General features: G+C 54.4%; 47 protein-coding genes (1 of these 47 running past the window's edge). 33 read left to right on the plus strand and 14 right to left on the minus strand.

Translation table 11 applies throughout. The features are described from left to right. On the plus strand, positions 1 to 3,645 hold a 3,645-nt coding region (locus J5224_RS00005; protein WP_319802408.1), incomplete at its 5' end, for an Ig-like domain-containing protein. 82 nt (positions 3,646 to 3,727) lie between these two features. After that, on the plus strand, positions 3,728 to 4,072 hold the full coding sequence (locus tag J5224_RS00020; protein ID WP_264623396.1) for a tryptophan synthase subunit beta: 345 nt from the start codon (positions 3,728 to 3,730) through the stop codon (positions 4,070 to 4,072). Positions 4,073 to 4,153: 81 nt separating this feature from the next. Here J5224_RS00020 and lapD read toward each other — a convergent pair whose 3' ends face one another. Next, complete coding sequence (gene lapD / locus J5224_RS00025) at positions 4,154 to 6,118, minus strand: cyclic di-GMP receptor LapD (protein ID WP_264623397.1); 1,965 nt, start codon at positions 6,116 to 6,118, stop codon at positions 4,154 to 4,156. Positions 6,119 to 6,127: 9 nt separating this feature from the next. Then, positions 6,128 to 6,808 (minus strand): cysteine protease LapG, encoded by a 681-nt coding sequence (gene lapG, locus J5224_RS00030; protein ID WP_413544627.1) that lies wholly within the window; start codon positions 6,806 to 6,808, stop codon positions 6,128 to 6,130. 505 nt (positions 6,809 to 7,313) lie between these two features. On the opposite strand from lapG, the gene murQ reads away from it, so the two are divergent. The 3 genes from murQ to tadA all read left to right on the plus strand — a co-directional run bounded on the left by murQ (position 7,314) and on the right by tadA (position 9,524). Next, the gene (gene murQ, locus J5224_RS00035; RefSeq protein WP_264623398.1) at positions 7,314 to 8,207 is read left to right on the plus strand and encodes an N-acetylmuramic acid 6-phosphate etherase; all 894 of its coding nucleotides are present in this window, start codon (positions 7,314 to 7,316) and stop codon (positions 8,205 to 8,207) included. A gap of 12 nt (positions 8,208 to 8,219) precedes the next feature. Further along, complete coding sequence (gene yfhb / locus J5224_RS00040) at positions 8,220 to 8,909, plus strand: phosphatidylglycerophosphatase C (RefSeq protein ID WP_264623399.1); 690 nt, start codon at positions 8,220 to 8,222, stop codon at positions 8,907 to 8,909. 93 nt (positions 8,910 to 9,002) lie between these two features. Continuing rightward, positions 9,003 to 9,524 (plus strand): tRNA adenosine(34) deaminase TadA, encoded by a 522-nt coding sequence (tadA, locus tag J5224_RS00045; RefSeq protein WP_264623400.1) that lies wholly within the window; start codon positions 9,003 to 9,005, stop codon positions 9,522 to 9,524. 55 nt (positions 9,525 to 9,579) lie between these two features. Here the strand turns inward: tadA and mltF are convergent, their stop codons facing one another. After that, positions 9,580 to 11,025 (minus strand): membrane-bound lytic murein transglycosylase MltF, encoded by a 1,446-nt coding sequence (gene mltF, locus J5224_RS00050; protein WP_264623401.1) that lies wholly within the window; start codon positions 11,023 to 11,025, stop codon positions 9,580 to 9,582. 295 nt (positions 11,026 to 11,320) lie between these two features. Between mltF and purL the strand changes: the two genes are divergently transcribed. The 5 genes from purL to glnB all read left to right on the plus strand — a co-directional run bounded on the left by purL (position 11,321) and on the right by glnB (position 19,808). Next, on the plus strand, positions 11,321 to 15,205 hold the full coding sequence (gene purL / locus J5224_RS00055; RefSeq protein WP_264623667.1) for a phosphoribosylformylglycinamidine synthase: 3,885 nt from the start codon (positions 11,321 to 11,323) through the stop codon (positions 15,203 to 15,205). Positions 15,206 to 15,866: 661 nt separating this feature from the next. Beyond that, positions 15,867 to 17,303 carry a sensor histidine kinase gene (locus tag J5224_RS00060; RefSeq protein WP_264623402.1) on the plus strand — a complete coding sequence of 479 codons (1,437 nt, stop codon included), beginning with the start codon at positions 15,867 to 15,869 and terminating at the stop codon, positions 17,301 to 17,303. A gap of 3 nt (positions 17,304 to 17,306) precedes the next feature. Further along, the gene (gene qseG / locus J5224_RS00065; RefSeq protein ID WP_264623403.1) at positions 17,307 to 18,014 is read left to right on the plus strand and encodes a two-component system QseEF-associated lipoprotein QseG; all 708 of its coding nucleotides are present in this window, start codon (positions 17,307 to 17,309) and stop codon (positions 18,012 to 18,014) included. Between the two features lie 14 nt (positions 18,015 to 18,028). Further along, positions 18,029 to 19,366 carry a two-component system response regulator GlrR gene (gene glrR / locus J5224_RS00070; protein WP_264623404.1) on the plus strand — a complete coding sequence of 446 codons (1,338 nt, stop codon included), beginning with the start codon at positions 18,029 to 18,031 and terminating at the stop codon, positions 19,364 to 19,366. A gap of 103 nt (positions 19,367 to 19,469) precedes the next feature. Next, positions 19,470 to 19,808, plus strand: a complete 339-nt coding sequence (glnB, locus tag J5224_RS00075) for a nitrogen regulatory protein P-II (RefSeq protein ID WP_195315181.1) — start codon at positions 19,470 to 19,472, stop codon at positions 19,806 to 19,808. 46 nt (positions 19,809 to 19,854) lie between these two features. On the opposite strand, the gene pemA is transcribed toward glnB, so the two are convergent. The 3 genes from pemA to hmpA form a co-directional block, all read right to left on the minus strand. Next, positions 19,855 to 20,955 carry a pectinesterase PemA gene (pemA, locus tag J5224_RS00080; RefSeq protein WP_319802409.1) on the minus strand — a complete coding sequence of 367 codons (1,101 nt, stop codon included), beginning with the start codon at positions 20,953 to 20,955 and terminating at the stop codon, positions 19,855 to 19,857. 96 nt (positions 20,956 to 21,051) lie between these two features. Continuing rightward, positions 21,052 to 22,689 (minus strand): pectin acetylesterase PaeY, encoded by a 1,638-nt coding sequence (gene paeY / locus J5224_RS00085; protein ID WP_264623405.1) that lies wholly within the window; start codon positions 22,687 to 22,689, stop codon positions 21,052 to 21,054. Between the two features lie 332 nt (positions 22,690 to 23,021). Further along, positions 23,022 to 24,212 (minus strand): NO-inducible flavohemoprotein, encoded by a 1,191-nt coding sequence (gene hmpA, locus J5224_RS00090; RefSeq protein ID WP_264623406.1) that lies wholly within the window; start codon positions 24,210 to 24,212, stop codon positions 23,022 to 23,024. Between the two features lie 325 nt (positions 24,213 to 24,537). Between hmpA and glyA the strand changes: the two genes are divergently transcribed. The 8 genes from glyA (at position 24,538) to J5224_RS00130 (ending at position 36,246) form a co-directional block, all read left to right on the plus strand. Continuing rightward, positions 24,538 to 25,791: a serine hydroxymethyltransferase gene (gene glyA, locus J5224_RS00095; RefSeq protein ID WP_264623407.1), complete on the plus strand. Its 1,254-nt coding sequence runs from the start codon at positions 24,538 to 24,540 to the stop codon at positions 25,789 to 25,791. A 314-nt stretch (positions 25,792 to 26,105) separates the two neighbouring features. After that, on the plus strand, positions 26,106 to 28,997 hold the full coding sequence (locus J5224_RS00100; RefSeq protein ID WP_264623408.1) for an autotransporter domain-containing protein: 2,892 nt from the start codon (positions 26,106 to 26,108) through the stop codon (positions 28,995 to 28,997). Between the two features lie 74 nt (positions 28,998 to 29,071). Then, positions 29,072 to 31,024: a tetratricopeptide repeat protein gene (locus tag J5224_RS00105; protein ID WP_264623409.1), complete on the plus strand. Its 1,953-nt coding sequence runs from the start codon at positions 29,072 to 29,074 to the stop codon at positions 31,022 to 31,024. Beyond that, a complete protein-coding gene (locus tag J5224_RS00110) occupies positions 31,018 to 31,896 on the plus strand; it encodes an alpha/beta hydrolase (protein WP_264623410.1) in 879 nt (292 codons plus the stop codon). Before J5224_RS00105 ends, J5224_RS00110 begins: the two co-directional genes overlap by 7 nt. A 134-nt stretch (positions 31,897 to 32,030) precedes the next feature. Then, the gene (locus tag J5224_RS00115; protein WP_264623411.1) at positions 32,031 to 33,179 is read left to right on the plus strand and encodes a 3-phenylpropionate MFS transporter; all 1,149 of its coding nucleotides are present in this window, start codon (positions 32,031 to 32,033) and stop codon (positions 33,177 to 33,179) included. Between the two features lie 81 nt (positions 33,180 to 33,260). Continuing rightward, positions 33,261 to 33,935 (plus strand): DUF1007 family protein, encoded by a 675-nt coding sequence (locus J5224_RS00120; protein WP_264623412.1) that lies wholly within the window; start codon positions 33,261 to 33,263, stop codon positions 33,933 to 33,935. After that, on the plus strand, positions 33,926 to 34,984 hold the full coding sequence (locus J5224_RS00125; RefSeq protein WP_264623413.1) for a nickel/cobalt transporter: 1,059 nt from the start codon (positions 33,926 to 33,928) through the stop codon (positions 34,982 to 34,984). Before J5224_RS00120 ends, J5224_RS00125 begins: the two co-directional genes overlap by 10 nt. A 131-nt stretch (positions 34,985 to 35,115) precedes the next feature. Then, positions 35,116 to 36,246: an ABC transporter substrate-binding protein gene (locus tag J5224_RS00130; RefSeq protein WP_264623414.1), complete on the plus strand. Its 1,131-nt coding sequence runs from the start codon at positions 35,116 to 35,118 to the stop codon at positions 36,244 to 36,246. A gap of 58 nt (positions 36,247 to 36,304) precedes the next feature. On the opposite strand, the gene J5224_RS00135 is transcribed toward J5224_RS00130, so the two are convergent. From J5224_RS00135 to suhB, 4 genes are all read right to left on the minus strand, one after another. Beyond that, a complete protein-coding gene (locus tag J5224_RS00135; RefSeq protein ID WP_264623415.1) occupies positions 36,305 to 37,108 on the minus strand; it encodes an ABC transporter ATP-binding protein in 804 nt (267 codons plus the stop codon). Continuing rightward, complete coding sequence (locus J5224_RS00140; RefSeq protein ID WP_264623416.1) at positions 37,105 to 38,181, minus strand: FecCD family ABC transporter permease; 1,077 nt, start codon at positions 38,179 to 38,181, stop codon at positions 37,105 to 37,107. The genes J5224_RS00135 and J5224_RS00140 overlap by 4 nt, the downstream gene beginning before the upstream one ends. A gap of 3 nt (positions 38,182 to 38,184) precedes the next feature. Beyond that, positions 38,185 to 39,309, minus strand: a complete 1,125-nt coding sequence (locus J5224_RS00145; RefSeq protein WP_264623417.1) for an ABC transporter substrate-binding protein — start codon at positions 39,307 to 39,309, stop codon at positions 38,185 to 38,187. Between the two features lie 182 nt (positions 39,310 to 39,491). Next, entirely contained in the window at positions 39,492 to 40,295 is an 804-nt protein-coding gene (suhB, locus tag J5224_RS00150) for an inositol-1-monophosphatase (RefSeq protein WP_264623418.1), read from the minus strand. A 132-nt stretch (positions 40,296 to 40,427) separates the two neighbouring features. On the opposite strand from suhB, the gene trmJ reads away from it, so the two are divergent. The 11 genes from trmJ to sseB all read left to right on the plus strand — a co-directional run bounded on the left by trmJ (position 40,428) and on the right by sseB (position 49,247). Then, entirely contained in the window at positions 40,428 to 41,162 is a 735-nt protein-coding gene (gene trmJ / locus J5224_RS00155) for a tRNA (cytosine(32)/uridine(32)-2'-O)-methyltransferase TrmJ (protein WP_264623419.1), read from the plus strand. 164 nt (positions 41,163 to 41,326) lie between these two features. Continuing rightward, positions 41,327 to 41,821, plus strand: a complete 495-nt coding sequence (iscR, locus tag J5224_RS00160; RefSeq protein WP_264623420.1) for a Fe-S cluster assembly transcriptional regulator IscR — start codon at positions 41,327 to 41,329, stop codon at positions 41,819 to 41,821. 74 nt (positions 41,822 to 41,895) lie between these two features. Beyond that, the gene (locus J5224_RS00165) at positions 41,896 to 43,110 is read left to right on the plus strand and encodes an IscS subfamily cysteine desulfurase (RefSeq protein WP_264623421.1); all 1,215 of its coding nucleotides are present in this window, start codon (positions 41,896 to 41,898) and stop codon (positions 43,108 to 43,110) included. A gap of 24 nt (positions 43,111 to 43,134) precedes the next feature. Continuing rightward, on the plus strand, positions 43,135 to 43,521 hold the full coding sequence (iscU, locus tag J5224_RS00170; protein ID WP_195315164.1) for a Fe-S cluster assembly scaffold IscU: 387 nt from the start codon (positions 43,135 to 43,137) through the stop codon (positions 43,519 to 43,521). A gap of 73 nt (positions 43,522 to 43,594) precedes the next feature. Further along, positions 43,595 to 43,918, plus strand: a complete 324-nt coding sequence (iscA, locus tag J5224_RS00175) for an iron-sulfur cluster assembly protein IscA (protein ID WP_264623422.1) — start codon at positions 43,595 to 43,597, stop codon at positions 43,916 to 43,918. 87 nt (positions 43,919 to 44,005) lie between these two features. After that, the gene (gene hscB, locus J5224_RS00180; protein ID WP_264623423.1) at positions 44,006 to 44,524 is read left to right on the plus strand and encodes a co-chaperone HscB; all 519 of its coding nucleotides are present in this window, start codon (positions 44,006 to 44,008) and stop codon (positions 44,522 to 44,524) included. 88 nt (positions 44,525 to 44,612) lie between these two features. Next, a complete protein-coding gene (hscA, locus tag J5224_RS00185) occupies positions 44,613 to 46,463 on the plus strand; it encodes a Fe-S protein assembly chaperone HscA (protein ID WP_264623424.1) in 1,851 nt (616 codons plus the stop codon). A gap of 2 nt (positions 46,464 to 46,465) precedes the next feature. Beyond that, positions 46,466 to 46,801 carry an ISC system 2Fe-2S type ferredoxin gene (fdx, locus tag J5224_RS00190; protein ID WP_264623425.1) on the plus strand — a complete coding sequence of 112 codons (336 nt, stop codon included), beginning with the start codon at positions 46,466 to 46,468 and terminating at the stop codon, positions 46,799 to 46,801. A gap of 12 nt (positions 46,802 to 46,813) precedes the next feature. After that, the gene (iscX, locus tag J5224_RS00195; RefSeq protein ID WP_264623426.1) at positions 46,814 to 47,014 is read left to right on the plus strand and encodes a Fe-S cluster assembly protein IscX; all 201 of its coding nucleotides are present in this window, start codon (positions 46,814 to 46,816) and stop codon (positions 47,012 to 47,014) included. A 115-nt stretch (positions 47,015 to 47,129) separates the two neighbouring features. After that, complete coding sequence (gene pepB / locus J5224_RS00200) at positions 47,130 to 48,425, plus strand: aminopeptidase PepB (RefSeq protein WP_264623427.1); 1,296 nt, start codon at positions 47,130 to 47,132, stop codon at positions 48,423 to 48,425. Between the two features lie 21 nt (positions 48,426 to 48,446). Further along, the gene (gene sseB / locus J5224_RS00205; RefSeq protein ID WP_264623428.1) at positions 48,447 to 49,247 is read left to right on the plus strand and encodes an enhanced serine sensitivity protein SseB; all 801 of its coding nucleotides are present in this window, start codon (positions 48,447 to 48,449) and stop codon (positions 49,245 to 49,247) included. A 35-nt stretch (positions 49,248 to 49,282) separates the two neighbouring features. On the opposite strand, the gene J5224_RS00210 is transcribed toward sseB, so the two are convergent. The 4 genes from J5224_RS00210 to J5224_RS00225 all read right to left on the minus strand — a co-directional run bounded on the left by J5224_RS00210 (position 49,283) and on the right by J5224_RS00225 (position 53,983). After that, positions 49,283 to 50,074 carry a MurR/RpiR family transcriptional regulator gene (locus J5224_RS00210; protein ID WP_264623429.1) on the minus strand — a complete coding sequence of 264 codons (792 nt, stop codon included), beginning with the start codon at positions 50,072 to 50,074 and terminating at the stop codon, positions 49,283 to 49,285. A gap of 21 nt (positions 50,075 to 50,095) precedes the next feature. Next, positions 50,096 to 50,947, minus strand: a complete 852-nt coding sequence (sseA, locus tag J5224_RS00215) for a 3-mercaptopyruvate sulfurtransferase (protein ID WP_264623430.1) — start codon at positions 50,945 to 50,947, stop codon at positions 50,096 to 50,098. A gap of 86 nt (positions 50,948 to 51,033) precedes the next feature. Beyond that, on the minus strand, positions 51,034 to 52,413 hold the full coding sequence (locus J5224_RS00220; protein WP_264623431.1) for a 6-phospho-alpha-glucosidase: 1,380 nt from the start codon (positions 52,411 to 52,413) through the stop codon (positions 51,034 to 51,036). 13 nt (positions 52,414 to 52,426) lie between these two features. Beyond that, positions 52,427 to 53,983, minus strand: a complete 1,557-nt coding sequence (locus tag J5224_RS00225) for a PTS transporter subunit EIIC (protein WP_264623432.1) — start codon at positions 53,981 to 53,983, stop codon at positions 52,427 to 52,429. Between the two features lie 379 nt (positions 53,984 to 54,362). On the opposite strand from J5224_RS00225, the gene ndk reads away from it, so the two are divergent. The 4 genes from ndk to rodZ all read left to right on the plus strand — a co-directional run. After that, a complete protein-coding gene (ndk, locus tag J5224_RS00230) occupies positions 54,363 to 54,794 on the plus strand; it encodes a nucleoside-diphosphate kinase (RefSeq protein WP_264623433.1) in 432 nt (143 codons plus the stop codon). 310 nt (positions 54,795 to 55,104) lie between these two features. Further along, positions 55,105 to 56,319, plus strand: coding sequence for a bifunctional tRNA (adenosine(37)-C2)-methyltransferase TrmG/ribosomal RNA large subunit methyltransferase RlmN (locus tag J5224_RS00235; protein ID WP_413544623.1), 1,215 nt, complete (start codon positions 55,105 to 55,107; stop codon positions 56,317 to 56,319). Positions 56,320 to 56,508: 189 nt separating this feature from the next. Continuing rightward, positions 56,509 to 57,300 carry a type IV pilus biogenesis/stability protein PilW gene (gene pilW / locus J5224_RS00240; RefSeq protein WP_264623434.1) on the plus strand — a complete coding sequence of 264 codons (792 nt, stop codon included), beginning with the start codon at positions 56,509 to 56,511 and terminating at the stop codon, positions 57,298 to 57,300. Next, positions 57,290 to 57,671: the 5' portion of a cytoskeleton protein RodZ gene (gene rodZ / locus J5224_RS00245; RefSeq protein ID WP_264623435.1), read on the plus strand. 599 nt of this gene lie beyond the right edge of the window; the window shows 382 of its 981 coding nt (coding positions 1–382); the start codon lies at positions 57,290 to 57,292; the stop codon falls past the right edge of the window. The genes pilW and rodZ overlap by 11 nt, the downstream gene beginning before the upstream one ends.

Consider the following 57,671-nt stretch of genomic DNA (forward strand, 5'->3'; position numbering starts at 1 on the left):
CTGACGTTCACGGATGTGAACGGCAAGGTTGTCACGGTAACGGGTGTCACCGTAGTGGACGGCAAGTGGAGCACCACCGCCGACCTGAGCGCTCTGGCGGAAGGCAGGGTGGACGTGAAGGCCACCGCTACTGACCCGGCGGGCAATCAGGCGCATGACACCGCATCCTCGACGCTGGATGTCACCGCTCCTGAGATAGATATCACCGGATTTGCGGGCAACGACGGCTATATCAATCAGCAAGAGTTGGGTGGGACCTTTATTGAGGGGACGAGTAACGAGCGTTTCGTCAACCTCACCTTTACGGATATCAATGGCAAATCGGTCACTGTCAGCAGTGTGCCGGTCTTTGATGGTAAATGGCATAACACGGTGAATCTGGCTTCGCTGGCAGAAGGCAAAATCACCGTAGTGGCAACGGCGACGGATGCCGCAGGCAACCAAGCTCAGGACAGTGCCAGCGCCACGATGGACAAGACCCTACCGGAAATTGATATTACGAATTTTGCCGGCAATGATGGTTATATCAATGCTCATGAATTAGCCGGACAATTTATTCAGGGTACCAGTACGGAAGACCTCGTAACATTGGTCTTCACAGACAGTAAGGGTAAAGAGGTCACGCTGACTAATGTGCCTGTTATTGATGGTAAATGGAGTACTTCAGCCGATCTGAGCACATTGGCAGAAGGCAAGATTAAGGTGGTTGCAACAGCAACGGATCTTGCGGGTAATCAGGCTCACGATAACGATCAAGCTGTATTGGACACCACTCCGCCTGTCGCGCACGACGAGACGGTGACTGGACTGGAAGATACGCCGGTACACATCGGTTGGGACAGTCTGGGCGTTTCTGGCGATACGTCCAGCGTGGTGATTTCCTCATTGCCACCGGCCAGCGCGGGTACGCTGTATTACAACGATAATGGCACCTGGAAACCCGTCACGGAAGGGCAGTCGTTTAACTCGACCAATACAGATTTGCGCTTTGATCCTGCAGCAAATGCTTCCGGTTCTCCTTACAGCATTGTGAATTATACGCCGGTGGATAACGCCGGTAACGTTGGTGTCGAGACGTCGCTCAATATTGATATTACGCCAGTGGCGGATGCACCGGCGGTGACGCTGGCTGTAACGCCAGGAGATACAACTCCGGCATCAACAATAATCAAGGTCAATGGGGGCAGTGAAAATGCTAATGGGTTCGATGTTCAGGATGGCAAGATAGTTAAAATCGGTTCTGATGTCCGTGTGTGGTTGAGCCCCGACGACACAGTACCAGAATCCGCGAACCCTGCTGAACAAATAAAATACTATACCAATGGTAATCCACAGACTGATAAAACGCATGCCGATATATTTGTGATCCATGACGGTAGTGGTTATTGGCAAGATGGCAACTGGCGTCCTTTGAATGCATTTACTGGTGATTCAGATAGCGTATCTTCTGGTACTAAATCTGATTATGTCTTCATTGAAGGTACAGTCACTGATGGGTATAAGGGGTCTTACGGTACCAATAATAATGCCAATACTAACGTGAATACCTTTGATGACGTATCAGTAACCTATAAAGGAAGTACGTTGGTTCAGGGAAGTAACCATCTTGATGGCATTATTTATGGCGATGGATCGTTTGTTGCGGCAAACAATGGCCGTACGACAACAACGACGTCGAGTGATCCCGGCACGCAGGAACACTCGCTGGATGTCTCTGCCGCACTGACCGATCTCGACGGCAGTGAAACGCTATCGGGCATTACGCTGACTGGCCTGCCGGAAGGCACCAAAGTGGTTGACCATATCAACAACGATGCGACTTATACCGTGGGCAAAGAGGGCACTTACACCATTGCCAACGCGCATAACGCCAGCTCACTGTCTGGCACAGTCACGTTGTACGTGCCGGTAGCCGCAGGCAAGTTCGAGGTAGTCGCGCAGGCAACGTCAACCGAAAAACTCAACCATGACACCGCGACCGGGTATTCGACGGAAGGCGTTGAACAATACGGGGCTGCGATTGGGAGTACTGGTGATGACACCGTTCAGGGCACCAACAGTAACGATGTGATGATAGCCGATGTCTCCGGTCTGCAACTGGTGGAAGGCACCAACTACAACATCGCGTTTATGGTCGATAGCTCGGGCAGTATGAGCGATACCGATATCGCCAATACTGTTGCTTCTCTGAAAAACGTGTTTAACAGCCTGATTAACAGCGCTAACGGTTCTCATGCCGGTAAGGTGAATGTATTCCTGGCAGACTTCGATACGCAGGTTGGTCGTACGGTGTCGGTAGATCTCAAAGATCCGACGGCGCTGACCAAGCTCACCAGCGTGCTGAACTCGATGGTTGGCGGTGAAAACGGCGGTGGCACCAACTATGAGGACGTGTTTAAAACCACGGCCAACTGGTTCCAAAGCGCGGCAGTGAAAAATAACGTTGGTACTAACCTGACCTATTTTATTACCGACGGTGAGCCGACCTATTATCAGAAGGATGAATCTAGCCAGGTGCAGGTGGGGTACAAGAATGAAGTACTGAATATTGATAATATTCAATACACCCCGGGTCAAGCTTATTGGATGTCTGCACGGGACGGTTATCGTGAAGTGATCAGTGCAAGTGGTGATGTTTATAAATACAATCGCGATTACTCTCGTGAAATTGTTGGCCATGTGCGTGATCAGGGTGACGGTACCTATGAGATCTCTACCCGAGGAGGAATAGGTAATAATGATGACTGGTATTACGGCCCATCCAACCTTGCTGCAAGTCAGCAAAATGCAGACGCTGCCTTTAAGCTGTTGCAGTCGATATCGCACAACACGATTGAGGCGATTGGCGTGGGCAAATCGCTCGATGCCAGCAGTCTGACGCGTTACGACTCCGATGGGATCGTGCAAAGCAAGATCGATCCAACCAAGCTGAGTGAAGCGATCCTGGGCAGCAACAAACCGTTGCCCGGTGGGGACGACACGTTGCACGGGGGAATTGGCAATGACATCCTGTTTGGTGACGTGGTGCGTTTTGAAGGCATTGAAGGTAACGGCTTGTCGGCGCTGCAAACCTATATCGCGCAGCAGATGAAAGTCTCCAGTGTCACGGTGCAGGATATGCATCATTACATTGCCGATCATCATCAGGCGTTTGATCTCTCTTCCAGCAACGACGGTGATGATAAACTGTACGGTGATGCGGGTAACGATATTCTGTTTGGTCAGGGCGGTAATGACCTGCTTAACGGGGGTGAAGGTAACGACATCCTGTACGGCGGCAGCGGTGACGATATCTTGATTGGCGGTAAGGGCAATGACACGCTGATTGGTGGCTCAGGGGCGGATACCTTTATGTGGCAAAAAGGCGATACCGGCTTTGATGTCATCAAAGATTTCAACCCGGGTGAGGGTGACAAGATCAATTTGCACGATCTGATCGGCGATCTGGATAAAGGGGCCGACCTTAGCCGCTATATCCGCTTCACCGATCATAACGGTTCTCCCACCATTGAAGTCAGCACCCAGGGTGACTTCTCAGGCAACACTGGCGGGACGGTGAATGTGTCTATCACGCTTGAGCATTACAGTGGATCAATGCCTTCGCTGGAAAGTCTGGTCAGCAAGCCCGAACAGACGGTAAACTGAGTTGTATTACTTGCGCCCGGAGAAGGCATTGGCCTTTTCCGGGGCGAGGCAGCCATACCGTACCGGAGAGAAGAGGTGGTGCATGTATTATATCCAGCGCGATAGCCAGGGGCTTTTAGTTAGAGTGGCGGATGTGCCCTTTGACGAAATGACCGGCAAACTGGCAAAAGATTCTCCGGAAGCGATCCTATGGCGGAAAAATCAGGAAGTGATGCTCAGTGGGTTGCAGCAGCTACGCCAAAGTGATTTGGAAATGGTGCGTGTGCTTGAGGATTTGATCCAGGTGCTGACGCAGAAAGGCGTGATCAATATTACCGATTTCCCTGCGGCCGCACAGTTGAAGCTGATTAACCGTGCCCATGCACGTGAAGCACTCAACGGTGGGCTGAGCAAGCTGATTAACGACGAAGATGAGGCGATGTTTTAAGCCTCAGTCGTTGTAATTTTTTTCAAAGTGCGTGCAGCCAAGCTTGTCTGCACGCACTGTTGTTATTAACGCCCTTAAACGCTATTTAAGCAGCAGCGTGTTATCCGGTGCGGGGAACGGTTCTCCCAACAAACGCCCCATAGCACCCTGTAACCCCATGCCGCGCAGCGTATCCAGTTCACCTTCAGTCTCGACACGTTCAGCGATCAGCGGCAAATCGATGCTGTTGGCGGTGCGGTAAAGGGCTTCAATAAACACCTTTTTGTCGTTTTCCCGATCGATATTGCGAATGTAGCTGCCATCAATTTTCAGGTAGGCAAGCCCCCATTGCGCCAGATTACCTATCAGGTTAAAACGCCCGCCGAAGTGTTGTAGTCCCAGTTGGCAACCGTATTCGCCGAGCAATGCGATCAGTGCTTCAAGATGATGGGTTTCCGGCAACTGGTTTTCATCCAGTTCCAGAATCACACGGCGTGCCCGCTCAGGATGGCCCTTAAGTGGTGCCAGCATTTGCGCCAGCAGGTTTAAATCCAGTACTGTACTGCCCGACAGACTCAGCGCCAGCGTGCCAGAACTGCGCGACAGATAATCCAATGTTTGTTTTACCATCACCTGATCTAACCGGGCACTCCAGCCAAAACGCTGGATCCAGGGGAGGAAAAATCCTGCTGCGATGCTGTTGCCCTGCTCATCATTGATACGCGCCAGCACCTTATGGTGAAGCACGTCACCGGGGGGCGCACAGCGGCAAACCGGTTGGAAGAACAGTTGCAAGCGCTCCTCATTCAGCAGCGTATCCAGGCGATTAAACCACAGGTGGCGATCGGCTTCCGCCGGTGAATTGGCTTCATTTTCCGTCAGCGGCTCATGATGCAGAGGGGAACTTTCTGCTCGTGTGAGTGCGTGATCTCCCTGTATCAACAGCGATTTAAGGCTATCGCCGTGTTTGAACGGCACCATGCCCAATGCGGCAACGGGGGAACTGTCGATCTCGCCCGTTAATGCGAGTGATTCCAGGTTGTGTGAAAGCGCGACGACCAGCGTGTGCGCTTCTTTTTCTGCCATGCCGGGGCACAATAAGGCAAATTCACCGCCGCGTAAACGTGCCAGCACGCTCTCCTGTTCGGCATAGAGCCTTTTCGCGGTACGCATCATTTTCGCCATGGTTTCCAGCAGCGAATCGGTGCGTTGACCGCCGAGCCGTTGGTTGAGACCGGCAAGATCCTGTATGCGAATCATGATGAGATAGCCCGGCGGTGTCTCTTCATCGCTGCTTTTGTCATTGAACTGCATCTCAAAAGCACGACGATTAGGCAGACCGGTTTGCGGATCCTGGTAGGCTTCCTGACGTAAGCGTTCACTTCGCTCGGCCTCTTCCTCAAACAGCATCTTCAGCTTGCTGACCATCAAGTTCATGGCCTGCGCCACGCGGCGGAATTCGGGGGTGCTGGGTAAATCCGGCTGGGTGAGGTATTCGCGGCGGGTGATCGCCAACGACTGTTTCACCATGTAATTCAAGGGGCGCAACTGGCGGCGCAGCAGCAGCGCGCCGATCAGTAAGCCGAACACCGCGCAGCCCAATAACCACAGGGCTCCCGCTGAGGTGCTTTGCCACAGACGAGTAACGGCAAACATTGGGTGACTGACCACTTCCACTTTTGCTGCCTGCTCCCACCCGCGCATCACGATGGCCTCACCAGTGCCCGGCGTCAGATTGACCAACTGCACAAACCAGGCTGGAACATTGGGAATTTCAGGTGAGGCGACGCGTTCCAGCGTGACGTTACCGGTTTTAATGTCACGCACGCGAATGCTGGAAAAATAGCCGCTATCGAAAATTGAGCTGACCATTAATTCCACCATGGCCGGATCGTCAATATTGGGTGTTAACGATAATCCAAGTGCGGTGGCGGCATCCTGCGCGTGGGATTGCAATTGGTTATTCGACTGCTCACGTGAATTTTCCAGACTGACAAAAAAGCTGCCGCTAAAAATCACCAGCACGAATAAGCAGATGGCTATCAAAAGTTGTTTGTATAGAGACATCGCCTAATCCTACTCTTCAAGAGAAAAACCTTCGGCCCGCATTTTGGTCAATACATCTTGCCAACGCGAAAGCCGTTTACTGTCGCCGACCCGTTTATTGCTGCCGCCACTACCGGGCAGCCACAATCCCTCTGCGTTAAAGGAATAAACGGGGATGAGATCGGTACGCTGCGTCGCGGGTAATATTTTATCCGTTAGATTATCCAATACCAGAGGAATAGCGGTCGGGGTAGGATAATAAGCAACGATCATATGTGCCTGATTAAGGCGCAATGCTTTAACGTAAGTAATTCGCAGCTTTTCATTCGGAATACCGAGCCGACGTAGCGTAAAATATTTTGCAATAGAATAATCTTCGCAGTCAGCCATTCCTTTTCGCAGTGCTTCGATAGGCGTTGCCCAATAATCTTCCTGCTGCCAGATGACGCGGTCGTCGCGAAATAGCAGCCGTTCATTAAAAAAAAGGTTTACCGATTCCAATAATTTTTTTTCATCGCTGCCTGACAAGGAGCCTAATAATGCTTGCCACTCATTAATTCGCTTACGCGCCTCCGGTGTTGCGGGGCCATAAAGTTGTTCTGTGCGCTGATTAATGGTAACGAAATCCCAATCCGCGCGCAGCGTTGCCGTCAGCAGTAACAGACTGCTGAACAGCACAAGCAGAACGCCTTTCTTACGCCATGTCGTTATCCAGCGGCCATTCACCGGTGTTTCTCTTCGCTATTGACTGAACCAGAGTAAGCCTCTCATCCTCATTGCAGTGTGCAGGCCTTATTGCGTGAAAATACGCCATGCGGCCCTGTTGAGCACAAGGCAAACATGCACACCTTCCTGGCGTGGAGATAGAATAGGCGCTGAGGGCGGAAACGCTGTCGATACAGACGAATTGTCGTTAACGATTATGGCAGAATAACCTACTTTTATGGCAGCCAAAAGTAATTATACCCGTCATACTTCAAGTTGCAGGTGCGTTGGCTGCGTTCACTCACCCGAATCACTTACCTAAGTAAGCTCATCGGGATTCATTCACTTGCCGCCTTCCTACAACTCGAATTATTTAGGGTATACACCCGTCATACTTCAAGTTGCAGCGTTGCCATTCGAATCCCCCCTTACTGCCTTCCTGCAACGCGAATTTTTTAGGGTATAGTAGCAAGCTGGGTCAGCAGCGCACACCGTGTGTCAGGGAGAAAAAATGAATTTAGCCACCTTGGTATCAGAAACTCGCAATCCGGCAACGATGGCGTTGGACAGTCAACCAACGCTTGCGATGATGACGCTGTTCAATCAGGAAGACCGTAAAGTGCCCGAGGCGATAAGTCTGGTGCTGCCGGAGATTGCGCGCGCGGTGGATATGGCGGCTGACAGAATGAGGGCCGGTGGGCGATTGATCTATCTCGGCGCGGGCACCAGTGGGCGATTAGGGGTACTTGATGCGTCTGAATGCCCACCTACCTTTGGCGTGCCTCACGGGCTGGTTATTGGGCTGATAGCGGGTGGACCCGGCGCGTTGTTGAAAGCTGTCGAAGGTGCAGAGGACAATCCTTCTCTCGGCGAGGCCGATCTGGTGGCGCTGTCACTGACACCGCAGGACACCGTAGTGGGGCTGGCTGCATCGGGCCGCACGCCTTATGTTATTGGCGCGTTGAAATATGCACGTGGTCAAGGCTGTGGTACGGTCGCCATCTCTTGTAACCCGGCATCCCCGATTGCGGCGCTGGCCGAGGTGGCGATTTCTCCCGTTGTGGGGCCGGAGGCGTTGACCGGTTCGACGCGCCTGAAATCCGGTACGGCTCAAAAGCTGGTGCTCAACATGATTTCCACGGGAGTGATGGTTAAGCTGGGAAAGGTGTACCAAAACCTGATGGTTGATGTAAAAGCCACTAATGAAAAACTGGTAGACCGGGCCTGCCGTATCGTGATGGAAGCCACGGGGGCCGCGCGTGACGATGCGCAGCGAGCGTTACAAGAAACCGGCTATGCGGCCAAACCCGCTATACTGATGATCCTCAGCGGTATCAGCGCGGCAGAGGCCGAGCAGCGGTTGGAAAGGCACCACGGTTATCTACGCGATGCGCTGCTTCCCTAACTAGACGGAAATATGCCCATACTTTCCCGTAACGTGGCGACTACCTGGCAAGAGGAAAACGGTTTGGGTGAACAATCACCGACACGTATCGTGTTTTTTGATTTGGACGGCACGTTGCATCGTCAGGACATGTTTGGCTGTTTTTTACGTTATTTGCTAAAACGCCTGCCGTTAAATTTACTGCTGGTTATTCCGGTGCTGCCGGTGGCCGGGCTGGTATTGTTGGCGCGCGGCAGGGCGGCGCGCTGGCCAATGAGCGCTCTGCTTTGGGCCATTACCTTTGGTCGCCGTGAGGCACATTTACGGGCGCTGGAGCAGGGGTTCGTTGCCCGCTTTCGTCGCTGGGTGACGCCATTTCCTTTGGTGCAGCAGCGCTTGACCGACTACCTCGCGGCTTCCGATGCGCAAGTGTGGCTGGTAACTGGCTCGCCGCAGCGTCTGGTTGAGCAGGTTTACCATGATTCCGCGTTTCTACCCGGCGTCAAACTGATGGGCAGTCAGATAGTGCGTGGTTATGGTGGCTGGGTGTTACCGCTGCGCTGTCTGGGGCGGGAGAAGGTAGTGCAGATGGAAAAACAGCTTGGTGCGCCACTGCAATTGCACAGCGGGTATAGCGATAGCAAGCAAGATAATCCGCTGCTGTTTTTTTGCGAACACCGTTGGCGCGTGACGCGTGCAGGCACGTTGCAACAGTTGGAGTAACGGTGTCGGCGAGACAATAAGCTCTCTGCTTTTTCTTCACACCCTGTATAATGCGCGCGACCCAAAAAGCGCGATGAATACCCGGGAGACACCATGAATGACACCCTTGATGGTCATGATACGTCTGATGAATATTGGATGCGTCATGCCCTGACTCTGGCCCAACGGGCGCAGGAGGAGGGGGAGGTGCCCGTCGGTGCTGTACTGGTTCTGGATAATCAGGTGATTGGTGAGGGCTGGAATCGCCCCATCGGTCATCACGATCCGACCGCACACGCCGAAATCATGGCGTTACGTCAGGGGGGGAAAATCTTGCAGAACTACCGCTTAATCAATGCAACGCTGTATGTGACGCTTGAGCCTTGCGTGATGTGCGCCGGGGCGATGGTGCACAGCCGCATTGGTCGGCTGGTGTATGGTGCTAACGATGAAAAAACCGGGGCGGCGGGGTCGTTGGTCGACATCCTGCGTCATCCCGGCATGAATCATCAGATAGCGATCACGTCTGGCGTACTGGCTGCCGAATGCGCTCATACCCTCAGCGATTTCTTCCGTATACGCCGCGCACAGCATAAAGCACGACGTGCTCAGGAAAAGGCTGGCGGGGCAGCCTGATATACCCGTCATACTTCACGATTTGTCCTGCAACATGAATTATTTAGGGTATCGCTTATTTGCCGAGTTTTTCTGGCGGAACGGCAGGGTAAGCGCTCGCTAACAGTTCCTGCTGCTGGGTTTTGTTAGCCTTCTCAGTCAGATATCCCTCCAGACTCAGCATATAGCGGCGAATGTTTTCAACGTAGTTATAAGCTTCGTGGCCGCGGGCATAGCCGTAAGTGGTCTGGGTATAGTAGCGTTTCTGGCTCAGCATCGGCAGGCGGACCTTCACATCCGCCCAGCTATCAGGATTGCCCTTCTGCTTTTCCGTCAGTTTGCGCGCATCCAGCAGATGGGCATAACCCATATTGTAAGACGCCAGTGCGAACCAAATCTTCTCATCCTCGGGGATGCTTTCCGGCATTTTTTCCATCATGTGCGCCAGGTAGCGTGCACCGCCGCTAATGCTCTGTTCCGGATCGAGCCTGTCGGTCACATTCAGGCTCTCAGCGGTATTGCGCGTCAGCATCATTAACCCGCGCACGCCGGTCGGTGAGGTCGCCAACGGGTTCCAATGTGATTCCTGATAAGAGATGGCCGCCAGCAATTTCCAGTCAATGTCGCTGGCATATTTGGCAAACAGTGGTTGCAGGTCGGGCAAGGTATTGTCGATGGCGCTCAGGAAGGTGCGGGTATCGACATAATCAAATTCGCCGACATGGCCGAGGTATTTTTCTTCCAACCGCGCCAGCGTGCCGTCTTCCACGGTTTGGCTGAAAAAGTCCAACAGGGCGGCGTACAGGCTGTCGTCCTGCGTACGGCGCATATACCAGGTGACAGGTTCTTCGTCGCTCAGATCGAACGCCACGGAAAGCTGTGGGTGAATGCGCTGCATCAAACCGATGGTGACGGAATCCGCCAGTGTGTAATCCAATGCGCCTTGCGCTACCTGTTTGAGCAAATCCTGTGTGCTCAGATCCGAGGCGGCTTCCCAGCTTAACGCCGGATATTTATTGCTTTTCAAATCACGTAACGTGGCAATATGGGCTGAGCCCGATGTAACCGCTAACCGACCGCTCAGTTTCTCCAGGTTTTTAGGGCGCGTGGCACCCATGCGGTAAACCAGTTGCTGCGAGACGGAATAGTAGGTTGGCCCAGCGCGAAAGCGATCCAATCGCTCATGGTTGTAGATAAGCCCGGCGGCAAGCAGATCGGCATTGTCGTTGTCGAGATCGTTGAACAAGGCGTCAAGATTGGGGCGTGCCGACACCACCAGCTTCACGCCAAGGTAATCGGCGAATCGTTTAGCCAGTTCATAATCGAGCCCTGAGGGGGTTCCGTTACTGAGGGTATAGGTCAGCGGCGAAGTGAGCGTGCTAATACGCAGCTCGCCCCGAGAAAGGATCTGATTGAGCTGTGTATCCTGGCCGCTGCGCCAGGGGATATTGGGCCAGAGCGCCAACATCAGCAGTAACGTAATAACCCCGATGAAAAAATAATTTAATGTTAAACGCTTCAAATAGTTATCTCTCGGTGGCCGTGTGGCCTTTCTGTCTGTAACGGCAGTTTTTTTGTCTACACTCTCCCAGAGTGGGGGCATTTTGCTTAACAAACCGCCAGTGTGCAACAGTTATCCATCAGGTTAAAGTTTGACCATGACGAAAATAAGATGTGCAACAAACTCTGCGCAAACGGTTTCGTCGAGCGTCACAATTCTCTATAATGACGCGCGTTTCCCCCCTTGGCTGCGCGACAAAGTAGCGCCCACTGACGTACTGAAACTCAGTACATCGAAGACGAGAGATTTTTAGATGATGGAAATACTGCGTGGTTCACCTGCCCTATCGGCCTTCCGTGTAAATAAGTTGCTGACGCGTTGCAAAGAGCACTTTTTGCCAATTAGTGATATCTATGCGGAGTACGTTCACTTCGCCGCCGTGCGTGCACCACTGAACAGCGATGAGCAGGTCAAACTGACACGACTGTTAAAATATGGCCCCTCTCTCGCGGAGCATGAGCCAAGTGGGCGCTTACTGTTGGTCACACCGCGTCCCGGCACCATTTCTCCCTGGTCTTCCAAAGCTACCGATATCGCCCGCAACTGCGGTCTGGACAAGGTGATTCGTCTGGAGCGCGGATTAGCCTTCTATATTCATGCGCCGACGCTGAGCGATGAACAGTGGCAGCAACTGGGCGCGCTGCTGCATGACCGCATGATGGAAACCGTATTCACAGCGATGGCGCAGGCGGAGCAGCTGTTTGCCCAGCATCAGCCTGCCCCGTTGAAACGGGTAGACGCGCTGCTTGAAGGGCGTAAGGCGTTGGAACAGGCCAACGTGCGTTTGGGACTGGCGCTGGCGGAAGATGAAATCGACTACCTGTTGGATGCCTTTACCCGTTTGGGCCGCAATCCGACCGACATTGAACTCTATATGTTTGCTCAGGCCAACTCTGAGCACTGCCGCCACAAAATTTTCAACGCCGACTGGGTGATTGACGGTGAAGCACAGCCCAAGTCGCTGTTCAAAATGATCAAGAACACCTTCGAGCACACGCCGGAACACGTGTTATCTGCGTATAAAGATAACGCGGCGGTGATGGAAGGCTCCGAAGCAGGGCGTTTCTTTGCCGATCCGCAAGGGCACTATGCCTACCATCAGGAACCGACACACATTCTGATGAAAGTGGAAACCCATAACCACCCGACGGCCATTTCTCCGTGGCCGGGTGCGGCGACCGGTTCCGGCGGTGAAATTCGTGATGAAGGGGCGACGGGGCGTGGCGCCAAACCTAAAGCTGGCTTGGTCGGTTTTTCGGTTTCTAACCTGCGTATTCCTGACTTTGAACAGCCGTGGGAAGAAGATTTCGGTAAGCCGGATCGTATCGTCAGCGCGTTGGACATCATGCTTGATGGCCCGCTGGGCGGTGCGGCCTTTAACAACGAGTTTGGTCGCCCTGCGTTGACCGGTTACTTCCGTACCTATGAAGAGCAGGTTGACAGTCATAACGGCAGTGAACTGCGCGGTTATCACAAGCCGGTGATGCTAGCAGGCGGTATTGGTAACATCCGTGCCGATCACGTGAAAAAAGGCGAGATCACGGTAGGCGCCAAACTGATTGTGCTGGGTGGCCCCTCCATGAACATCGGTCTGGGCGGCGGTGCGGCCTCCTCCATGGCCTCCGGCCAATCGGACGCCGATCTGGATTTCGCCTCCGTACAGCGCGATAACCCGGAAATGGAACGCCGTTGTCAGGAAGTGATCGACCGCTGCTGGCAACTGGGTGAAGAGAACCCGATCCTGTTTATCCATGACGTGGGGGCGGGCGGTCTGTCCAACGCCATGCCAGAGCTGGTGAGTGATGGCGGACGCGGCGGACGCTTTGAGCTGCGCGACATTCTCAACGATGAGCCGGGCATGAGTCCGCTGGAAGTGTGGTGTAACGAATCGCAAGAACGCTATGTGCTGGCGGTTGCGCCAGAAAAACTGGCGTTGTTTGATGAGTTGTGCCGTCGTGAGCGCGCCCCTTATGCGGTCATTGGTGAAGCGACGGAAGAGCAACATTTAACCCTGAACGATCGCCACTTCAATAATCAGCCGATCGATCTGCCGCTCGACGTGTTGCTGGGCAAAACGCCGAAAATGCTGCGCGACGTTAAGCGTCTGGCGAGCGAAGGCACCTTGCTGAACCGCGAAGGTATCTTCCTGGCTGAAGCGGTAGAGCGCGTGATGCACCTGCCGGTGGTGGCAGAGAAAACCTTCCTAATCACCATTGGTGACCGTTCCGTAACCGGTATGGTGGCACGGGACCAGATGGTCGGACCGTGGCAGATCCCGGTGGCAAACTGCGCCGTCACCACCGCAAGCCTCGACAGCTACCACGGCGAAGCGATGTCGATTGGCGAACGTGCACCTGTGGCGTTGCGCAACTTTGGTGCCTCCGCGCGTTTGGCGGTGGGTGAAGCCTTAACCAACATCGCCGCGACCCAGATTGGTGCGTTAACCCGCGTGAAGCTCTCTGCAAACTGGATGTCGGCAGCAGGGCACCCCGGTGAAGACGCCGGACTTTACGAAGCGGTAAAAGCTATCGGCGAAGAACTCTGCCCGGCATTGGGGTTGACCATTCCGGTGGGTAAAGACTCCATGTCGATGAAAACCCGCTGGCAAGACGGCGATCAGGAGCGCAGCGTCACCTCTCCGCTTTCACTGGTGATCACCGCATTCGCCCGCGTAGAAGATGTGCGTAAAACGGTCACGCCGCAGTTGCGCGCCGATCGTGATAACGTGCTGCTGTTGATCGACCTGGGTGCCGGGCACCATACGCTGGGCGCGACAGCGCTGGCACAGGTCTACCGTCAGTTGGGCCGTCATACCGCCGATGTGCGGAATCCGCAGCAGTTGGCTGGCTTCTTTAACGCTATCCAAACGCTGGTAGCGGATGATGCGCTGCTGGCTTACCACGACCGTTCTGATGGTGGTCTGGTGGTGACGCTGGCAGAAATGGCGTTTACCGGTCACTGCGGCATCGATGTTGATATCGCGGCATTGGGTAACGACCCGCTGGCCTCGCTGTTTACCGAAGAACTGGGTGCTGTGATTCAAGTGTCCGCCGATCGTCTGGCGCACGTTGAGCAGGTTCTGGCCGATCACGGTTTGGCTGATATTGTTCACCGTTTGGGCCATGCCTCTCAGGGCAACCGCTTTGTGATTACGCATGGCAACGATGTGGTGTATCAGGAGAGCCGCACCACGTTGCGCACCTGGTGGGCGGAAACCACTTGGCAGATGCAGCGCCTGCGTGACAACCCGCACTGTGCCGATCAAGAACATGCTGCTAAACAGGATGAAACCGATCCGGGCCTGAATGTCTCACTGACGTTTGATCCCGCACAGGATATTGCTGCGCCCTTTATCGCCAAAGGCGTTCGTCCTAAAGTGGCGGTGCTGCGTGAGCAGGGCGTTAACTCCCACGTTGAAATGGCAGCCGCGTTCCATCGTGCCGGTTTTGATGCTATCGATGTGCACATGAGCGATTTGCTGGCAGGGCGCCGCGATTTGCAAGATTTTCAGGCACTGGTCGCGTGCGGCGGCTTTTCTTACGGCGATGTGCTGGGCGCGGGTGAAGGTTGGGCAAAATCCATTCTGTTTAACCCGCGCGTGCGCGATGAGTTTGCTGCCTTCTTCCAACGTCCACAAACGCTGGCACTCGGGGTGTGCAACGGTTGCCAGATGATGTCTAACCTGCGCGAGCTGATTCCGGGCGCAGACCACTGGCCGCGTTTTGTGCGCAACCTGTCTGACCGCTTTGAAGCACGCTTCAGTTTGGTTGAAGTCACCAAAAGTCCGTCATTGTTTATGAATGATATGGTGGGATCGCGCATGCCGATCGCGGTTTCTCACGGTGAAGGGCACGTTGAAGTGCGCGATGCTGCTCACTTGGCGGCGCTGGAGCATGAACATCTGGTCGCACTGCGCTTTGTGAACAACTTTGGGCAGGTCACTGAGAACTATCCGGCGAACCCGAACGGTTCTCCGAACGGTATCACGGCCGTCACCAGCGCCAGTGGCCGTGCCACAGTGATGATGCCACACCCGGAACGCGTTTTCCGTACCGTGAGCAACTCTTGGCACCCAGAAACCTGGGGTGAAGACAGCCCGTGGATGCGTATGTTCCGCAATGCGCGTCGTCAGCTTGGCTAAGGGGTAGCCGGTCACTGAGCAATAAAAGGGGCGAATAGCCCCTTTTTTATTGCGCGGAGAGTCGTTTTTTCTACAATATCGAGATTTGTCGTGATATAGCGACAATTGGCTTTATTAATGTCTCTGTTTGACGACATTTAATTGATTGATTTTATTGATAATATGCGTTGGATAATATAAGTCGTATTTTTTTGACGACAGATTTTAGCGATAGGCGCGTAATATGGCGTTAATAAAGACATCCTTCTGCGCTTTATATCGTTGATTTAAATTTAAGTTATTATTTATCAACTAGTTAAAATTGATATTGCGAAGTGGCATGAATAGTGCATAATATCCTGCGTTGCTCATTCACCTCGTTATGATTGCGCTGTTGATAATATCGCTTTGCGCTCAAAACACACCGAATGACGCCACAAGAAAGGGTGCCTATCGTCCACTACACCGATAACAGTCTGCCATGCAGCTTTATCAAACATCGGGCGACACGTTGAGTGAGGCACCACCTATTCAGTTGCCCGGTTAGCGCTTACGCAACCGGGCAGCGACTGACCCTCTTTTCTGCACCTCTTGATGGGTTTATCACCCCGTTTGCTCAAGGGAAAAACATTGCGCTTTTATGCCACTTCGTTAGCATCATGACGGATGAATAAATAACGAGATGATTTCCTTGAAACGCTGGCGTCTGTTTCCGCGCTCTTTGCGCCAATTAGTGATTATGGCGTTCCTGCTGGTGCTCTTGCCGCTGTTGGTGCTCGCCTATCAGGCGTATGACAGCCTGGATACCCTGAGCGAACAAGCCGCAGACATTAACAAATCCATGCTGGTGGACGCGCGCCGCAGTGAAGCCATGAGTGGCACCGCACTGGCGATGGAGCGTAGCTATCGCCAATACTGCGTGCTGGATGACAGCACGCTGGCTACCCTCTACCAAAGCCAACACAAGCAATATGCGCAGATGCTGGAAGCGCACAGAAATGTTCTGCCCGATCCCCGCACTTACCAACAGTTAAGCCAACACCTTGTCGCACTGGCGAGCCTGGATTGTGCCAACAGCACGCCGACCAACGCGGCGCAGGAACAACTGACGCAGTTTGCGCAGGCCAATGCGCAACTGCTGCAAATGACGCGAGAAGTGGTGTTTTCTCGCGGGCAGCAATTGCAACAGGGTATCGCCGAGCGCGGCAAGTTTTTTGGCTGGCAGTCGCTGGTGCTGTTTATGGTCAGTTTGCTGCTAGTGGTGCTGTTTACCCGTATGATCATTGGACCGGTTAACGGCGTGGAGCGCATGATCAAACGGCTGGGAGAAGGGCGATCGCTCGGTAATACCAGTACCTTTAAAGGGCCAAGAGAGATTCGCACGCTGGCGCAGCGCATTATCTGGTTGAGTGAGCGACTCTCCTGGCTGGAGTCGCAGCGGCACGAATTTTTGCGTCATATCTCTCATGAGCTGAAAACCCCGTTGGCGAGCCTGCGAGAAGGCACCTCGCTATTGGCCGACGAAGTTGTCGGACCATTGACGCCGGATCAAAAAGACGTGGTAGCGATTTTGGATAACAGCAGTCGGCACCTGCTGGAACTTATCGATCAGTTGCTGGATTACAACCGCAAGCTGGCGGATACCCCAACGGAGATGGAGCCTGTCGACATTGATGAAGTGGTGGATATCGTGATGTCTTCGCACAGTCTGCCTGCCCGTACTAAGGCTATCCATACCGAAACGCGGCTTGATGTAACTCAGTGCTGGGCCGAGACCACATTGCTGATGCGCGTTATCGATAATCTCTATTCCAATGCGGTGCACTATGGCAAGGAATCCGGTAACATTTGGATTCGGAGTCGCCAGCATGGGCACCGGGTTCAAATTGACGTTGCCAACGATGGCGCGCCGATCCCTGAAGCAGAGCAAGGCATGATCTTTGAGCCCTTTTATCAGGGAAGCCACCAGCGCAAAGGCGCGGTGAAAGGCAGCGGTCTTGGGTTGAGCATTGCGCGCGATTGTATTCGTCGCATGCGCGGGGAACTGAGCCTGATACCGGTGGATTATGCTGACGTCTGTTTTCGTATTGAATTGCCCTTAACCGCTGAGAATGAATAACAAATGAAAGCAAGGTGCTCTGACGGCAGGGTTCGCGGATCGGTGTTGGCGCTGCTGGCATTGCTCGCGGGCTGCGTTGACACCACACATCACCGTATTGCGATACGTGATGTTGAAAATGTCACACCGAAGGAACAAGTAAGCGACTACCGTCTGACGCAGTGCGATAGCTTGTTGCGCATTGACGATCGCGACGCAGTGAATAACGCCCTTTATTGGTTGCGCGCCATGGATTGTGCCGAGCGATTAACCCCGCAACTGGCGCGTGAAGCAGCGCAAACGCTGGGGAGCGCGACCTGGGATCAGGCATTCAAGCAGAGCATTTTACTCGATCAGGTCAAAATTACCCCGGCAGAACGGCGTCAGACGCTCGATCGTCTGAATGGGTTTCAAACGGACTTTCCCGCGGCACTGCGTCCGCTGCTGCAAACCTGGCAGGACAAACAAACGTTCTGGCTGGCGTTGACGGATGAGCGCATACGCACTCAGCGTTTGCAGGAGGCCAACGACAAACAGCTTGAAGCGATGCGGGTTCAACAGAACAATTTGCAATATCAACTGGATGTGACGACACGCAAACTGGAAAACCTGACGGATATTGAGCGTCAGCTTTCCACCCGCAAACCGATGAGCGGTGAACTTCCAGAGCCTGCGACTTCGCATGAGTCTGGCGCGGCGGAGCGCCACGGTGCGCCTGCGGCGTCAAAATAGGAGCCTACACGCCCATGACAATTCGAAAAACGGCTGATTTGTTGCTGGTCGATGACGATCCCAGTTTGCTAAAACTGCTGGGTATGCGTTTGACCAGTGAAGGGTTTCATGTCGTGACGGCGGAAAGCGGTGCGGAAGCGCTGCGCGTGCTGGCTCGCGATAGCATTGATTTGGTCATCAGCGATTTGCGCATGGATGAAATGGACGGTCTGGCGCTGTTTTCTGAAATACAGAAGCAGCAGCCTGGGCTGCCAGTGATTATTCTTACCGCCCACGGATCGATTCCTGATGCCGTGGCTGCGACCCAGCAAGGGGTATTTGGCTTTTTGACTAAACCGGTGGATCGCGATGCGCTCTATAAGGCGATCGATGATGCGCTGGCGCTCAGCGCCCCTGCCGGAGAGTCTCACTGGCGAGAAACCATCGTGACGCGCAGCCCGGTGATGCTGCGTCTGCTGGAACAGGCTAAACTGGTGGCGCAATCTGACGTAAGCGTGCTAATTAACGGCCAGAGCGGAACCGGGAAAGAGGTGCTGGCGCGGGCAATCCACAGTGCCAGTCCGCGCGCAAAAAACGCGTTTATCGCTATCAACTGCGGCGCACTGCCGGAACCGTTGCTGGAGTCTGAACTGTTCGGCCATGCCAAAGGCGCGTTTACCGGTGCGGTCAGCAGCCGCGAGGGGCTGTTTCAGGCGGCTGAAGGGGGCACGTTGTTCCTTGACGAAATCGGCGATATGCCGCTGTCGTTACAGGTCAAACTTCTGCGGGTGTTGCAGGAGCGTAAGGTGCGCCCACTGGGCAGCAATCGGGATATCGATATCAATGTGCGCATTCTTTCTGCTACGCACCGCGATTTGCCGGTCGCGATGGAAAAAGGCGAATTTCGTGAAGATCTCTACTACCGTTTAAATGTCGTGACCATGAAATTGCCTGCACTGCATGAACGGGCCGAGGATATTCCGCTGCTGGCAAATCATCTGCTACGCGAAGCGGCCAATCGCCATAAGCCGTTCGTTCGCAGTTTTTCCAGTGATGCAATGAAACGCTTGATGACGGCGAGTTGGCCCGGTAATGTGCGTCAACTGGTGAACGTGATTGAACGCTGCGTGGCGTTGACCAGCGCGCCAGTGATTAATGATGCGCTGGTAGAACAAGCGTTGGAAGGCGAGAACACTGCGTTGCCGACCTTTGTGGAGGCGCGTCACCAGTTTGAGCTGAACTATTTACGCAAGCTGTTGCAAATTGCTAAAGGCAATGTGACGCAGGCGGCCAGAATGGCGGGGCGTAATCGCACCGAATTCTATAAGTTGCTTGGACGTCACGCGTTGGATGCCAACGATTTTAAAGAGTAACAGCGCGTCGTGCGTTGTTGCGGTTAGCATTATCGTTTCACTGAATGTTTGTTACTGATGCCCGACTGCGGTCGAAGAGAAACAGGTTCACAAAGGTTATTTCATGAAAAAAATAGATGCGATTATCAAACCGTTCAAATTGGACGACGTGCGTGAAGCGTTAGCCGAAGTGGGTATCACCGGCATGACCGTCACGGAAGTAAAAGGATTCGGACGCCAGAAGGGCCACACCGAACTGTATCGCGGTGCCGAATACATGGTCGATTTTCTGCCCAAGGTAAAAATCGAGCTGGTGGTTGCCGATGACATCGTCGATACCTGTGTCGAAACCATCATTCAGACCGCGCAGACCGGTAAAATTGGTGACGGCAAGATCTTCGTGTTTGATGTGGCACGCGTGGTACGTATCCGTACTGGCGAAGAAGACGAAGCGGCTATCTGATGCGTAAGCCACGATCCCCGCTGAGCAGGGATCGTGCAACGTCCTGTCAAGGTGCGGTGGGTGTCCAGCCTGCCAGAACCTTGTCCTTAGTGTATTCTGCGGCCTGCTCTGCGGTGAGCTGACGCCGTCCGTCATTTTTTTCTGCGCCCGCCCCGGTTGAGTGGTATTCGAAGAACCGCGAATCCTGCGGCTGAAACCAAATTTTATCGCCTTTGATATCCTTGCCGGACATTTTGTCCCAGCCGTAGATCACATCGTCCATCTGGGTGTTGATAAACACCGTTTGTCCGATAGCGTTAGGGTCGGCATAGCGGCCATCAGGGAAGGTGGTCGTCGGGTGCCAAGGGCGACCGAGCGCATAGCTTTTCGCGGGGACATTGCTGCTTTCCTTGAATACCCGGCTGTTAGTAATCACCAGACCGTACTTCTGGTTGATATCGGTGCTGGGGGCGGTCAGGTAACCATAAGATTCATCACCGGGATTGACGCGCGTGCGCGCGACGATATCGCAATCATCAAACAGCGCCGTACCGTTACCGAAAATAAAGTCCACGGTGCCGCTGATACGGCATTTTTCAAAGAAGCTGCGCCCCCCTTTGACGTACAGCGTGTCTTGATAACCTACCAGACTGACATCGTGGAAGTAGGCACGATCGCTCTTCTCTGCCACCAACAGCGCCACGGCCTGAGTGTCTTTTATCTTGGTCGGGTCATCACTCTTCTTGGCTTCATTGGCCAGATAGTCAAAATCGTTGCGGATGGTCAGCGTGCGGGCACTGAAATCAGGCGCATCGATCTTCACCGTATAGCTGCCGGAAGTGCCCCATTTGGAACCGTCAGGCTTCAGTGCCCCAGCGGCCGTGTCCACGGCAATAATCGTGTGGTCACGGTCTTCGCCCTTAAAATGCACGTTGGGACGGGTGATCACCAGACGCTCATGGTAGGTGCCCTTTTTGATGTAAATAACAAACGGCGTGGTATCAGCGGGCGCGCTGGCGATAGCTTCACCAATGGTTTTAAAGGTGTTGGGTGCGGCAGGAGCCGTGGTCGACACCACCGCGTTAACATCTGAACTGGCAACCGCGTGATGCCAGGGGGCGGTCATCAGAACGGCCAGCGCAATCGCGCCTGAGAGAGGTTTAAGCATACCGATCATTCCTTAACTGTCGTGTCCGAGAGGTAAAGCCCATCGATTTGCACGATGGGAAAGCGCCCCTGAGCAAAGGCTCAGGGGAGTAAAGCTTTAGTGTTTTTTCTTGAGCAGATAATCGGCCAGTGGGCGTAGCGCGTCGTCGGTGCGAATGCTGTCTGCGACGATCTCGGCCACGGCAATCGCGCCTTTTTGTTGGAAATGGGTGGTATCCGGTTTGCTGGTGCTGCCCGCCTGATCTTTGTAGTACGGGTAGCGTTTAGGATCGATCACCAGCCAGTATTGCTTCCAGTGGCGTCCGTTATCCCGGTTAGCCAGCGCAATGGTATCGGGTTCGACATCCAGTAACGGGACATTGTTGGCCTTCGCGGTGTCTTTGATGGTTTGGCTGTAGTCGCCGATAAAAGCAAACCCGTTTTCAGCATTTTGACGGGTGAAGTGACTGTGAACCGCCGGGGTGCCGTCTTTGCCTTGTGCATCTTTCACGCGGGTTGTCGGGGTTAACAGCACTGGGATCATCTGGTGCTGGCGGGCATAGGTGATGTAACGTTCTAGCGCGTTCTGGAATGACATATCAGGCTTACCCTGCGGGAATTGGCGCTTACCTGCCGCATCATTGGGGTAGGTACACAAATTGCCGACATCCGCCGCGCCGCGTACCGCTCTGGCACCGTTGCAGTTCTGATCGTTATGGCCCATCTGAATGAAGATGTAGTCGCCGGGTTGCATCAGCGGCTGCATCTGCCGGAACCAGCCTTCATAGAAAAAATCACGCGAGCTGCGTCCGGCACGGGCGCCGTTGATCACTTTGACACTGCCGTCATGGCGGAATTGTTGTTCAAATACCTGTGCCCAGCCCATGCGCGGGAAACGCAGCTTCTCGTAGTTGGCGGCGGTGGAGTCGCCAACGATAAAGATGCGCGTCTTGGCCTTTTTGATCTCATCCAACTGACGGCGTGCATAGCCATAATCCAATCCTTCGTAGCTGCCGTCGGCGCTAAGGCCGACGATCGGTCGGAACACGCTATCCGTCAACACCGTGTGGCCTGCTTGTCCGCTGTCGTTATGGTAGTTACGGTTGTGATTGATTACCTCGACCAGTTGGCGCACGGCTTTTTGCTGCGTCGCCGGGTAGTGCAGGGGATCAAACTGTGTAGGGTTCGTGATACCCGCCTGTTTTAACGCGGGGCCGAAACCGGCATGAAACACCGCGTTAGCCTGTTTCCAGGTTGCCGCTGAGAGCACTGGCGTACCGGCGTCATCGGAAAGTTGTTGCGGGCCAATATAGCCTGCCGCCGCGGCCATGTCGGAGGCGATGCGATCGGTAAACGGGTTGATGTTGGCGGTGTTTCCTTTACCCGATTGCGCGGTTGGCAGCAACGCGCTCAGGCAGATGGCGCGCGCCTGATTGTTCAGTAAACAGTTATTGCCGCCGGACTCAACCGCAGACAGGCGCAGCGGTGCTGTTAATTCAGATACGTCCAACTGGTAGTGGCCCTGCTCATCCGTTTGCGTTTGGCGACGGTGCCCCTGTTGGTCACGCACAATAATGGTGGCGGGCAGGCGGGCATCGCGGTGTGCAACGATACCTTCGAGCGTGGTGTGTTCTCCCAACACCGTGGCGGGCAGCGTTTCGTTAGCCGGTGTAGCATTCTTTTGTGCATGGGCATAGCCCACAGAAGCGCTAATCAGCAGCGCGAGCGTAATGCGGTGAGAAAATCGTATAGACATGGTCAGATACATCCCTTGTAGCAAAAAGTAGTAAAAAAGACGACGTCGTTTGGGTGGTGTGCAACAGGCTTGCCGCAGTGCTAATGATTCTTACACAAATTCCTTGTTAGCTTGGCCAAAAAAGTGGGATGCAGACAGGCCGCAGAGCAAATCAAGAAGCTAAAACTACGTTTTTTTAAAATGAAACGTTATTTTAATTATGGCGTGGCGGATTTTTGTGATCGATACCGTTTTTTATCATTACCGGATCGGGTGGCAGCATAAATTTGTGATCGTGGATAAGATTACCGCGCGTGCGTTTGCCGCGCGGTAGGGGCTTGCGAGTCGGCGTATTACACGACTTTATGTGGACCAAAGCATTCGTAGTGTAGCTGTGAGGGGGCGATGCCCAATGCGAGGAGTTGGCGAGCGACGAATTGCATAAAGGCCACCGGGCCGCACAGATAAAAATGCATGTTAGTGTCGGTCAAACGGTACGCCAGTTTGTCCAGCGCCATTACGCCTTGATAGTGAAAATCTTCACCGGGACTATCGTCTTTACCGGGCTGGCGATACCACACGTAACGTGCCAGTGTGGGCCATTGCTGGTTAATCTGCGCCAGCTCATCGCCAAAGGCATGCACATCGCCGTTGTCAGCGGCATGCAACCACAGGACGTCTGCCTCATGCGCTCGATCTTTTAACTGGTGCAGCATGCTGAGTAACGGTGTTTGCCCTACGCCCGCAGAGATAAGCGTGACTGGTGTGGTCGGGGAGGCCGTTAAAAAGAAATCCCCATGGGGGGCTGCCAGCGAAATGATATCGCCTTCCTGTGCAATGTCATGGAGATAGCCGGAAACGGCTCCTTGATCCTCGCGTTTCACCGCAATGCGGTAAGTGCGACCATTAGGGGCGTGTGTCAGGGAATATTGGCGAATCTCCTGATGAGTAAGGCTGTCGTGGCGGATGTAGACAGCCAGATACTGGCCGGGTTTAAAATCCACCACCGGTTTGCCATCGACAGGCTCCAGCGTAAAACTGGCGATCAGCGCACTCTGCGCCTGCTTTTTCACGATGCGAAAGGGGCGCGTGCCTTCCCAACCACCGTGTTGGCTGGCTGCATCCTGATAAATGGCGCGTTCACGTTGAATAAAAACATCCGCCAATACGCCATATGCCTTGCCCCAGGCATCCAAGATTTCCTCGCCGGGGCTAAACAATTCGTCCAGCGTCGCCAACAGATGTTCACCAACGATGCCATACTGCGCGGGCTGGATCGAAAAGCTGGCATGTTTCTGTGCGATACGCTCCACCGCAGGCAGCAGCGCAGAGAGGTTGTCGATGTTGGCCGCATAGGCGCAGATCGCGTTGAATAGGGCTTCTCGCTGATCGCCATTGCGCTGATTGCTCATGTTGAAAATGTCTTTCAGTTCAGGATTGTGGCTGAACATGCGCTGATAAAAATGGGCGGTCAGTGCCGGGCCGGTTTTTGCCAGCAAGGGCAGAGTGGATTTTACGGTAGCGATGGTTTTTTCGTCTAGCATGGTGACTCCAGGTGGTTTTATAAGATGTATTTTTAATGCATCTTATTCGAGCGTTGCCACCTTGTAAATCCCTGCGTTGTGGTGGTGTTTATTGTGTCGACGGGAACACAAAATGAAGAAAATGCAGGATGTAGATGAAGAAAACTCCCTTGCCAGCGCATGAAGTCATTAGGCCGCTAAGCCTTGTGCTGCTTGAAGCTAATCGTTTGCGTAAAAACCTCTGTCAAGCCCTATCATGCAAGGGGATAAACGGTTTACACTATAGGCCAATACCCGTTGCGGGCATTTTTACTGTACATATAGTTAGCTGAGTCAGGAGATGCGGATGTTAAAGCGTGAAATGAACATTGCCGATTACGATGCCGAACTGTGGCACGCGATGCAGCAAGAAGTGGTGCGTCAGGAAGAGCATATTGAACTGATAGCGTCAGAAAACTACACCAGCCCACGTGTTATGCAGGCTCAAGGGTCTCAGTTAACCAATAAATATGCCGAAGGATATCCCGGCAAACGTTACTACGGCGGCTGCGAATACGTTGATATCGTAGAGCAACTGGCGATTGATCGCGCCAAAGCGCTGTTCGGCGCTGACTACGCTAACGTGCAACCGCACTCCGGTTCTCAGGCCAACTTTGCCGTGTATACCGCACTGCTGCAACCGGGTGACACCATTCTGGGGATGAACCTGGCTCACGGTGGTCACCTGACCCACGGCTCTCCGGTTAACCTGTCTGGCAAACTGTACAAGGTGATTCCTTACGGTATCGATGAAAGCGGTAAAATCGATTACGAAGAAATGGCTGAACTGGCACAAACCCATAAACCGAAAATGATCGTGGGCGGTTTTTCCGCATACTCCGGTGTGGTTGACTGGGCGAAAATGCGTGAAATCGCTGACAGCATTGGTGCTTATCTGTTTGTGGATATGGCGCACGTTGCGGGTCTGGTTGCGGCTGACGTTTATCCTAATCCGGTTCCCCATGCACATATCGTCACGACCACTACCCATAAAACGCTGGCAGGCCCGCGTGGTGGCTTGATTCTGGCCAAGGGCGGTGATGAAGATCTGTACAAAAAACTGAACTCTGCCGTCTTCCCAGGCGGTCAGGGCGGCCCGTTGATGCACGTTATCGCTGGTAAAGCGGTCGCGCTGAAAGAAGCGATGGAACCTGAGTTCAAAGTTTACCAGCAACAAGTGGCGAAGAATGCCAAGGCCATGGTTGAAGTCTTCCTGACGCGCGGTTTCAACGTGGTTTCTGGTGGCACCAGCAACCACCTGTTCCTGCTCGATCTGGTAAGCAAAAACCTGACGGGTAAAGAAGCCGATGCTGCTTTGGGTCGCGCTAATATTACCGTTAACAAAAACAGCGTGCCAAACGATCCGAAGAGCCCGTTTGTTACCTCTGGTATCCGTATCGGTACGCCAGCGGCAACCCGTCGTGGCTTCAAAGAAGCGGAAGTGCGTGAGCTGGCTGGCTGGATCTGCGACGTATTGGATAACATCAATGACGAAGCGACCATTGAACGCGTGAAACAAAAAGTCCTCGCTATTTGCGAGCGTTTCCCGGTTTATGCCTGATCGCCAATCACTTATACGTTAACGCCAGCCTTCGGGCTGGCGTTTTTTTTACCGCGCTTTCTCGCCATCTTTGCGTAACCCTCTGATATATCCGCCGTGACCCCCCGATAGCAAGAATCAGAATATGAAAGTTTTCTCCCGCACCCCGTCTACCCTTTGAGACAGTTCTGATAGCAAACATGCTGTTTCCAGGAGGTTTGCTTTTAATTAATAACCATAAGTTATGTTTATTCATGATTATTAATTAATAAGCTATCAATATCAGCGGAATGATTAAATATCAATGAGTTATTATATATTGGGAGAAGTGCCGGATGAGGTCTTCGTCATTCAAAGTCAAACCGTTGGTGGTGGCAGTAAGTGCCGTACTAGGCGTACTTTCTACTTACCCATCATCCGCTGCATCGATCGATGTTTCCACCAACATCAGCGGCCTGAGCATCACCACTGCGCAGGATTATCTGAGCATAACCAATGCCGGTACGATCACCGGAACCGATTTCGGCGTCACCAATACATCGACCATTGGCTCGATCAGCAATGCCGGTGTCATTACGGGTAATGATGGGCTTTATAACACCGGGTCGATTGGTCCGATAACCAACTCCGGTTTAATTTCTGCCAGTGACAATATCGGTCTTTGGAGCGATGCGGGTAACATTGATTCGCTGTTTAACACCGGTACTATCTCGGGACATAAGGGCGTTTACCTCGAAAACGACAGCTTCATGGGGGAGTTCAACAACGCGGGCTATATCGAAGGTGATGAAGATACAGCCGTTTTAGTGAATGGCAGCAGCCTGTGCTCTTTCGAAAACTCGGGCGAAATCTATGGCGACCAGGGCGTCGTGCTGGAAAATAATTCCATGCTGTATGAGATGGTGAATTCCGGGGTGATTTCCTCTGATGACGATGCCGCTATCCTGCTCAACAGTTCCAGTATCTATTCCATTAGTAACACTGGGTTGATTACCGGTGATGCCGGGATCGTTTTGGACAATGATGCCAGCATAGCGTCGTTAATCAACGGCGGTACCATCAGCGCGGGGTTAGGCATTGGCGTATTTGGCGATAATGTTGAGGAGGCGAGTTCGATCGGCTCTATTGCTAATACCGGTCTTATTGATGCGAGTGACGGGTTGATTGTGGCGGGTGGCGCGTATGTCGGCACCTTCTTCAACTCAGGTACCTTGAGCGCCAATCTCGGCATTGGTGCGTTTGGCGATCAAGAAAATGAGACCAGTACCATTGCTTACATTAACAACAGCGGGCTGATTGACGCTGAGGATGGCATGGTGGTGGAAGGCGGCTCCTATGTCGGGACGTTTTTCAACTCGGGCTCCATCGACACCAATATCGCCATGGGGATTTACAACGGCGGCACCCTTGGCTCGCTCAGTAATGAAGGCATCATCGGCGGTGAATCAGCCGCGCTTTCCATTGATGGCGGGAGTATCGGGTCGATTTATAACGATGGGGTTATCGCGGGAAATATCTACTCCACCAGCGGCCTGACCTTCTTTGGCGGCGAAGATGAAGACATCGGTACGTTGACTGGCTATGAAAAAGGCAGTATCGGCACCATTTCCATTGCAACCGGCGACCTGACGTTTGTCACGGGCAGCACGGTGCTTAATGACAATGTCATTCTGGGGGAAGGCCAATTGGTGAATGGCTCAGCCCAACTGATGGTCAATAACGTGCTCACGATCGATGGTGACTATCAACAGGGCGGCGGTGCCAGCCTGCTGTTTGGCGTCAATAACTACCTTGCTACCAACGGTGACATCAATTCCTACAACGGGTATGGCCGTCTGGTGGTGTCTGGCAGCGCCAATATCACCAGCGGATCTAACGTGGGGCTGATGGGTAACGGCCAATATGCGTTCGCTCAAGGGCAGCGCTATGTGGTGATTCGGGCAAACAGCGATGGTACCGATTACAACGCTGACAAGCTGGATTACTGGGCTGAGGATTACACCGGGTTACTAACGGGTAATACGGTCACGCACGGCAGCACCAGCGATCTGGTGATTACGCTGGGTGATTGTAATGGTGATTACAAGCCGATCGACTATGCCACGACGTCAAACGCCGTCTCCGCATTGAACGGCCTGTTTAACTATGGCGGCACGGAATCGTCACTGCTCAACCTGTTTAATGCCAGTGCTGCGGTAGGCAATACGGCCGAAGCTAATCGTGCGGGGGCACAACTGAGCCCGGCGGCGATCGCCTCAGCTTCTGCACAGGCAGCAGCACTGCCTGCCATGTCGGTGCTGGACGTATTGGCACAACGCGGTGAAGCCATTCGTCTTGCAGGCGCAGGCAGCGGTATTTCGACCGGGGAGAATGATGACGGTCCGGTAGCCTGGGGTCAGGGCTTCGGTGGCAAGGTTAACCGAGGTCAGCAGGGGGATATCGCGGGCTACGACGGACACTTCGTTGGCGTGATGTTAGGAGGCGACGGTGAAGTCAATGACAAGTGGCGTCTTGGGGGATTAGGCAGCTACACCACCACCATGGTGAACAGCAGCGGCGATAATCTGGGCAGTTCGGCCCATGTCAAATCTTACGGCGTGTTTGGCTATGCCAACTATGAGGGGGACCCTTGGTATGTCAACCTGACGACTGGCGGTATCTTCCACCATTACGGCACCAAACGTCAGCTTGATTTCACCGGCTTTAACGGTAATACCACGGCAAGCTTTAAAGGGAATCAATTTGTTGCCTCCGGTCTGGTGGGGTATCCACTCTCGATGGGAACCCTGTGGACCCGATTGACACCGATCGCTGCCTTGACCTACAGCAAACTGGGTCAGGACGGTTACACCGAATCAGGCGGCAACGGTGCGGGATTGCGGGTTGACGATACCACGGTGACCTCGCTGAAAAGCGACCTGGCGTTGAAGCTGGATCATCGCTTCAAAATGTCAGACGGCGAAATTCAGCCGTTTATCCAAGGCGGATGGCGCCATGAATATCATGACGATGCGCTGCAATCGGTGGCGAGTTTCTCCGCCGACAGCACCGGTGCCAGTTCATTTGTGGCACGCGGTTCCAAGCCGGTTATCGACACCGGTGTATTCTCTGCGGGCGTTTCTCTCGTGGGTTCTCGTGACCTCAGCGTGACAATAAAATATACCGGCGAAGCGGCCCGACATTACCAAAGTCACACCGGTAATCTGCAACTGCGCTGGCAGTTCTGATTCCCCGCGCCAGCGGTGTTGTCACGCCGCTGGCGCATTGTCTCAGTTCATGCGCTAGCATCGGGGATATTTTTGTGCTCAATCCGACTCATCCAGTGACGGCACCGCTTACTGTGGAAACGGCTTTGCGGCGCGCGTATGCACACTGGCGGGCTGGTCAGGCGGCGCAGGCAGAGCAACTCTGCCTGCGCATTTTGCGTGCGGTGCCTCAGCAGCCGAGTGCCATGCATCTGCTCGGCGTTATGGCCCATGCTTATGGTTTTCAGGAACGCGCGGTAACCTATCTGGAGACGGCGACCCGCTCACCGCAAGCCCCGGCGCTGTTTCACTGCAATCTGGCGGAGATGTATCGCCAAAAAGGGCGGTTGAAGGAAGCGGAGCAGTCGGCAAACAAGGCGATCGCAGCCGATCCGCTCCTGATGGAGGCGTGGAACAACCTTGGTATCATCGCACAAGAGCGTGGAAAGTTGCCTTTCAGCGAAACCTGTCTGCGCAAGGTGCTGATCGCGCGTCCCGACAGTCCGCAGGCACACAATAATCTGGCGAACACGCTGCGCCGTTTAGGCCAGAGCCAGCAAGCATTGCATCACTATCAACAGGCACTGGTGCACGATCCTCAGTTTGTTCAGGCCTGTATCAACCAATCGTCGCTGTTGCGTGAACTCGGCCATCTAAATCGCGCCGCCGAGCTAGCCGAACAGGCGATAGCGCTCGATCCACGCTGCGCGGAAGCCTATCTTAACCTTGCCGATCTGGCGACGGCGCGTCAGCGGCCTGAAGAGGCGACCCGTTGGCTGGACGCGTTACGCGCCTTCGCGCCGGACAGGGTTAATGCGCAGGGCGCGACGTCCGGTACGGCGCTGTCCGCCGAGACGATTGCCGCCTGCCATCAGCACGTGCTCGCCCTTTCTGCCGAAGGCCGTCATGCCGAAGTGGAAGCCTTGCTGACACAAACGTTGGAGAACGGCAACGGGCCACCGACCCTGTGGCACCTGCTGGCGCGGGCGCTGCGCGCGCAGTTAAAAATGGAACCCGCGTTGCGAATTATGTCCATGCTGGTGCGAGTTCGGCCTGGCGAGATGATAGCGCGTTTCGATCTGGCTTCACTGCTGTTAGTGACCGGTGATTTTACCCACGGCTGGCGCGAATACCGCTTTCGTTACCAGATGGAGCACACAGCTAAGGTGTGCCGTCATGTGCAGAAACCGCGTTGGGAAGGGCAGCCGCTGGCGGGAAAATGCTTATTAATTCATGACGAACAGGGCTTCGGCGACACCTTTCAGTTTTTACGCCTGGTGCAAACCGCGCGCGAGCGCAGCGGTGCGCGCATTATCCTGCAAGTGAACAACGATTGTCTGACGCTGGCACGCCGCTGTGCCGGCTGGGATGAGATTATTGTGCGTGGAAGCTTACCGCCGCCCTTTGATTATCATTGCGAACTAATGAGCCTGCCGATGGCGTTAGGCCTACAACTGACGGATTTACCCGGTACGGTGCCTTATCTGTTTGCCGATCCTCAGCGTGTCGAACTCTGGCAACAGCGTCTGGCGCACTTACCGCGCCCGTTGGTGGGGCTGGTATGGGCAGGGCGGCCCGAACATAACAATGATAAAAATCGTTCCATGACCCTGAACGATCTTGCGCCGCTGGCACAGCCCGGCGTCAGTTTTCTCGCTCTGCAAAAAGGCGCTGCGGCGTCACAAGCCGATGCACCGCCTGCTGGCATCAATCTGCTGTCGTTGAGTGATGATATTGCCGATTTTGATGATACCGCGGCTATCTTGTGCGTCATCGATCTGTTGATTTCGGTGGATTCTTCCCCGGTGCATCTGGCCGGTGCGTTGGGACGACCCACCTGGGTAATGCTCCCCTACGAGCCGGAATGGCGCTGGTTACTGGCACGTGATGACTCGCCCTGGTATCCCTCTGTCACGCTGTTTCGTCAGCCGCAGCACGGGCAGTGGACGCCTGTGGTAGAGGCCATGGCACAACAACTGGCTCAGTGGCCTCGGCAGACGCCATGCTGATCCGTGCGTTCTTTACATTATTGCTTGCGCCATTCAGTATGCTGCTGTGGATGCTGGCGACCAGTTTGACCGGGTGTAACGCCGATCCGCGTCATTATGCCGATCAACTCGCGCAGCGCGGTAATTTGCAACATGGCACGCTGTGGGCCGCCCCTTTTCACTTAACCACCTACACCCGTATTACGCGTGCTGACAGGCCCTTACATGTCTATATTGAGGGGGATGGGCGCGCTTGGATCCAACACTTTCGGGTTTCGCGCGATCCCACGCCGCGACGGGCGATGGGGTTGGCATTAGCGGCGGAGGATACGGCGGCCAACGTGGTTTATCTCGCGCGCCCTTGCCAATTTACTGTTGCCGAGCAGGCCTCTGCTTGCCGCCCTGAATACTGGACGGGCAAACGTTTTGCACACGATGTGGTGGCGTCGATGGATGCGGCCATTTCCCACTACTTGCGCCAGACACCGGGGCAACCGGTGGTGTTGACCGGGTACTCTGGCGGCGGTGCTATTGCGGTGTTGATTGCTGCCCGGCGTAAAGACATTGCCCTGCTACGCACGGTGGCGGGCAACCTCAATCATGTCGCGGTTAATCGCTTACACCGCGTCGCCCTCATGCCCGATTCGCTTAACCCGGCCGATGTCGCGAACGAGATTGCCGCTGTACCGCAACTGCATTTCAGTGGTGATAGCGATCGCATTGTGCCTTCGGTTATTGCTCACTTTTTTGTTACTGCTGTCGGGCGTTGTGCCGATGTGCGTGAAGTGCACGACATGGATCATGAGGGCGATTGGCCCGCGCTGTGGTCTGCCTTGTTGCAGATGCGTGTCCCGTGTGAAGATCCTGCGCAACGCGCTTTGCTCCGCTCCTGATCGCTGAATTTTGCCAACCTACGCTGGGAAGCCACTGCCTTACCTGTTAGGCTAAGACGCCTTTTTAGGGCGCGATAATGGGGCTGTCGTTGCCGTAGTGACGCTATGTGCTGCGCAGCTGACAAGGAGAGACGATGGTTCTGCAATCCACCTACTGGCTGGCGCTCAGTTATTTCACCTACTTTTTTTGCTACGGCATTTTCCTGCCGTTCTGGAGCGGATGGCTAAAAGGGGAAGGCCTCAGCGCGGAAAACATCGGTTTGCTGCTCGGTGCCGGGCTGGTCGCGCGCTGTATCGGGAGTCTCTTCATTACGCCCTGTGTAAAAAATCCGGCTCACCTGATTAATGCAATACGTCTTTTGGCCTTGCTGTCACTGATCCTTGCGCTGGGTTTCTGGCTGGGCAATGCCTGGGTATGGCTGCTGTTGGTGATTGTGGGTTTTAATCTGTTCTTTTCACCGTTGGTGCCGCTCAACGATGGGCTGGCCGCCACCTGGCAACGCCAGATCGCCATGGACTATGGCAAAGTGCGCGTCTGGGGATCGATAGCGTTTGTCATTGGCTCTGCCGTCACCGGTGAATTGGTGGCTGCCTGGGGACACACGGCAATTCTGGCAACGCTGACCGCCGGGTTGGTTTGTATGCTGTTGGGCATGCTGCTGAGACCTTCTGTGATGCCACAGGCCAGCGCGGGCGGCGAACACGCCGCGCCAGTCACTCCCTGGCCGCAATTACTGCGTGAAGCGGGTGTGTGGCGCCTTCTGCTCTGCGTGGCGTTGTTGCAAGGTGCGCATGCGGCCTATTACGGTTTTAGCGTCATCTACTGGCAGGAGGCGGGGTATTCGCCAGCGGTGATTGGTTATTTGTGGTCGCTGGGGGTGGTGGCCGAGGTGGTGGTGTTTATGTTCAGCAAACGTTGGTTTGCGCGTTTCAGCGCCCGCGACCTGTTGCTGCTGTCAGCGGTGGCAGGCATTGTTCGCTGGGGGCTGATGGGGGCCACCGTAGCGCTGCCCTGGCTGATTGTGATACAGATATTGCACTGCGGTACCTTTACCCTGTGCCATCTGGCCGCGATGCGCTTTATCTCTGCGCGTAGCGGTGGCGACGTGCTGCGTTTGCAGGCCGTCTACTCGGCACTGGCAATGGGCGGCAGCATTGCGGTGATGACTGTCGTGTCAGGTTTTTTGTTTGAACATCTGCAACACGCTACCTTCTGGGTGATGGCGGCGCTGGTGGTTCCCGCGCTGTTTTTGCGACCCGCTACGCCCGTGCAGCACGCATAAACCGGGCATCACGTTCATTTCGGAATCGGATGACACTTGGAACGTTCGGGTGTCATCGTCTGCGTCAAGAGACGATACATTATGTTACTTTATAACACTTTCGGTCGCTGTGGTGCTCGGTTAGGGTGGCGGTGGGGCGTGTTGTTCTCGCTGCTGTCGCTTGCTTCGCCTTCGGTGTGGGCGCATCCCCACAGTTTTATCGATATCCAAACCACGGTTGAAGGTGAGAATGACACCATCACCGGATTGCGTATGCATTGGACGATGGATCCGATCACCTCAGCCGATCTGCTCTACGATGCGGGCAAGGCGAAAAGTGACTCTGAAATCTGGAAAAAGCTGGCGGCGGAAGTGATGGCGAATGTGTTGGGCCAACATTATTTTACTGAGATCTACCGGGATAACGCGGCGGTGAAATTTCAACCGATGCCGACAGAATATCATCTGTCACGACAGGGTAATAAAGCGGTGCTGGAGTTTGTGCTGCCGCTGGCACACCCGCAGGCCTTAAAAGGTGCACCGCTACAGATTTCCACCTATGACCCGACCTATTTTGTCGATATGTCCTATCAGGATAAAAACGCTGTCCGTCTTGCGCCTGCGCTGGTTGAACACTGTAAAACAACGCTGTTTACCCCGAAACCCAGTGCTGATTTACGCTCTTATGCCCTGTCGCTGGATAAAGCCGATGCCCCCGATGAGGATCTGGCGCTGGGCAAACAGTTTGCACAACAACTTACGCTGGAATGTCACTGATTGTGTTGGAAAAACGCAAACGTCATCGTACTTTGAGACTGTGTCTTGGCCTGTGGCCGTTAGCGGCTTTTTTACTGCTGCTGGCGTTGGGGCTTCAGGTGACGCTGCGCTACTGGCCGGATATTCTGCTGCAAAGCGTTGTCTGGCAGAAGGCGATGCATCAGCAGATGTCAGCGCTGCTCGAGGCGGTGCACGAACAGCCGCATCAGGCGGGGCTGAGCCTGCTCGCATTCAGTCTGGTCTACGGCATCTTGCACGCGGTGGGGCCGGGACACGGTAAAGTGGTGATCGCCACCTACCTTGCCACCCACCCGACGCAGCTTAAAAACAGTCTGAAACTGACGCTGGCATCCTCGCTGCTGCAAGGCATGATGGCGATTGGATTAGTGAGTGTCACTCTCGGGGTTTTGCAACTCTCCAGCCGGGCGCTGCACGCCAGCAGTTTCTGGATGGAAAAGGCCAGTTTTATGCTGGTGGCGCTACTGGGATTGTGGCTCAGCGTACGCGCTCTTAAACGTCTGTGGGCGGCGGTTACCCCTGCTCGGCATGCCAGCAAACCACGCATTCAGCGTATTCACGCGTTAACCACAGAGACGCGTCCGTTACCGTTCGCGCCGTTATCGCCCGTGACGGATGATGATGTGTGCGGCTGCGGTCATCGTCATCTCCCTTCTCAGGAAGAATTGCAACGTGGTGATGGCTGGCGTACCCGATTGGCGGTTGTGTTTGCCATGGGGTTACGTCCCTGTTCGGGAGCCATCCTGGTGCTGTTGTTCTCCAAAGTGATCGACGTGTTTGCCTGGGGCGTTGCTTCTGCGCTCGCCATGGCGCTGGGCACGGCCATTACGCTCTCGGTGTTGGCGCTGCTGGTGTTCTTTTGCCGCCGAGTGATTGAACGCATGGGGCGCTCACGCACGCCTGCGCTATGGCAACACACTGCCTGGAGCACGCTGTCGCTGGCGGGCGGTATGGTGCTGTTTGGCGCGGGCGTTCTGCTTTATCTCTCGGCGCAACCTGCCATTACCGGTGGTATCCGCCCGTTCTCCTGACGCGTCGGCTTCTGATTTTTTTCTCTGAACGAGTCTGGTGTTAAAAAGCCATTGCGTCTGCACTGGCGGCCAGCATATCATTTTAAAAATGATAATGAGACTCATTATTCATATAAAAATCAGGGATAAAAATGAAGAAAACGCTACATTGGATAGCTACCATCGCGCTATGGAGTGTCACCTGCCTGTCGTATGCCGCCCCGATCGTTATCGAAGATGTTAGTGGTCGCAAGGTTGAAATTGCTGCAGAAGCCAAACGCATCATTTTGGGCGAAGGGAGGCAGATTTACCTGCTGGCAGCCTTTGACACCGATGCACCGTTTAAACGCGTGGTGGGTTGGCGTGACGATTTGCCCAAAGCGGATTTTGATGGTTATCAGGCCTATGAAAAACAGTACCCGAGCATCACATCGCTGCCAACGTTTGGCGGCGCGAAAGACGGCACCTTTAACGTTGAGCAGGCGTTAACGCTCAAACCTGATTTGGTGCTGATGAACCTGGAGTCAAAGGCAGCGACAGATGAAGGCAAACTGATTGAAAAACTGGAGCAGTTGGGTATTCCGGTGGTGTTTATCGATTTCCGCGAGAAACCGTTTGAGAATGCGGAAAAGAGCATCCGTATCATGGGACAACTGCTGAACAAGCCGCAGCGTGCCGAGGCGATCGTGCAGTTCCGCCGCGAGCAGATCGCCGTGGTGGAAGATCGCCTGAAACATTATCAGGGGCCGCGTCCAAAAGTGATGATCGATCGTGCCGGCGGCTATGATGACGAGTGCTGCATGTCCTTTGGTGATGAAAACTTTGGTAAAATGGTGGAAGTTGCCGGTGGGAGCAATATCGCTAAAACGGCAATCCCCGGTACCTTTGGCACCTTGAATCCGGAATTTATCATCAGCGCTCGTCCAGATGTGGTGATTGTTACAGGGGCTAACTGGAAGAACTACAACACCGCGAACAAGTGGGTTGGCGTGGGGCCGGGAGCGGATACGGTGGAAGCCACCAAACGTCTGGCAGCGTTGATGCAGCGTTCTGCGTTCAAAACCTTGCCGGTGGCGACTAACGGCAATGCGCACGCCATCTGGCACCAGTTCTACGATAGCCCGTATCAGTTTGTCGCGATTCAGGCGATGGCAAAATGGCTGCATCCGGATCTGTTTAAGGACATCGATCCGGACGCGACGTTCAGAACCTTCCATGAGAAATTCTTGCCGCTGCCGTATCAACCGGGATATTGGGTAACACTGCCGCCGCAGCAGAAATAAGTACCGATGAAAAAGCCCGCATTGATGCGGGCTTGATGGTCATTCAATGCAAGAGCAATCACATCGTCGGTTCAGACACTAACCCGTCAATCATCACTTGCGGTATACCCTGCGAACAGCATTCAATTCGTCCGCGCACGCCATACACCTGCGCCAAACTGTCTGCGCTGATCACCTCGGCAGGCGCGCCATCGGCAATCAGTTCACCGTTTTTCAGCATCAGCACATGGTCGCCGTGGCGCAGGGCGATATTGATATCGTGCACCACCACCAGCGTGACGATATTGCGCTTGCGCGTCTCTTTACGCACCAAATCCATCACGTGGAATTGGTAGTTGAGATCCAGCGCGCTTAACGGTTCATCCAGTAACAGCAGGGAGGGTTGGCGGATCAGCGATTGCGCCAGCCCCACCAGCTGTTTTTGGCCGCCGGAGAGTTGGTCCAGATAGCTCATTGCCAGATGTTCAATACCGAGCTGGCGCAGCAGCGTCAACACCTCATTCTCTTTCTCGCGCGAGTTCAAACCGCCGGACGCTCGCTGCGCCACGATGATCGACTCGAGCACGTGCAGATGTACGCCTGCGGGCAGGGATTGCGGCAGATAAACCACCTGTTCCGCACGCTGGGCGAACGGCAATTGCATCAGTTCGGTATCGTCCAGATGCAGTTCACCGTTGGCGTTGCCCAGTCCAGCCAGGGCGCGCAGCAGCGTTGATTTGCCGCTGCCGTTCGGGCCAAGCAGCACCGTGATTTTACCGCGCGGCAGCAGCGGCACATTGAGGTTGTGAATGATTTGTCGTTTCGGATAACCAGCCTCGAAACGAGAGATGCGCAAACCGGTGTGCGACAGCGTCTGGTTCATACATTCCCCCGGTGGCGCAGAATAATACTCAGGAAGAAGGGCACCCCAACCAGCGATGTCACGATCCCAACAGGAATAATCACACCGGGGATCAGGTTTTTAGACGCTACCGACGCCAGCGATAACACCAGCGCACCAATCAGAGCGCTGGCAGGCAGATAGAAGCGGTGATCTTCGCCGAATACCATACGGGCGATGTGTGGCGCAACCAGACCAATAAAACCGATCGGGCCGACAAACGCCACTGACAATGCAGAGAGAATACTGATGCGCAGCAGCGTCGCCAGACGTAAACGGCGCACGTTGATGCCAAAACTGGTGGCGCGATCTTCCCCGAGACGCAGGGCGGTGAGCTTCCATGAGCTCATAAACGACAGCGGCATTAATACCGCCAGTGCCAGCAGCAGTACGCCTAACTTTTCCCATGAGGCGCGCGCCAGGCTGCCCATGGTCCAAAACACCAGCCCTTGCAAGGTATCTTCATTGGCAATGAATTGCAGCATCGAGACCAGCGCATTGAAGGTGAACACCAGCGCAATACCGAACAGGACCACGCCGGACGTCGCGACGTTGGTCCAGCGGGTAATGCCATCAAGTAACAGCGCGGCCATCAGCGCAAAGAGAAAGGCGTTAGCAGAGATAAACCACTGAGCCGGGAGGCCGGGAATACCAATCCCCAGCACAATCGCCAGTGCAGCACCGAAGGCGGCGGCTGAAGAAACACCCAGCGTGAACGGGCTGGCTAGCGGGTTGTTCAGGATGGTTTGCATCTCTGCGCCAGCTAACCCTAAGGCCAGTCCGACGATCAACGCCATCAGCGCGTAGGGCAGGCGAATATCCCACACAATCACCCGCGTGCCGGCATCGGCCTGTGCGGGGTTGGTCAGTGTCTGCCACAACACGTCGAGCGAAAGCCCGGATGGCCCCATCGTGAAATCCAGCAACAGAGAAGCCACGATGGCGGCGACCAACAGCAGCATGAGAAGCAACCGGTGGCGCAGAATATCTTGATAATGACGGAGGATATCCGAGTCAGCCGCCTCTTGGCGGCTGATATCAGTGGTTGTACTCATCGACTACTTGGCCAACTTTTGACTGAAAATAAACGGTGTGTCTGGAAGCGTGGTAAAGCGACGCACGATATCGTGGTAGGTTTGATCCGGATTTAACGTTGCCAACGCTTGCGGATAGGCAATTTTTGCCAGATATTCCATGCCGACAATGTTATAAGGGTGGTTATAGAAGTGGTGGTACACCCCGTAAACCTGACCAGCCTTGATGGCAGGGACCTGATCGATACCCGGACGGCTTAACAGCACATCGGCTTTGGCCTGAATATCCTCAGCAGTGGCGTTATAGCCGAACGACAGAATTTTGTTGGCGCTGTTGCCGCGTTTGGAACCGGTCATGATGTAAGCATCCGGTTTTTCCGCAATCACTTTTTCCAGTGAGATAAAACCCGTGGCGCCCGGCAGCAGATCGGCGGCGATATTGGTCACCCCAACCGCTCTTAGCAAACCGCCCCAACCGTTATCTTTATGGCTGAAGCAGCAGGCATCGCTGTTACCCGCGATAGGTTCGATAAACACACGCGGTTTCGGCGTAATCGCTGCGGTTTTTTGCTGAATGTCTGCGGCATGTTGACGGTAGAAGTCGGTATAGGCTTTGGCGTTCTCTTCACGGTTAAGCACCTTGCCGAGCAGGTCGATGCTGTCCGCGGTGTTCTTAGCCGGATCGATTTCATAATCGACAAACAGCAACGGAATGTGCAGTTCGTTCAGCTTGTTAACGATGCCATTGCCTTCCAGTGACGGCTTGGCACGCAGTTGTGCCACCATCAAATCCGGTTTTTTCACCAGCACGCTTTCCAGCTCGATATCACCTTTGTCGCCAAAGCCCATATCAAGGATGTTTTCTGCGTCCGGCCATTTACCCTTCAACAGGTTCCAGGTAGCGGTATCCTGTTTTTTCGGCAGGTTGTTCCACGCCACTAAACGCTGGAACGGATCGTCGCGATCCAGCAGCGCCAGCGCCATAATATCGCGTCCGTCTTGCAGCACCACATGCTTCGGTTCCTGTTGCAGCGTGACGGTATTGCCCGCCATATCGGTGATGGTTAAAGGGTATTGTGTGGCGTGGCTGAAAAGCGGTGTGGCAAGGAGTGCGGTGAAAAACAGCGAGTTGATGGATTTCTTAAACATGGTGTCATCCCGTTACCACCTGCCCTGATGAATTAGGCCTCTCCCAATACAAATCAGACAGGTGTAATGCATTTGATAATCATTATCGTATTACCATACGCCAAAACTTAACAGGAACGCAATGTAAGGAAAAATATCAGATGTTGTCCCGTCCACCGACGGCGAACGGGACAAAGGACTGCTTAGCGTTTCAGGGCTTCGCTAAGTTGTTCACGAATGGCTGCCAGAATGGACTTCACCACGCGTGGGTTACCCGCCACCAGGTTGCCAGAAGCGAGATAGTTGTGACCGCCCATGAAGTCAGTCACGATACCGCCTGCTTCACGTACCAGCAGTTCGCCACCGGCGAAATCCCAGGGCTTCAGACCAATCTCGAAGAAACCGTCTACGCGGCCCGCAGCCACATAGGCCAGGTCCAGCGCGGCAGAACCGGTGCGACGGAAGTCAGCGCAGGTGGTAAACAGGGCTGATACCATATTGATGTAGGGGGTCGCGTGCTGTTTCAGCTTGAAAGGGAAACCGGTCGCCAGAATGGTACCTTCCAGATCGCGCGCGTTGCCGCTGCGCAGGCGATAGCCGTTCAGCTGTGCGCCCTGACCGCGCGTGGCGGTAAACAGTTCATTGCGCATCGGATCGTAAACCACAGCGACTTCAGTGCGGCCTTTAATGCGCACGGCAATGGAAACAGCAAAATGGGGGAGACGTTTAACGAAGTTGGTGGTGCCATCCAGCGGATCGATAATCCATTGCACTGTGTCGTCTTCACCGACTACTTCGCCGCACTCTTCACCAATAATAGTGTGCTGGGGGTAGGATTTGCGAATCACCTCAATAATCAGGCGTTCGGCGTCGCGGTCAACGTTGGTAACAAAGTCGTTGGTGCCTTTTTGGCTCGCTTCAACGGCGTCAGGGGTTTCATAATTCTTGGCAATTAAATTACCGCCCTTGCGCGCAGCGCGCACAGCGATGTTAAGCATCGGATGCATGGTATCGTCCACTAGGATGTTAAAGAACAGAAAGCGAGGCGCAGTATAGCAGGGGAAAGAGAAAATAGCGAAGTCTGTGATACACTAATCTTGTTTTTCACTCTTTTTCTTCTTTCTTACTGCCGAGTCAACATGTTAGAGAATATTCGTATCGTTCTGGTGGAAACCTCGCACACGGGCAATATGGGGTCCACCGCCAGAGCGATGAAAACCATGGGGTTAAAGAACCTCTATCTGGTGAACCCACTGATCAAACCGGATTCACAGGCGATCGCACTGGCCGCTGGTGCCAGCGATATTATTGGCAACGCTACGCTGGTCAACACGCTGGATGAGGCGCTGGTCGGCTGCAACCTGGTGGTTGGTACCAGCGCGCGTTCCCGTTCGCTGCCTTGGCCGATGCTCGAGCCGCGCGAGTGTGGCGTGCGCAGTGCGCACGAAGCGCAGCACGCTCCGGTGGCGCTGGTGTTTGGCCGCGAACGTGTGGGGTTGACCAACGACGAACTGCAAAAATGCCACTATCACGTCTGCATTCCCGCTAATCCCGAGTACAGTTCGTTAAATCTGGCGATGGCAGTGCAACTGATTGCTTATGAAGTGCGCGTTGCGCATTTGGATTTGCAGGCGCAGGGAGCACCGCAGATTGCGGAAGAACCTTACCCGCTGGTTGACGATCTGGAACGTTTCTATGCCCATCTGGAAGAAACGCTGCATTACACCGGTTTTATTCGTAAGGCTCATCAGGGGCAGGTGATGCACAAGCTGCGTCGTTTATTTACCCGCGCCCGCCCGGAAGAGCAGGAGTTAGCCATTTTGCGCGGCATTTTAAGCTCGGTACAAAAAAACCGGCATGACGCTCAGGACTAGAAAAGCAGAGACTAAATACTTGAGTGATTTACTCGGTTAAATAGTTGACTAAAACACTCGGGAATGTCAGACTCAAAGGGTGCTATGTAAGTACATGCATTCTTGGTGCATGTTATAATAACCGTGTTCGATAATAAGCTGTTTTATCTACAGGTACCACTATTATGAGACTGACATCAAAAGGCCGTTATGCCGTTACCGCCATGCTTGATGTGGCGCTGCACTCCAAAGAAGGGCCGGTTCCTTTGGCGGATATTTCCGAGCGGCAGGGAATATCGCTGTCGTATCTGGAGCAACTGTTCTCTCGCTTGCGCAAAAACGGGCTGGTTTCCAGCGTCCGTGGGCCGGGCGGTGGTTACCTGCTAGGCAAAAACGCCAATGAAATCGCCGTTGGTGCCGTGATCTCTGCCGTAGACGAATCCGTCGATGCGACTCGTTGCCAGGGCCGTGAAGGCTGTCAGGGTGGCGATCGCTGCCTGACGCACACGCTGTGGCGCGATCTCAGCGACCGTATCACCGATTTCTTGAACAATATCACGCTGGACGAACTGGTGAATAATCAGGAAGTGCTGGACGTAGCGGATCGTCAGGATGCTGACATTCGTCGTACCGCCAACGGACGTATTCAAGAAACCATTAATGTTAATCTGCGCGCCTGACAGTTCAGCCTCGCAGGAATAATAAAAACAAAACGCATTGTACGTTTTGAAGTGATGTACGGAGTTTATGAGCAATGAAGTTACCCATTTATCTAGACTATTCAGCCACGACGCCGGTTGACCCGCGCGTGGCTGAAAAAATGATGCAGTTTTTGACCCTGGACGGTACGTTTGGCAACCCGGCTTCCCGTTCTCACCGCTTCGGTTGGCAGGCGGAAGAGGCAGTGGATATCGCGCGTAACCAAATCGCCGATCTGGTGGGTGCCGATCCGCGTGAAATTGTGTTCACGTCCGGCGCGACCGAAGCCGACAACCTGGCTATCAAAGGTGCCGCCAACTTCTATCAGAAGAAAGGCAAACACATCATTACCAGCAAGACCGAACACAAGGCCGTGCTGGATACCTGCCGTCAGTTAGAGCGTGAAGGCTTTGAGGTCACGTACCTCGCGCCGCAGCGTAACGGCATTATCGACCTGCACGAACTCGAAGCGGCAATGCGTGAAGACACCATTGTGGTTTCCATCATGCACGTGAACAACGAAATCGGTGTGGTACAGGACATTGCCGCTATCGGCGAGATGTGCCGTAGCCGTGGTATTGTGTTCCACGTTGATGCCACGCAGAGCGTGGGCAAACTGCCTATCGATCTCAGCAAGGTAAAAGTCGATTTAATGTCTTTCTCTGGTCATAAAATTTATGGCCCGAAAGGCATCGGCGCGCTGTATGTGCGTCGTAAACCCCGTATCCGTATTGAAGCGCAAATGCACGGCGGCGGTCACGAACGCGGTATGCGTTCTGGCACCTTGCCCGTGCACCAGATCGTCGGCATGGGTGAAGCGTACCGTATCGCCAAAGAAGAGATGGTGGCAGAAGTCGCTCGCCTGAGCGCACTGCGTCATCGCTTGTGGAACGGTATCAAGGATATTGAAGAGGTGTACCTCAACGGTGACCTGGAGCAGGGCGCGCCGAATATCCTGAACGTCAGCTTTAACTATGTTGAGGGTGAATCCCTGATCATGGCGCTGAAAGACCTGGCTGTCTCCTCCGGTTCTGCCTGTACTTCTGCGAGCCTGGAGCCATCCTACGTGCTGCGTGCGCTGGGCATGAATGATGAATTGGCGCACAGCTCGATCCGCTTTTCTCTCGGCCGTTTTACTACCGAAGAAGAGATCGACTACACCATCGATTTGGTCCAGAAATCCATCGGACGTCTTCGTGACCTTTCCCCGCTGTGGGAGATGTTCAAGCAGGGCGTGGATCTGACCACCATCGAATGGGCTCATCATTAATTCGCAGCACGGAGAACGTTAATCATGGCATACAGCGAAAAAGTTATTGATCATTACGAAAATCCGCGCAACGTCGGCTCCTTTGACAACGCCGATCCGTCGATTGGCAGCGGCATGGTGGGTGCACCGGCGTGTGGCGACGTAATGAAATTACAGATTAAAGTCAGCGACAACGGCATTATCGAAGACGCACGTTTTAAAACCTACGGTTGTGGCTCCGCCATTGCTTCCAGTTCGCTGATCACTGAATGGGTGAAAGGCAAGTCTCTGGACGAAGCTGAGGCTATCAAGAACACCCAGATCGCCGAGGAATTGGAACTGCCACCGGTGAAAATTCACTGTTCTATTCTGGCAGAAGATGCGATCAAAGCTGCGATCGCGGATTATAAAAGCAAACGCACTGCGAAATAATCTGTCGGTGAACCGTGCTGCCCGGCGTGAAAGCGTTGGGCAGAAGGTGTGCTAACGATATTGAGGTTGTTGTATGTCTATTTCTCTTAGCGATAGCGCAGCACAACGTGTCAGCGCTTTTATGGAAAATCGAGGCAAAGGCGTTGGTCTGCGCTTAGGTGTGCGGACGTCAGGTTGTTCTGGCATGGCTTATGTGCTTGAGTTTGTTGACGACCTTAACGACGACGATGTGGTGTTTGAGGATAAAGGGGTAAAAGTCATCATAGATGGCAAAAGCCTGGTTTATCTCGACGGCACGCAGCTGGATTTCGTCAAAGAAGGGTTGAACGAAGGATTCAAGTTCAATAATCCCAACGTTAACGGCGAATGCGGCTGCGGCGAAAGCTTTACGGTCTGATTCGTTTTGCCCGTGTTAACGGGGGCATGCTCGTGACGCATTGGCGCAGGGCGGCTACCCGTTAGCGCCAGAATGTCCGAGCGCACTATGGATTACTTTACGTTATTCGGGCTGCCGGTTCACTACGATGTGGATGGCAGCCTGCTCCTTTCTCGTTATCAGGAACTGCAACGCCAGTTCCATCCCGATCGTTTTGCCACGCAGCCTGAGCGGGAGCGTCTGCTGGCCGTACAGCAGGCGGCAACGGTTAATGATGCTTACCAATCGCTGAAACACCCGCTGAAACGCGCAGAATATATGTTATCGTTGCACGGTTTTGATCTGGGTAACGAGCAACATACGATGCGTGATACCGCCTTTCTGATGGAGCAACTGGAGCTGCGCGAGCAGTTGGATGCGATTTCCCACCAGCAAGAGGCTGAAGCCGCACTGGCCGATTTTGCCAACCAGTTAACCGCCATGACACGGCAGCGTACTGCTCAGATGCAGTCCGAACTGGCGCAGGCATCGTGGTCGGCGGCCGCCGATACGGTACGTAAACTCCGCTTTTTGGATAAGCTGCAACAGCAGGTGGAACAACTCGAAGAACAACTGCTGGATCGTTAATCCGCGTAATGCTGCACATAATCGAATAACGTTTTTTTATTTCGTCGGCGCAACTGTGGCACCGACAGCCAATTGATGGAAGCTCAATATGGCCCTATTACAAATTAGTGAACCCGGCCTCAGCGCAGCACCGCACCAGCGCCGTCTTGCCGTGGGTATTGATCTCGGCACCACCAATTCGCTGGTGGCAACGGTGCGCAGCGGTGAAGCACAGCCGCTGGCGGACGCCGAAGGGCGCGAACTGCTGCCCTCGGTGGTGCGCTATGCGGCAGAAAGTATCGATGTCGGCTGGGCGGCACAGGCGCAGGCGGTAAACGATCCCACCAACACCGTCAGCTCTATCAAACGACTGATGGGCCGTTCGCTGGCCGATATTCAGCAACGTTATCCCCATTTGCCGTACCGTTTTCAGGCCAGCGACAACGGCTTGCCCGTGTTGCAAACGGCGGCGGGTAATAAAAACCCAATTCAGGTGTCTGCCGATATCCTCTCTGCGCTCGCAGTGCGCGCTGAAGCGGCACTGGGCGGCGTGCCGGATGGTGTCGTGATCACCGTTCCTGCCTATTTCGACGACGCTCAGCGTCAAGGCACCAAAGATGCCGCGCGTCTGGCCGGGCTGCATGTGCTGCGTTTGCTCAATGAACCGACGGCGGCAGCCATCGCTTACGGGCTGGATTCGGGTAAGGAAGGGGTGATTGCCGTTTACGATCTGGGCGGTGGTACCTTTGATATCTCCATCCTGCGTTTAAGTCGTGGGGTGTTTGAAGTGCTGGCAACCGGCGGTGATTCTGCGCTTGGCGGCGACGATTTCGACAACCTGCTGGTGGAGTGGCTGCGCGAGCAGGCCGGTGTTAACGATCGTTGCGATGCGCGCGTGCAGCGTGAATTGATTGATACGGCTTTGCAGGCCAAGGTTGCACTGAGTGCCGCGTCGTCAGTGCCGGTGCAGGTTGGCACCTGGCAGGGCGAACTGAGCCGCGAACAGTTTGATGCACTTATCGAGCCGCTGGTGAAACGCACGCTGCTGTCCTGCCGTCGGGCGCTGAAAGACGCGGGCGTTCAGGCCGATGAGGTGCAGGAAGTGGTGATGGTGGGCGGCTCAACCCGCGTACCATTGGTGCGCACCCGCGTCGGCGATTTTTTTGGTCGCACGCCGTTGACCGCCATCGATCCCGATAAAGTGGTGGCGCTGGGCGCAGCCATTCAGGCGGATATTTTGGTGGGCAACAAGCCAGACAGCGAGATGCTGTTGCTGGATGTGATCCCGCTGTCGCTCGGTCTGGAAACCATGGGTGGTCTGGTCGAGAAGGTGATTCCGCGGAACACCACCATCCCGGTGGCGCGTGCGCAAGAGTTCACCACCTTTAAAGACGGCCAGACTGCCATGATGATCCACGTACTGCAAGGTGAACGCGAACTGGTGCCGGATTGCCGCTCGTTAGCGCGATTCTCGCTGCGCGGCATTCCGCCGCTACCCGCCGGTGGTGCGCATATTCGCGTTACCTTCCAGGTGGATGCGGATGGCCTGCTGAGTGTTACTGCCATGGAGAAATCCACGGGCGTGGAAGCGGCGATTCAGGTCAAACCGTCGTATGGGTTGAGCGATGATGAAATTGCCGCGATGATCACCGATTCGATGCAGAATGCGCAGAGCGACGTCGTGGCGCGCATGCTGGCAGAGCAGAAAGTCGAAGCTGCACGGGTGCTGGAAAGCGTGCAAAGCGCGCTGGCCGCCGATGCGGACTTGCTGAGCGCCGAAGAACAGGCGGCTATCGTTCAGGCGGTGTCGACGCTGCAACAGGTGAGTGCAGGTGATGACGTTGCGCAGATTGAAGCCGCGATAAAAACCGTAGATCAACAAACCCAGGGGTTCGCAGCGCGTCGTATGGATGCTTCCATTCGTCGGGCGCTGGCTGGACACTCTGTGGATGAGGTGTAAGCATGCCTAAGATAGTTTTTTTACCGCATCAGGATCTGTGTCCTGAAGGTGCGGTTTTGGAAGCCAACGTGGGTGAGACGATTCTGGACGTCGCCCTGCGCAATGGTATTGAAGTCGAACACGCCTGCGAGAAATCCTGTGCGTGCACCACCTGCCATTGCATTGTGCGCGAAGGGTTTGATTCTCTCGCGGAAAGCACAGAAGATGAAGATGACATGCTGGACAAGGCCTGGGGGCTGGAACCCGAAAGCCGTCTGGGCTGTCAGGCGCGTGTCGCGGGCGACGATCTGGTGGTTGAGATCCCGCGTTACACCATTAACCATGCCCGCGAGCATTAACAGGAGCTGATCATGGGATTGAAATGGACAGACAGCCGTGCCATTGGTGAAGCACTGTATGACGCGTTTCCCGACACGGATCCGAAAACAGTGCGTTTTACCGACCTGCATCGCTGGATTTGCGAGCTGGATGAGTTTGATGACGTGCCGGACGCGTCCAACGAAAAAATCCTGGAAGCGATACTGCTGGTGTGGTTAGACGAAGCAGAATGACAATTCGGGGCTGCCTGACGGGCGGCCCTTTTTTTCAGCACCCTCACTCTGAATAATTTGAATTGAAACATGATGGGTATAGGCTGCTGTTGAAAATAATATCCACGGAGCTGATATGACAAGCGAAGCTATGCAGATTTCACTCTCCACCCAGCCCGCCGATGCACGCTGGGGAGAAAAAGCGTCGTTGAGCGCGAACGAGCAAGGATTTACCATTCATCTGCCCGAAACGGCGGCGCTGGGCACCCTTCAGCGTGCGGCGCGCAAAATCGACGGGCAAGGCATCAAACACGTCAAACTGGTGGGCGAAGGCTGGGATCTGGAAACCAGCTGGGCGTTCTGGCAAGGCTACCGCGCGCCGAAAGGCAAACGTACCGTCGAGTGGGCACCGTTGGAAGAGGCACAGCGCAAGGCGCTGGATCTGCGCCTGAAAGTTGTCGATTGGGTGCGCGACACCATTAACCTGCCCGCTGAAGATCTGGGGCCAGAACAACTGGCCACGCGTGCGGTGGATTTGCTGCACGATGTGGGCGGCAACGCGGTCAACTATCGCATCACCAAGGGTGAAGATTTGCGCGATCAAAACTATATCGGGCTGCACACCGTCGGACGTGGTTCTGAACGCCAACCGGTGTTGCTGGCGCTGGATTTTAACCCGACAGGTAACCCGGATGCGCCGGTGTTTGCGTGTCTGGTGGGCAAGGGCATCACCTTTGACAGCGGTGGTTACAGCCTGAAATCCAGTGGTTTTATGGATTCGATGAAATCCGATATGGGCGGCGCGGCACTGGTTACCGGTGCGCTGGCGCTGGCGATTGCACAAGGGTTAACCCGTCGCGTAAAACTCTACCTGTGCTGCGCTGACAACATGGTGAGCGGTAACGCTTTCCGTCTCGGTGACATTTTGCGCTATCGCAACGGTAAAAGCGTCGAAGTGATGAACACCGACGCAGAAGGGCGATTGGTGCTGGCGGATGGCCTGATCGATGCCAGTGCGCAAAAGCCACAGTGGATTATCGACTGTGCCACGCTCACCGGTGCAGCCAAAACGGCGCTGGGTAACGACTATCACGCGCTGTTCAGCTTTGATGATACCTTTGCTGAACGCCTGCTCGCCAGCGCAAAACAGGAAAATGAACCGTTCTGGCGCTTGCCGCTGGAAGAATTTCACCGTTCACAACTGCCGTCCAGCTTTGCCGAACTGAATAACGTTGCAGGCGCGGCGCACAGCGCGGGTGCCAGCACGGCGGCGGCGTTCTTGTCGCATTTTGTCTCGTCCTATCAGAAAGGGTGGCTGCATATCGATTGCTCCGCGACTTATCGCAAAGGGGCGGTGGAGCAGTGGGCGACCGGAGCGACCGGCCTGGGCGTGCGCACGCTGGCCAATCTGCTGCTGAGCGAAAGTGAATAAGGCGTGAGTGATAATAACAGTATGACATTTACAGCCCAAAACAAGCTGGAAGAGGTGCTGATGAAGGCGGCGACCGAGCCTGCCCATCGCCCTGAGTTTTTCACCGAACTGATGGACGCCACCGTCTATATCATTGGCGACAGCGATGAGGCGAGCGAACAGGGTGCCAGTACACTGCCTGTGGGCAGCCAGGTTGAGATTCAACATTGGGAAAAACCCGATGGCAGCACCGCTATCCCGTTTTTCTCGTCGCTGGAAGCCTTGCAGATGGCAATCTCAACCGAAGCCGCTTTTCTGGCACTGCCCGCGCGCTCGCTGTTTGAATTAACGCTGGGGCAGACGTTGTTCCTTAATCCTAAACTCCCCTACGGCAAAGAGTTCCTGCCGCAGGAGGTGGAACATATGCTGGCAGGTGAGGGCAATGGCTTTGTGCAAAGCCGTGTGGTTGATGAGCCGGTAGAAGTGCATCTCAGCCTGCCGGAACCGTCGCCGGTTCAAATGATCGATTCGCTGACGCAACTGCTTGCCAAGCACCGCCCGGTGCGCCGTGCGTGGGTGGTACAAATTCAGGAAGGTGAGGCCGAACCGAACCTGCTTATCGGTCTGGAACTGGTCGATTTGGATGAGGTTGAGACGGTTGTTCAGGCCGTAGGCACGGTTGCCAGTGATACCGTCGTCGACGATCGGCCGGTGGATATTTGTATCGTCGATAAGGAAGAAAAGGGCGGCGTCAGCCACTATTTTCTGCACCACGCCACGCCGTTTTATGAGCGTAAATGGGGCAGCTTCCTGCGCGAGTTCAAACAGACGGGCAAAGCGTAATTCACCCTGTGCATCCCCTGTTCAGGGGATGCCATCTAGACCGGGTTTCCCGTGGTCGCCCGCAGCAACAGCAAATCAATCAGCAGCACCAAATTAGACTCGAACGAGCTAACCTCTCCCGCTTCGGCCGCAAAATGAATGGCGTCATCATGCAAGCGAAAGTGTAAATCCGCCACATTGGCTAATGGGTTTAACGACGCGCGGGTAAAGGCGACCACGGTCATGCCGATGTTTCTGGCGATCTGCGCTTTTTCAATCACCTGCTCGGTTTCTCCGCTGCGCGAGATTGCGATAAAGATGCGGTATTTGGGGGCATTACTCAGAAAAATCCCTTTGCTGTCCCCCAGACCGGAGACAAACGCATCTTTACCCAGTATTTGCAGCTTTTTGGCAAAGTACTCGGTAAACAGGTGAGAGAACCCGGCACCGTAAAGAAAAAAATGGCTCTCGTGACGCAGGATATGGCAGAAAGCGTCCATCAGCGCAGGCGTTACGTGGGTGAAGGTTTTTTCGTAATTGGCGACAAAATGGCGATAGGCGTCGGGGATGCCGTCGCTGGCAACGGACGAGGGGCTAGCCGGAAACGAACGTGGCACGTCGGCGAGCAACTGCTTGCAGTGATAGATAAACTCGCTGTAGCCACTAAACCCCATTTTCTGGCACAGGCGCATGATGGTTGCCGTCGAGACGTAGGTTTGCTGCGCCAGTTCACGTACGGTGATCTTGCCGACCAGTGACGCATGCTCGGCAATAAATACCAGCACGCGGTGTTCCGCGCGCGTCAAGTCTCTGCCGTGGTGAACCAGTGATGTCAACCGGCTATCCATGGTGCTGCTCCTGCGCGGCAATCAGCCTAACGCGATAGGGGTGTCATCACGGCCGCCCCATTCGCTCCAGGCACCGTCATACAACGTAACATCGGACACGCCCAACTGCGTCAGCGCCAGGATCACCACCACGGCAGTGACGCCAGAGCCGCAACTGGCAACAATCGGGCGGCTGAAATCCAGTCCCGCTTTGTGCAGAATCGTCGCTAACTCGGGGCTGGGTTTCAGGGTGCCCTGTGTCACCAGATCGCCCCACGGCACGTTCAGACTGCCGGGAATATGGCCGCGATGCAGGCCGGGGCGCGGCTCATCCACTTCACCGCGAAAACGTGGTGCTGGGCGCGCATCGACGATTTGCGCCGAGCCATCGCGGCTGATCGCCAATACCTGTTCCCGAGAGCGGATCGCCCCTTCGGTCAACACGGCATTAAAATGCGCGGGTGTGGGATGCACGTCTCCCTGCTCAATCGGATAACCCTGCGCTTTCCACTCCGCCAGCCCGCCGGAAAGGATCACCACCTGACGAGCGCCGAAGTGGGTAAGCATCCACCAGGCACGCGGAGCGGAAAACAGGTTACCTTCATCGTAAATCACCAGCGGTTGCTGGTCGCTGATGCCCAATTCACCCATCGCTTTGGCGAACGTGTCGGCGCTGGGCATCATGTGGGGCAATGTGGTGCTGGGATCGGACAGGGTTTCAATATCAAAAAAAACCGCACCGGGCAGATGACCCGCGCGGTATTCAGCATGGATATCCCGGCTGGTTTCACCCGCGGGTAACATGCGCGCATCGATCAGTGTGATGTCATCGGAAGCCAGATGCTCCGCGAGCCAGTCGGCAGAAACAAACAAACGGGAAGAAGAAGCTGACATATAAACCCCACGCATGGGCAGTGCATGCCGCCCTGAGTGAAACAGTGGTAAATATTGTCAGCCATTTTTCCTTTTCCGACAAGCAGCTATTCGGATTTGCCTGCGTTCACCGCCACGCCGTCACGGTAGGCCTGTGTCAACTGCGGCCAATATTCTCGGTTTGCCGCGATCATCTCATCGAGGATAGCCTTGGCATGCTGCATGGTGGGCACGGTGCGGTTAAGCGTAAACGCCTGTAACGCTTTCTCGTAGCTGCCTTCAAGGGTCGCTTCCACCAACAACTGCTCGGATGCCAACTGCTGTTCCAGCAGCGCGCGGTGGAACGTCGGCACATTGCCCATGCGAACCGGCTCTGGTCCGTTTGCTGTGATATACGCGGGCACCTCCACCATCGCATCATAGGGCAGATTGGCAATTGCCCCTTTGTTCTCAACGATCACCAGATGACGTTGGCGCAGATCGAACGCCAGTGAGCAGGCAACGTCGACGATAAAGGATCCGTGTACGCCAACGTGGAACGCGTCCGGCAAAATCCCGGTTTGTTTGTAGGTGGCGGCGGCGGCAAACAGTTTCTTCTCGCGCCCGTCCATCACTTCGTTGGCGCGGGTGTAGTTAGGGTCCTGATGCGCGACGATCTCATTAGGCATTAGGTAGTACTGTAAATAGGGGTTCGGCACGAATTCCGGGAAGTGGTCCATCACCGGTTTGATGTTGCGCCAGGTTTTCACCCAAGAGGGATCCGCATGCTGCGGATCGGTGTCTGCGGCATTGGCGGTGAGCAGGCCATAACGGGCGATGTGCTCACGCAACTGCGGCAAACGATCTTCACCCTCGACCAGTACGCGGGTAAACCAGCCAAAGTGATTCAGGCCGAAATAATCGACGGTGATCTCTTCGCGTTTTACACCCAGCACGGCGGCGATATTGCGCATCGCGGCCACCGGCATATCGCAGATATTCAGTACCCGGGCATCAGGGCGCAGGCGACGGATCCCTTCCGCGACAATGGCCGCTGGATTGGAGTAGTTAACAATCCAGGCCTCTTTATGTGCAAAGCGCTCAACCAGATCGATCAGTTCCACCATCGGCAGGATGGTGCGCAAGCCGTAGGCCAATCCACCGGGGCCGCAGGTTTCCTGCCCGACGACACCGTGACGCAGCGGGATCTTTTCATCCTGCTCGCGCATTTTGTATTGTCCAACGCGCATCTGGGCAAACACAAAATGCGCGCCGGAAAACGCCACTTCCGGATCGGTGGTGACGCAGAAACGAATGCTGTCGCTGTGATCGCGAATCACCTTTTCGACCACTGGTGCGATGGTGTCCTGACGTTGACTGTCGATGTCGTACAAGCGGATTTCAGCCAGCGGGAAATCCGCCAGGCGTACCATCAGGCTTTTCACGATGCCAGGCGTATACGTGCTGCCGCCACCGGCAATGGTCAGGATGAAAGGGGGTTTAGTCATCGTCTGTCTCCTTTTAAAGCGCATTTTCTACGGCTTCACGAACGGTTTTCACATGCAGGCCATACACCACCTGAACATTGTTACCCTGGCGGATAACGGCTTTAGCTCCGGTCGTCTTCAATTGCTGATCGTCAACCAGCGCGGTGTCTTTCACCGTCACGCGCAAGCGGGTGTAGCAGTTGTCGACCACCTCAATATTGGGTTTGCCGCCCAGTCCGGCGATAACGGTGGCACCGTCGGGGGCGTTGCTGCCTTTTTCTTGCGCCTTACTCTGATAGTCGGTTTTGGAGTAGAGCCGCGTCTCCGCTTCATCGGCTTCACGTCCGGGCGTCGGCATGTCGAAGTACAGGATCAGAGTGCGGAACACAAAGAAATAAATCACCGACATGGTCAGACCGACCGCGATGTACATCGGCCAGTTGGATTTAGCGATGCCCAGCGGCAGGTTATACAGCAGAAAATCGATCACGCCGTTAGCGCCAATAGCGTGCACGCCAAGCAGTGAGAACAGCATCATCCCCAGTCCGGTTAACACCGCGTGTACCACAAACAGTAACGGTGCGACGAACAGGAAGGAGAACTCCAGCGGCTCGGTAACGCCGAGCAGGAAAGAGGTAAAGGCCGCGGGAATCAGGATAGCTTTGGCGGCAATGCGTTTTTCCGGTTTGGCGGTGACATACATCGCCAATGCCGCTGCGGTCAGGCCGAACATTTTACTGATACCGCGCGCATCCCAGGCAACGGTCGGGCTCAGCTGTGTGACGCTGGGGCAGGCCATTTCAGCGAAATAAATATTACGCGCACCCTGGTACAACTTGCCGCACACATCGGCGGTTCCACCCAGTTCGGTATACAGGAACGGGGTATAGACCAGATGATGCAGTCCGGTTGGGATCAGAATCCGTTCAAGGAAGCCGTAAATCGCTACGCCAAACGGCCCTGCGCCTTTAATCGCAAAGGCCAGTGCGCTAATACCGTGCTGGGCATAGGGCCAGACGGCGCTCATGACAAAGCCGAGCAATATCGCGCTGGGGATCGCCAGGATGGTGACAAAACAGTGACCCGAGTAGATAGCCATCACACCGTTAAACTGCTTGCTGGAATAACGGTTAAACAGATAACCGGAAAAGGCGCCGATAAGGATACCGGCGAACACGCCCATTTCCAGCACTTGCACGCCCAGCACCATGCCCTGTCCGGCAGGGCGCATCTCCGCCGCAGGCACCAGTTTGCCCTGAAGTTGCAGCGTAATGTTCATCGCATTGATGAAAATGATAAAGGTCACTAACCCGATCAGGGCGGCATAACCTTTGTCACGGGTGGCAAGGCCAATGGGGATGCCGACGGCAAACACCAGCGCCAGGTTAGCCAGAATGGCAACGGCGGATTTGGCGATCAGTTGACCAAAATTCTGAATAATGGGGTGGTGCAGCAAAGGCAGGTATTCGGCCAGGTTGCCGTTACCGAACACATTACCAAACGCGATAAACAACCCGACGATTGGCAGGATCAGCACCGGACCGTACAGCGATTTGCCGAAATTCTGCAACGCATTAACGGCTCTTTTCATTTTTTGCCCTCTTCGTGGCTATTGTTAAGGGTAACGTCTGTCAGGTGTCACCTGAGAAGGTGTAGCGTACGGGTAAAGCCTAACAGTGAACTGTGCAGTAATTCTAGTTATCTTATTGTTTTAAAAACAAATTACTCAAAAGGTAACAAATTACTCTGGGAACTGTGATCGCACAGTGATTGCTGTGATGCCGGGATTTGCCCACCCGTGTGGCGGTGCGCGCAATGACGAGATAAAAAGATACGATTTTTTTAAGAAAATGTTATAAAGCCGATAGGCAAGGGAATGTTGCCACCCTATAATCGGCGCCACTTTCACTGACTGGTATGATAATTCTTTTAATCCGGTCGTTATTAGCGTGTGACATAATGAGGTCAATATGACGGTAGAACGTACCTTTTCCATCGTAAAACCCAATGCCGTAGCCAAGAATGCCATCGGTGCCATTTACGCGCGTTTTGAAAGCGCCGGATTCACGCTGGTGGCCGCCAAAATGGTGCAATTAACCCGCGAGCAGGCGGAAGGTTTCTATGCCGAGCATCAAGGCAAGCCGTTTTTTGATGGGCTGGTGGGTTTTATGACATCAGGCCCTGTCATGGTGCAGGTGTTGGAAGGGGAAAACGCCATTCAGCGCAACCGTGACATCATGGGGGCGACCAATCCGGCAAATGCGCTGGCAGGTACACTGCGTGCTGATTACGCCGACAGTTTTACCGAAAATGCGGTACATGGCTCCGATTCTGCGGAATCTGCTGCACGTGAAATCGCTTATTTTTTCAGTGCTGAAGAGATCTGCCCGCGCCTGCGTTAATCCGGTGCGAGTGTTTTTCTCGCATCAAGCGTAAAAAAACGCGACGGCGGTAGCATCGCTGTTTTAAACTTTGTACAATGCCGCGCCCCGGATGAGCACGCACTGTTTGTCCGGGGCGTTTCCTATTAATACCCGTCATACTTCAAGTTGCCTGTGCGTTGGCTGCGCTCGTTCACCCGAATCACTTACCTGAGTAAGCTCATCGGGATTCACTCGCTTGCCGCCTTCATGTAACTCGAATTATTTAGGGTATATATTGTCGTCATCTGTCGCGCCACAACGTGTAATAACGAGGCCAAGAGTTATCATTATGAGCATGTCCCAGTCTCCGTCTTTAGCGGAAAGCACTACCCTGTCTGCCGTCACCTGTTCCTCCACTGCTACCGATGCTGCACCTGTCGTGAAAACCGACGGTGAAAAGATCAATCTGTTGGATTTGAATCGCCAGCAAATGCGCGCCTTTTTTGCTTCCATTGGTGAGAAGCCGTTCCGCGCCGATCAGGTGATGAAGTGGATGTATCACTACTGTAGCGATGATTTCGCCGACATGACGGACATCAATAAGGTGCTGCGTCAGAAGTTACAGCAGATCGCCGAGATCCGTGCGCCGGAAGTGGTCGCTGAACAGCGTTCTTCGGACGGCACCATCAAATGGGCGATTCTGGTCGGCGGGCAACGGGTCGAAACCGTGTACATCCCGGAAGAAGACCGTGCCACGCTCTGCGTCTCCTCGCAGGTAGGTTGCGCTCTTGAATGCAAATTTTGTTCGACCGCGCAGCAGGGGTTTAACCGTAACCTGCGCGTGTCGGAAATTATTGGTCAGGTGTGGCGTGCCGCGAAAATTATCGGCGCTCAGAAAGTCACCGGTCAACGCCCCATCACCAACGTGGTGATGATGGGTATGGGTGAGCCGTTGCTTAACCTGAACAACGTGGTGCCGGCCATGGAGATCATGCTGGATGATTTCGGTTTTGGTTTATCCAAACGCCGCGTGACGCTTTCTACCTCTGGTGTGGTACCGGCGCTGGATAAATTAGGTGATATGATCGATGTCGCGTTGGCGATATCGCTGCACGCGCCGACGGATGATATCCGTAATGAAATCATGCCCATCAACAAAAAGTATGACATCGCGACTTTCTTAGCCGCTGTGCGTCGCTATCTCGAGAAATCCAATGCCAATCAGGGGCGCGTTACCGTGGAATACGTGCTGCTGGATCACATCAATGATGGCACCGAACATGCGCATCAGCTTGCCGAGTGTTTAAAAGATACTCCCTGCAAGATTAACCTGATTCCCTGGAACCCGTTCCCGGGGGCACCCTATGGTCGCAGTTCTAACAGCCGGGTAGATCGTTTCTCCAAGGTGCTGATGGAGTATGGCTTCACCACCATCGTGCGTAAGACGCGTGGTGACGATATTGATGCAGCGTGCGGTCAATTGGCGGGCGAAGTGGTCGATCGTACCAAGCGGACGCTGCGCACCAAACGCGCGGGTGAACCAATTCAGGTTAAAGCGGTCTAATGCCTTAATGTGCTTGGTGAAATGGCGTTTGGCATCAAATCAGGGTGCTAAACGCCTTTCATCGGCATATGATGGCGTCCGCGTAGCGAGCGTGTAGTGGTTGAATACGCGATGACGTTTTTCGTGTTAACACAACGCGGGATGCGGCAGCGAACGGACAGGGAATCCGTTTTTTAGCGGAGGGTCAGGATGACACCTCGTATTCAGCAAGAGTATGTACAACGTCATAAGTATGTACAGCGTCGTGTTTTATTTGCACTCGGCATCGTAGTGCCGCTGTTGAGTGGGTGTGCCAAGGTGCCGCGCCCATCGGCGAGTGAGGTGTTGGTCACTACGCGGTTGCAATTGGGTATGGCATACCTGAAACGAGACGATCTTGACGCAGCACAGCGCAACTTGTCGAGCGCCGTTGAGGCCGCTCCAGACGATTATCGTACCCAACTGGGTATGGCATTGTATGAACAGCGTATTGGCGAGTACAGTGCAGCTGAACGGCGTTATCAAACTGCACTGCGTCAGGCACCGGAAAATGCCAGCGTAATGAATAATTACGGTGCGTTTCTCTGTAGTTTAGGGCAGTATGTAGCGGCGCAGAAACAGTTCAGCGCTGCGGTGCAACAGCCTGATTATCGGGAAGTTGCTCAGGCTTTGGAAAACGCGGGATACTGCCATTTCAAAGCAGGAAAATGTAATGAAGCACGCACATTGCTAATTCGGGCGCTACACTATGACCCGACAAAAGGCGGCAGGGTGCTCAGTGAAGTGGAGCATCGACTGACTGCCCAGCACTTTAACGAAGCCAGGCACCTTTTGGATATTTATCACCATAGTCTTCCAGCCAGCGCTGAGAGTCTGTGGTTAGAGATTCGTTTCGCCGCGTTGGCGGGCCGTGATGATGAGCGTAACTATCATGGCGACAGGCTGGCGCGAAGTTTTCCACACTCTAAACAGTACCAGCAGTTCTTAGCGAATGAATACTGAAGCCACTCTAGAAAATACCACCCCTGTCACTCCTGGCGAGCGTCTGCGTCAGGCGCGTGAGCATATGGGATTGACACAGCAAACTGTCGCTGAACGCTTATGCCTCAAAGTGACCACCGTGCGAGAGATCGAAGAGGGCAGCACCTCTCCTGATTTAGCACCTACCTTTTTGCGCGGTTATATCCGCTCTTATGCCAAGCTAGTGCATTTGCCGGAAAGCGAACTGCTGCCTGCGTTGGATAAACACGTGGTGCCGAGAATCGCCAACGTGGCGTCAATGCAAGGCTTTGCCTTGGGAAAAAGCCGTAAGAAACGCGATGGCTGGTTGATGACCTTCACCTGGCTGGTGGTGCTTATCGTGCTGGGGTTAA

The sequence above is a fragment of the Candidatus Symbiopectobacterium sp. NZEC135 genome (genome assembly GCF_025962695.1).

Excerpts from the sequence above, each read along its gene's own strand:
- pilW (WP_264623434.1), top strand. The coding sequence starts at position 56,509 with ATGACACCTCGTATTCAGCAAGAGTATGTACAACGTCATAAGTATGTA.
- suhB (WP_264623418.1), bottom strand. The coding sequence starts at position 40,295 with ATGCATCCGATGCTTAACATCGCTGTGCGCGCTGCGCGCAAGGGCGGT.
- J5224_RS00060 (WP_264623402.1), top strand. The coding sequence starts at position 15,867 with ATGATTTCCTTGAAACGCTGGCGTCTGTTTCCGCGCTCTTTGCGCCAA.
- J5224_RS00125 (WP_264623413.1), top strand. The coding sequence starts at position 33,926 with ATGTCACTGATTGTGTTGGAAAAACGCAAACGTCATCGTACTTTGAGA.
- ndk (WP_264623433.1), top strand. The coding sequence starts at position 54,363 with ATGACGGTAGAACGTACCTTTTCCATCGTAAAACCCAATGCCGTAGCC.
- pemA (WP_319802409.1), bottom strand. The coding sequence starts at position 20,955 with ATGCTTAAACCTCTCTCAGGCGCGATTGCGCTGGCCGTTCTGATGACC.
- iscX (WP_264623426.1), top strand. The coding sequence starts at position 46,814 with ATGGGATTGAAATGGACAGACAGCCGTGCCATTGGTGAAGCACTGTAT.
- hmpA (WP_264623406.1), bottom strand. The coding sequence starts at position 24,212 with ATGCTAGACGAAAAAACCATCGCTACCGTAAAATCCACTCTGCCCTTG.
- J5224_RS00140 (WP_264623416.1), bottom strand. The coding sequence starts at position 38,181 with ATGAGTACAACCACTGATATCAGCCGCCAAGAGGCGGCTGACTCGGAT.
- hscA (WP_264623424.1), top strand. The coding sequence starts at position 44,613 with ATGGCCCTATTACAAATTAGTGAACCCGGCCTCAGCGCAGCACCGCAC.
- lapD (WP_264623397.1), bottom strand. The coding sequence starts at position 6,118 with ATGTCTCTATACAAACAACTTTTGATAGCCATCTGCTTATTCGTGCTG.
- hscB (WP_264623423.1), top strand. The coding sequence starts at position 44,006 with ATGGATTACTTTACGTTATTCGGGCTGCCGGTTCACTACGATGTGGAT.
- fdx (WP_264623425.1), top strand. The coding sequence starts at position 46,466 with ATGCCTAAGATAGTTTTTTTACCGCATCAGGATCTGTGTCCTGAAGGT.
- tadA (WP_264623400.1), top strand. The coding sequence starts at position 9,003 with ATGAATGACACCCTTGATGGTCATGATACGTCTGATGAATATTGGATG.
- J5224_RS00100 (WP_264623408.1), top strand. The coding sequence starts at position 26,106 with ATGAGGTCTTCGTCATTCAAAGTCAAACCGTTGGTGGTGGCAGTAAGT.
- paeY (WP_264623405.1), bottom strand. The coding sequence starts at position 22,689 with ATGTCTATACGATTTTCTCACCGCATTACGCTCGCGCTGCTGATTAGC.
- murQ (WP_264623398.1), top strand. The coding sequence starts at position 7,314 with ATGAATTTAGCCACCTTGGTATCAGAAACTCGCAATCCGGCAACGATG.
- sseA (WP_264623430.1), bottom strand. The coding sequence starts at position 50,947 with ATGTCAGCTTCTTCTTCCCGTTTGTTTGTTTCTGCCGACTGGCTCGCG.
- yfhb (WP_264623399.1), top strand. The coding sequence starts at position 8,220 with ATGCCCATACTTTCCCGTAACGTGGCGACTACCTGGCAAGAGGAAAAC.
- J5224_RS00165 (WP_264623421.1), top strand. The coding sequence starts at position 41,896 with ATGAAGTTACCCATTTATCTAGACTATTCAGCCACGACGCCGGTTGAC.
- iscA (WP_264623422.1), top strand. The coding sequence starts at position 43,595 with ATGTCTATTTCTCTTAGCGATAGCGCAGCACAACGTGTCAGCGCTTTT.
- J5224_RS00120 (WP_264623412.1), top strand. The coding sequence starts at position 33,261 with ATGTTACTTTATAACACTTTCGGTCGCTGTGGTGCTCGGTTAGGGTGG.
- iscU (WP_195315164.1), top strand. The coding sequence starts at position 43,135 with ATGGCATACAGCGAAAAAGTTATTGATCATTACGAAAATCCGCGCAAC.
- iscR (WP_264623420.1), top strand. The coding sequence starts at position 41,327 with ATGAGACTGACATCAAAAGGCCGTTATGCCGTTACCGCCATGCTTGAT.
- glyA (WP_264623407.1), top strand. The coding sequence starts at position 24,538 with ATGTTAAAGCGTGAAATGAACATTGCCGATTACGATGCCGAACTGTGG.
- trmJ (WP_264623419.1), top strand. The coding sequence starts at position 40,428 with ATGTTAGAGAATATTCGTATCGTTCTGGTGGAAACCTCGCACACGGGC.
- J5224_RS00020 (WP_264623396.1), top strand. The coding sequence starts at position 3,728 with ATGTATTATATCCAGCGCGATAGCCAGGGGCTTTTAGTTAGAGTGGCG.
- J5224_RS00135 (WP_264623415.1), bottom strand. The coding sequence starts at position 37,108 with ATGAACCAGACGCTGTCGCACACCGGTTTGCGCATCTCTCGTTTCGAG.
- J5224_RS00225 (WP_264623432.1), bottom strand. The coding sequence starts at position 53,983 with ATGAAAAGAGCCGTTAATGCGTTGCAGAATTTCGGCAAATCGCTGTAC.
- J5224_RS00220 (WP_264623431.1), bottom strand. The coding sequence starts at position 52,413 with ATGACTAAACCCCCTTTCATCCTGACCATTGCCGGTGGCGGCAGCACG.
- J5224_RS00115 (WP_264623411.1), top strand. The coding sequence starts at position 32,031 with ATGGTTCTGCAATCCACCTACTGGCTGGCGCTCAGTTATTTCACCTAC.
- glnB (WP_195315181.1), top strand. The coding sequence starts at position 19,470 with ATGAAAAAAATAGATGCGATTATCAAACCGTTCAAATTGGACGACGTG.
- sseB (WP_264623428.1), top strand. The coding sequence starts at position 48,447 with ATGACATTTACAGCCCAAAACAAGCTGGAAGAGGTGCTGATGAAGGCG.
- J5224_RS00210 (WP_264623429.1), bottom strand. The coding sequence starts at position 50,074 with ATGGATAGCCGGTTGACATCACTGGTTCACCACGGCAGAGACTTGACG.
- glrR (WP_264623404.1), top strand. The coding sequence starts at position 18,029 with ATGACAATTCGAAAAACGGCTGATTTGTTGCTGGTCGATGACGATCCC.
- pepB (WP_264623427.1), top strand. The coding sequence starts at position 47,130 with ATGACAAGCGAAGCTATGCAGATTTCACTCTCCACCCAGCCCGCCGAT.
- J5224_RS00110 (WP_264623410.1), top strand. The coding sequence starts at position 31,018 with ATGCTGATCCGTGCGTTCTTTACATTATTGCTTGCGCCATTCAGTATG.
- J5224_RS00235 (WP_413544623.1), top strand. The coding sequence starts at position 55,105 with ATGAGCATGTCCCAGTCTCCGTCTTTAGCGGAAAGCACTACCCTGTCT.
- purL (WP_264623667.1), top strand. The coding sequence starts at position 11,321 with ATGGAAATACTGCGTGGTTCACCTGCCCTATCGGCCTTCCGTGTAAAT.
- qseG (WP_264623403.1), top strand. The coding sequence starts at position 17,307 with ATGAAAGCAAGGTGCTCTGACGGCAGGGTTCGCGGATCGGTGTTGGCG.
- J5224_RS00145 (WP_264623417.1), bottom strand. The coding sequence starts at position 39,309 with ATGTTTAAGAAATCCATCAACTCGCTGTTTTTCACCGCACTCCTTGCC.
- J5224_RS00130 (WP_264623414.1), top strand. The coding sequence starts at position 35,116 with ATGAAGAAAACGCTACATTGGATAGCTACCATCGCGCTATGGAGTGTC.